Source organism: Fictibacillus sp. KU28468 (genome assembly GCF_026153615.1).
Lineage (GTDB): Bacteria > Bacillota > Bacilli > Bacillales > Fictibacillaceae > Fictibacillus_C > Fictibacillus_C marinisediminis.
This window is the reverse complement of record NZ_CP110666.1, coordinates 1,261,187-1,318,130: the sequence shown is the minus strand read 5'-3', so window position 1 is coordinate 1,318,130 and position 56,944 is coordinate 1,261,187. Positions and strand designations below refer to the sequence as shown.

The window sequence follows — 56,944 nt, the reverse complement described above, 5'->3', positions numbered from 1 at the left end:
TCTTTCCCTTATTGGTGAAAAGATGAGCCATATCAAAAATACGTATGGAGGCAATGCGTTAGGTTTTGTCAGTTCATCCAAAACGACAAATGAAGATTCCTATCTTATGCAGAAACTGGCCAGGCAAGTATTTGAAACGAACAATGTGGATAACTGTTCACGTTATTGCCAATCCCCTGCCACCGACGGTTTGCTTGCAACAGTCGGGTATGGCGGAGATTCCGGTACGATCAAAGATATCGCTAGCGCCGGACTTGTCATCATTATCGGGGCCAATCCTACAGAAGGACATCCTGTATTGGCCACACGTGTCAAACGGGCGAAGAAACTTTATGGACAAAAATTGATTGTTTCTGATCTTCGCAGACATGAAATGGCAGAGCGATCCGATCTTTACCTGCACCCGAAACAAGGTTCTGACCTCGTCTGGCTGGCGGCGGTAACCAAATACATCATCGATCAAGGCTGGCATGATGAGGACTTTATCAGGGAAAGGGTTAACCAGTATGAGGACTACCTTCACCTGCTTAGAAAATATACGCTTGAATATGCAGAGGAAGTCACAGGACTTTCAAAAGAACAGATGATCAAAACGGCGGAAATGATTCATGAAGCAGACAGCACCTGTGTTCTTTGGGGAATGGGTGTTACTCAAAATATTGCCGGATCCCATACGTCTGCTGCGATTGCAAACCTGCTGCTGGCTACTGGCAACTTCGGGCACCCGGGTGCAGGAGCTTATCCGCTGCGCGGGCATAATAATGTACAAGGCTCCTGTGACATGGGAACTCTTCCTCAATGGCTTCCCGGGAACCAGAGACTGTCCGATGATGCTGCACGTGCAAAATTTGAAGAAGCATATGGAGTATCCATCTCCCCTAAAGCAGGATTTACAAACATTGAAATGCTTCAGGAAGTGGAAAAAGGGAATTTAAAATCCATGTATTTGATGGGAGAAGACATGGCCTGGGTGGATTCCAATTCCAATCATGTCCATGACATGCTAGGCAAACTGGAATTCTTTGTCGTTCAGGATGTTTTCTTTACAAAAACGGCTCAATTTGCCGACGTTGTCCTTCCAGCTTCTCCATCACTGGAAAAGGATGGCACATTCACCAATACAGAACGCCGCGTTCAGCGTTTGTATCAGGCGCTTGAACCTATGGGAGAATCCAAGCCGGACTGGTGGATCATCCAGCAGATCGCTAGGCAGATGGGAATGGACTGGAACTATTCACATCCTCGTGAAATTATGGATGAAATTGCACGCCTTGCCCCTATTTTTGCCGGAGTCAGCTATGACCGTCTAGAGGGATGGAACAGCCTCGTCTGGCCGGTGCAAAAAGATGGCAGTGATGAGCCGCTTCTTTACACTGAGCGCTTTAACTTCCCTGACAGCAAAGCACGCTTCTCCCTTGCTGAATACGTGCAGCCAGTGGATTATGAAAAGGAATTTGATCTGATCTTGAACAACGGCCGTCTGCTTGAACATTTTCATGAAGGCAATATGACAAACAAGTCAAAAGGCATCCAGTACAAGCTTCCTGAAGTCTTCGTTGAAGTTTCGCCTGAACTCGCCAGTGAAAGAGGCCTTCAGGACGGCTCTTCTGTCCGCCTGATCTCACCGTACGGTTTTATTAAATTGCGCTGTATCGTCACAGACCGGGTCAAAGGAAATGAATTGTATGTACCGATGCATTCTGTAAGCCACGAAAATGCCATTAATATGCTGACCGGCAGTGTTGGTGACGTCCGGACCCAGACTCCTGCCTATAAGCAGACAAAAGTACGAATGGAACTTATTCATGTTAAAGGCAGAACACCGCTTCCAATGTATAATCCGCGATATGCAGAACGGAACCCTCAGGCTGGTGTTCAGGTCGAACGCAAGTGGGCCCGAGAGGATTACGTGCCAATTGCCGAAATTAATATACCAGTGGGAGGCCGACGATAATGGCACAGCCTATTACAAAGATTGTTCATTCAACACGAACCGAAAAAGAAATGCAGGAGCAGCAAATTGAAACGATTGTAGAGGATCTTGCAAAGAATGCAGATGGAATAAAGGAACTGATCAAGCTTTTTCAGCAGCTTCATGACAGCGGAATTTTAGGATCGGTGAATGGCCTTGTTGAAGCGAAGGAGAAGGTGGCGGGGATTGCGGTTGAACAGCTGCTCCGCCCCCAGATGACCAATGCCATTAATAATATGATGGCGGCGGCCGGTGTCTTGTCCGATACCAACCCTGAAATGACGAAGAAACTGATGAGCAGCCTTGGCAATGGAATTCAAAGAGCGGAAAAGGGACTTATCAGTAATGATAAGGTAGGCATTTTCGATCTCATGAAAGCCCTAAAAGACCCTGACATTAACAGGGCAATCGGATTCGGTATGAACCTGTTAAAAGGTGTCGGGGAAGGATTGAAGGAGTAAGATGGTCCGCATGCTAGAAATAATCTTACCGGAAAAGTGGAAAACCATCAGTAATGGTTTACAAAAATTATTAAATCTCTCCCTTGTTCTGCTTGGCGGTATGCTGGTATTTTTTCTTTTCAGAGAGCTTATCTATATTTTCATGGACGCCTGCACAGGGAATCACAATGTTCATGATATACTTGGTAAAGTACTCGTGTTTTTCTTATATTTCGCCTTTATTTCCATGATTGTGACCTACTTTAGCGAAAGCCACCACTTTCCGCTTAGCTATCTTCTATACATTGGAATTACGGCGGGTGTCCGTTACATTATCGTCAACAACGCCAATCCATTAGGAAACTTTTGGCTTTCAATCGTCATCCTGCTGCTGGTTATCAGCTATATCATGCTGACGCCTAAAGGCAAACGATTAAAGGATACAAGGAGAAGGATACAATGACCAAAAATATAGAGCATCAATTCAGTATGCTTGTCCGTGAAATACGCAAGGAATTTGTCGGCAACGGTCCAAAGGAAATCAGCACACGCTTTGTTGGCTCTTGGGCCGTTAGTGAGATGAAAGGAAACCTTACGAATATCGAAAAATTCATGATGGGTTCAAAAGAAGGCGAGAAAATGGTTCACGAAGCACGTACCGGTCTCGTGAAAAAAATTTATACCGATCTCAGTGTCCGCAGAAAGTTTGAAGATCTTGCTGGTGCAGCCATCCTGCGTATTTTTTCTGATATCGACATTGAGGCTGATATTGCCATGACAATCTTTGTCTTTGACCGCCCCTTATTTTCTAAAGAGAAATAATAAAAACCCGGATCCTTTGTCAGATCCGGGTTTTCTCGATTTAAAAAAGGATTTATCGTACAGAGCTGTTTACGGTTAAAATATCATCAATTCTTTCTAGCTCTTCATCACTGAAATCAAGGTTATCCAGTGCTGCAATATTTTCTTCAATTTGACTCACTCTGCTTGCACCTATTAAAGCAGAAGTTACCTTACCGCCGCGAAGAACCCATGACAGTGCCATTTGAGGAAGGCTCTGTCCTCTGTCTGCAGCGATTTCATTGAGTCTGCGGACTCTTTCAACTACTTCAGGAGTGACTTCATTCTCTCCCAACGCTCCAGTCGATTTTGCCGCACGTGAATCAGACGGCACACCGCTTATATATTTTTTCGTCAACAAGCCTTGGGCAAGCGGGCAAAACGCGATGGACCCTACCCCGTTTTCCTCTAAAACATCCTGAAGTCCGTCTTCGATCCAGCGGTTTAGCATGGAATAGCTCGGCTGGTGGATAACGAGCGGTGTTCCCAGATCATTCAAAATTTTAATAGCTTCCGTCGTTTGTTCCGGGCTGTAGCTGGAAATCCCCACGTAAAGTGCTTTCCCCTGGCGAACGATAGCATCCAGCGCTCCCATCGTTTCTTCAAGAGGAGTATTAGGATCCGGACGGTGGGAGTAAAAAATATCCACATAATCGAGCCCCATACGCTTCAGGCTCTGATCCAGGCTTGCAATCAAATACTTTTTGGATCCCCATTCCCCATATGGTCCCGGCCACATGTAATAACCGGCTTTGCTCGAGATGATCATTTCATCACGGTACGGAGCGAAATCAGTCTTTAACATCCTACCAAACATTTCTTCTGCAGAACCTGCAGGCGGTCCATAATTGTTAGCCAGGTCAAAATGGGTAATACCAAGATCAAACGCTCTTCTCAGCATCGCGCTGCCATTTTCAAAGCTGTCGACTCCGCCGAAATTATGCCAGAGACCAAGAGAAATCGCAGGAAGAAGCAGCCCGGAGCGGCCGCTTCTGTTATATTTCATAGACTCATAACGATTCTTTTCTGCTGTATAGACCATCATTTATCTCCTCCTCAATTCTAGTAAAGCGCTTTCACTTTCAGTCAAAGAAATGAAGTTCAATGCATTCCGCCAATGCCTCCGACCCTTTGCTGCTTGGATGAAGGTGATCCCCCGAATCGAATTCTCGTAAAAGTCTTTCAGGATGATTTGGATCTTGTACAACTGCCTCAAAATCAATGACTTGATCAAATTCTCCAGAGTTCCGGATCCAATGGTTTACCTTCTGCCGCTTGTCTTCCTCGGTATCAGTAACCCCTCTATATCCGCCGAAGGGCAGGAGCGTCCCGCCGAATATCTGTATATTTTTTTCATGCGCCCACTTGATATAAGTTTTTAAGCCTTCAATAATTTCTTCCGCTTCAACTTCTTCTGAGATTGGATTTGATCCACAGGAATGAATGATATCATTCACGCCATGCAGGACAATTACATACTTAACATCTGAAGTTCCAAGTGCATCCTGCTTAAATCGTTTAATGCCCGATACACCAAAATTATAATGTTCTGGGCTGTCAGTTAATACCTTGTTCCCGCTGATTCCCCGCCTCAGCAAATGACACGGTACGGATTCTTTCACCAATCGCTCTTTAAAATAATCCGGCCATTCCATCGCGGTTATCGAGTCTCCGAAAGCAACGATAGAAGGAAGAAACTCCTTCTCCCTCTGACTCTCCTCGATTCCATTTGTCATTATCTTTCTTATCCCCTCGCTTTCAAGGTATACTGTAAGATTCAGGATCACAAACCATACAAACATAGAATAGATGCCCAGAGCAAAAAAAACAAAGAATATGATCATTCGATGACGTTATTTCGATGGATTAACAGTTGTCACATCGAATTATTGTACCCAGGTGCCCTTTACATTTACCTTTTTATAAATTTTTTATTTAACATAGCGTGAACTCCTTTTACCCCGTTAACCACTTGAGTAATTCGCATATCCACACCTAAACTCGCCAAAGTCAGTGCTTCTTTTCGTTTTAGCCCGTATTCACTCTGCATGATATCAAGCATGCCATCAAGCGCAATAATCATCGCCTCATCGAGACCCTCATGAAAACCAAAAGAGATCCATTCAGTTTGCGTTTCAGCGCTGGGCATTTTCAGTTTCAAATCATCCCTTACAATAAACGTTAGGTCGACACGTTCCATTGGACATTCTAATGCCGATACGCCAACCTCGCCATCTCCCTGGACGCCATGACCGTCTCCTACTGAAAACAAAGCGCCCTCTACAGAGATCGGCAAGTACAATGTTGTCCCAGAAACAAGCTCTTTGCAATCTATATTGCCTCCGCAAAAACGGGGAGGCGTTGTGGAATGGATTCCTTCTTCATTCGGAGGCATCCCCATAATCCCCATGAAAGGCTTCAGCGGAACTTCGTGTCCAAATTGGCTCTTTCCTGTCATGTGAGTCGAATCTAATCCCCAGCTGAGAAGAAATTCCTCTCCGCCTGCCAGTCCTAGCCCCTCGTTCACACTATGAGGGTATCCTCCCGCTGTGCTCCAGCCCCATTTTCCCGGAACAATATCATTTATCCTAATTTCCAATGTCTTGCCTGGTAAGGCTTCATGGATATAAACAGGGCCGCAAAGAGCATGTCCCTGATCCCTTGGCATTTCCCGAGGTTCGAACTTTTTCCTTTTTTCGGCGAGACTGACCAATGGTTCTAACCCCCAGCCCGCATCTAAAGTCTGAAACCGGACAGATTCCCCTGAATGGATTTGAAGAATTGATTCATAATCCCTTGAAAAAGACCCATGCAAATTTTTTCTTGCAGGAAAGATGGTATGTACATTGTTCACTCCTATGTCATCTCCTTGGTCTGCTATTATTTGGAATAACCCGATACTTTCATTATACTTTTTATGACAACCTTATGAGCCATAATCTTTCAAGGAGTTTTATTTGCCTGTTTTTGTATTAAAAGCACAAAGTTTTCATGTATAATTATTCAGTATAAAAAAGTAATATTTTGTGGATTACTGTCCATTCAGAATAGAAGAAAAACAGGTAGATGAGGGGTTGCGATGACCAACGAAATTATTCAATTTAAAAATGTGACAAAGCAATATGACGATGATCCGGCAGTGCTCGATAACGTCAGCTTTGAAATTGAACGGGGAAAATTTTATACGCTGCTCGGTCCTTCCGGCTGCGGAAAAACAACCATACTTCGCTTGATCGCTGGCTTTACGGAGGCATCTGAAGGAGAAATTTATTTTAACAACAAGAAGATTAATGATGTACCGGCGAATAAACGCCAGGTTAATACCGTTTTTCAGGATTACGCACTATTCCCGCATTTAAATGTATTTGAAAATGTGGCATTCGGACTTCGTATTAAAAAGTTGAAAAACAACGAGATACAAAAGAAAGTGAAAGAAGCGCTCAGCTTCGTTAACTTGGAAGGCTATGAGACGCGTGAAATCCAGGAAATGTCCGGAGGCCAGCGCCAGCGTGTGGCCATTGCAAGGGCTATCGTCAACGAGCCGGAAGTCATCCTGCTTGACGAGCCGTTATCTGCTCTCGACTTAAAACTGAGGACAGAAATGCAGTATGAATTGCGTGAGCTGCAAAGGAGACTGGGAATTACCTTTATTTTTGTTACCCATGACCAGGAAGAAGCTCTTGCCATGTCTGATGAGATTTTTGTATTAAACAAGGGGAAAATTCAGCAAAGCGGTACGCCAATTGATATTTATGATGAACCGATCAACCGGTTTGTCGCTGATTTTATCGGGGAGTCCAATATCGTAGAAGGAAAAATGATCAAAGATTATCTTGTTGAGTTCGTCGGTGGACAGTTTGAGTGTGTCGATAGAGGACTGAACGCTAACGAACCGGTAGAAATTGTGATACGTCCGGAAGATTTGGAGATTACAACGCTTGAACGAGGAAAACTTAAGGTGCGTGTAGATTCACAGCTGTTCCGCGGGGTTCACTATGAGATCAGCTGCTACGATAAAGACGGCAATGAATGGCTTGTCCATTCTACGAAAAAGGCAGATGCAGGAAACGAAATCGGATTATATTTCGATCCGGAAGCCATCCATGTCATGCGGTTTGGGGAGTCAGAAGCAGATTTCGACCGGCGTCTTGAGGCTTATACTGCTGGAGATGCCCATGAACAATAAGATCACCCGAAATCTTTACCTTTTGCCTTATGCAATATGGATTGTTCTTTTCGTTATTGCACCGCTTCTTCTTGTTCTTTATTATTCGTTTTTTGATATCGAGGGTCACTTTTCACTGGTGAATTACAAGAACTTTTTTACGCCGGTTTATTTGAAGATGACCTTCAGTTCGTTCTGGTATGCGTTTTTGATCACACTTATTTCCTTTATCATCTCTTACCCGACGGCTTATTTGCTGACGAAAACGAAGCATAAGCAGCTATGGCTGTTATTGATCATCGTTCCTTCCTGGATCAACCTGCTCTTGAAAGCCTATGCTTTCCTGGGCATCTTCGGGACAAAAGGAATCGCGAACAGCTTCTTGGAAGCCATAGGTGTTGGATCGAAACAGATCCTGTTCACTGATTTCAGTTTTATATTTGTATCGGTTTACATTTTCATACCGTTCATGATTTTGCCGATTTTTAACTCATTGAATGAAATGAATCCTATCCTTTTGGATGCAGCCAATGATTTGGGGGCATCCAAGTGGACAACATTTCGCCGCGTCATCTTCCCTTTGACGATTGATGGCGTAAAGTCAGGCTGCCAGGTCGTATTTATCCCTGCGCTGTCTCTATTCATGCTCACACGCTTGATCGCAGGAAACCGCGTCATTACGCTTGGTACAGCGATTGAACAGCATTTTCTTGTCACCCGTGACTGGGGCATGGGTTCGACGATTGCGGTTTTCTTAATTATTATCATGTTCCTGATCATGAGTGTGACAGGGAACCGGAAGCGGGGTGTATAAGTTGGATAATAAAATAAACTCGATGTCACGAATCTTTCTCGTGTTGATATTCCTTATCCTTTATGCACCGATTTTCTTTCTTGTGTTCTACTCGTTCAACAGCGGTGGAACGATGTACAGCTTCAAAAGCTTTACACTCGATTGGTACAAGGAGCTCTTTCAGGATTCACGCTTGCTGATCATCGTGCTGAATACGTTTGTGATTGCTCTTCTTTCCTCTTTATTTGCAACCATTATCGGGATTTTCGGAGCACTAGGCATCCACAGCATGAAGAAACGGCAGACGAAAAACACGCTGCTGTCACTGAACAACGTACTGATCGTCAGCCCGGACGTTATAATTGGTGCCTCCTTCCTCATCCTGTTCACGATGGCAGGAGTGAAGCTTGGCATGTTTTCCGTCTTGCTCTCACATATCGCGTTCAGTATTCCGATCGTCGTTTTGATGATCCTTCCCAAGCTGTCCGAGATGAGTCCGACGCTGATCGATGCAGCCAGAGATCTTGGAGCAAGCCACTGGAATGTGTTGACCAAAGTTGTTCTGCCCTACATCACGCCTGGAATTTTTGCCGGCTTCTTTATGGCGCTGACGTACTCTCTGGATGATTTTGCGGTTACGTTCTTTGTTACCGGAAACGGTTTTACAACGCTTTCTGTTGAGATTTACTCATTGGCCCGCCGTGGAATTTCGTTGAATGTCAACGCGCTGTCCACCCTCTTGTTCCTTTTTACACTCGTGCTTGTGGTTGTGTATTATTTCATATCTCAGCGCAACAAGCCGAACGGATGGGGGGTTAAAAAATGAGGAAGCTTGTCCGTTTTTTCCTGGCTATCATTCTTGTTTCTGCGGTTCTCTTTTATACTGTTTCTGAGCTGAACAACTCAGAGGGGTATTCAGGGCGGAATACCCTGACGATCTACAACTGGGGCGATTATATTGATCCCCAGCTGATCAAACGGTTTGAAAAAGAACACGGCATTAAAGTCATCTATGAAACGTTTGATTCGAATGAAGCAATGCTGACAAAGATTGAGCAAGGCGGGACTACGTATGATATTGCTATTCCGTCTGAATACATGATCGATAAAATGAGGAAGGAGCATCTGCTCATTCCTCTCGATCATTCCAAGCTTCCGAATTTGCATTATATCGATAAGCGATTCATGGACCTCCCGTTTGATGAAGACAATAAATATTCTGTTCCTTATTTCTGGGGTACAGTCGGCATCGTCTATAATCCAAAAATGCTCGGCGGCAAGAAGATTACGAGCTGGAACGATTTATGGGATCCCGGCCTTCGGAACAAGATTCTTCTGATCGACGGAGCCCGCGAAGTGATGGGTATGGGACTCAACAGCATCGGTTATTCCCTGAATGATACGAATCATGCCCACCTTCAGAAGGCCAAAAGAAAACTGGATACTCTGACACCGAATATCAAAGGCATCGTTGGAGATGAGAGCAGACTGCTGCTTGAAAATGAAGAAGCTTCAATCGGGCTTGTCTGGTCCGGGGTCGCTTCAGAAATCATGAGCGAAAACAAGGACTTAGAATATGTTGTTCCTAAGGAAGGCTCCAACTTGTGGTTCGACAATATGGTCATCCCGAAAACAGCAAAAAATAAAAAAGCGGCACACAAGTTCATCAACTTTATGCTTGATCCAAAGATAGCAGCTAAAAATGCAGAATACGTCAACTATTCAACGCCAAACAAAAAAGCTCTATCTTACATGCCGAAAGAAACCGTGAACGATGAACGCTTTTACCCGTCGCCTCAGCTCACTGAAAAGCTTGAGGTATACGAGAACCTTGGGAAAAAGAATCTGGCCTACTATAACGAGCTGTTCCTGGAATTTAAAATGCACCGCAAATAAGAAAAGAGGAAGAGCTATTGCTTACAGCTCTTCCTCTTTTCTTAAGGCTATTTTCGTAAAGGTTGTGATTCATCCTATTGATTAAGTTTATGTACCTCACGAGCAATGGATTCCAGAATATAAACAACAGGCACTTGTGAAGCCTTATTTTAAATTCGGAAAAACCCTCACAATTTAGTTTCCTGCAAAAACGTAAAACCGTTGCTGTTGATACATGCGTTTCATCTGCTAGTTCACGAATTCGCATATAAGCCACTTTATCCATGTTTTGACTAATGTAGTTGTATAAAGAAGTTTCTAATTCATTGAAAGAAGTGAAGATTTCGTTCGACCCTCACCCATTACCTGCCCTTCTTTCATGGCAGTGGTGCCGGCAACTTCTACACGTTTACCTATACGGATAGCTCTGCAATATCCTACAACCGGCTCCCACGGTGAACCTGTTAACACCCTTCTTCGATGATCCATTAAAAGCATCCCCGCTCTCTTACTGATTTTTCCTTTTGAGTCTCACGTATCTCCTAAAGACATATTAACCGCTTCAGTTGCATGTATTAAAGCTGTATCAAATAATGGCACTTCTGAATCTTCTGGTTTTACGAGTAATCCGATCTCTGTACAGCCCAAAATAATCCCTTCTGCTCCAGAAGCAACCAATCGATTAATAACCTCTTTATAATAATCCTTTGATGATTGCTTAATCTCCCCTAAACATAACTCTTCATAAATAACTTGATTAATTCTTTCCCTATCCTCTTTGTCTGGCACAAAGACATGAATACCTTGAGACTCTATTCGTGATTTGTAGAAATCCTGTTCCATCGTATATTTAGTGCCAAGCAATCCTACGTTTTTTATTTTTGATTTTTGAATTTGAAAAGCTGTGGCATCAGCAATATGCAGTATGGGTATATTTATTTTTTTCTGTATATCATTGATTACTTTATGCATGGTGTTCGTACAGATCACAATGAAATCGGCGCCTGCTTTTTCTAAGGACCGAGCAACATTCCCCAGGATTTTCCCGGCACTTTCCCAATCGCCTGCTGCCTGACAGCGTTCAATCTCTTCAAAATCAATGCTGTATAACAGGCACTCTGCTGAATGCAAACCACCTAATCTGTTTTTAACTTCTTCATTTATTTTTCGGTAATATTCTGCGGTGGATTCCCAGCTCATACCACCAATTAAACCGATCGTTTTCATAGAATCACCCTTTTTTCCTATTTACTTTTAATTGAAATATTTTTCAATATCCTGGTTGTTCTTTAATATAATCAGTTTGTGATCATATTGGTTTAGTAGTTTTAATATTTTGGGTTTACTTTCCTTTTCAAAGTAGGAGTTCCATATAAACATGTTCCTGAAGATCTTTAACGTTGGCCTGTAATTTGCCTTTTCGATTTTTAATTTTTGATAAACGAATCTCTTTATGATTCTAATAGTCCGTTTAGAATAATCAGTATCTAAGAGGATAATAACATCTGCATTTTGAAAACTTGGATTCACCCAAGTATGGTGAACTCCCTCTACAATCCATTTGTCAGAGGAAATGATTTCATTCAGATACTGATCCCTCTCTTCATCACTTCTTCTTATATCTTCAGGCTTGTTCCTTTTCCATACGACGTTGTCCAGTTCAATGTACGGAACATTTAAACGGGAAGAAAGTGTCCTTGCCAACGTTGTTTTCCCGCTTCCTACTGAACCAATAATATGTATCTTACTTGGATTTTCAACCCTCATTTTTTCCTTAATAACTGACCATCCCTTTTATTATTTTAAAAACATTGCGGTTTTTCTTCCCTGTTTTGAATCCTTCTTTCGTATCATGAATTCCCCCTAATGAACACCAAATTAACTTCGATATGAAACCCATTTTTCCTTCTTCAACCACCTAGTGATGGAAGTAACGTTCCGAACCTTGAAATCGTCTAATGATAAAAAGAGGGCTGGGCAGATGAAATTACAGATGATTCTTGCTTGGGCTAGTCTCTCATGGAGGTACCTTTTATGTCTCTACTTTGAAAGTGTTTTAGCGAAAAAAACAAGCACCTCCGCTAAGAGATGCTTGGCTGTTCTATTTGCTGTAAACTGCATTGGAAAGCAGGCGGAAAAGATAATCGGTATGATCCCTGAAGCCCGCTTCGATTCCCATAAGCGTGACGTCCTTGGACTGGTCCTTGATGATGACAGCCTGTCCCTGGGCGGCCTGGCGATTTTTCCAATGCCCTGACATAAAGAATTCGCTGCTGTTTTTAAAAGAAGCTGCCTTATCATAACCATCCGTATTGGAGTACCAAACTGGGCCGTATACAAATCCGTAATCACTCTCATTGTAGCCTTGAGTCAGTGCGCTATGATTATAATCGACGCGAACAATCCCGTTGCTGTCAGGGTTTCCTTTGTTGATGGTCACATTGGTCAGCCCAAGCGTTTTTGTAGCACTTGCTGCTCCAGAACCAATAGCGATATACTTCCCGCCTCCATTAACAAAATCAGTAATGTTCTTTTTCAAGGCTTGGAATTGTGCTTCGTTTTCCAGGCCGAACTCCGCGTTTGCTTTGCTGTTTTTATAGGAGATGAGATTGGAGGTTCCGTTATAGAAAAATACATCAGTATTGCCAAGTCCTTCAACTGCGAGATCTCTTGGTGCGAGTTCTCTCACGTTAAAGCCCAGCCGTTCAAGGGCAAGCTTTGTTCCGGAGTGGGATTGAGTTTTGCCCATTCCTCCATCTTTTAAAATGGTGACATGCAGCTGTTTTACGTTTTGGGCTTGATTAGGTATGGCCGCACTTTTGACGATCAGTCCAGACTTTCTGACGAATTGCATAAGATCATGGTTCACTCTGCTTTTAATGTAAAAAGAACCATCTGTCCCGCGTTGGACTGCGTAGCCTCTGTTGATCAGCTTGTTGGCAAGTTCAACAGATTTTACGGAAGTGTTCGGAATTTTATATGGCCCTTTCCCGATGAGCTTGCCCTCATTGTGCGCACTTTTGACATCCTGTAAAGAGAATTTCAGGTTACTGTCAGCCGGTATCTGAATGGCCTCAAATCCCCATAGCTCAGGAAGGCTCCAGGCCGAGATGTCATACATGGCTGGAGTATCGTCCGTAATGTCTTCTCCATCCCAAAGCATCGTGTTCGCCAGTCCCGCTTTGGCCTGGCTCATGTTCACGACAAACGTTCCTTCCGGGTAGGTTTTACCGTTAAATTTGAAGGCTTTTTTTGACTTGCTTACTTCAATATCGTTTTTGATAAGATGGCTGACTGCCTTTTCGGTTGCCGTAGCATCTTTAGGATCAGAAGGCAGGATATAGGCTTTCGGGAAGAATCCTTTTTTATGGAACGGATGATCAAAGTTGATGCCTCGTTTAAAGACTTCAATCTGGTCTTTCACCATGCTGGTTTTATGCTCGCTGGCGTAGTTCAGAGCACCCATTACCGCGTCGTAATGCCACTTCACACCATCCCAGTCGTTGGTCGGCGTCTCAAGCGTATATCCGTAGGATCCGTGATACATGGCATACATCGGAGTGAAGATCGGCGGATAATCATCCCAGCCTGCCGTGTCATCCCTCTGCGGTATGTAGGCACCCGTCATGTTCTGGTAATCTACTTTTGATGTCGAAGTATTCGTGTTCTTATAGTTTTTACGGTTGCTGACGATTTCAGACTCCATCGCTTTCGCCTGGTTCATCGCCCACTTGGAGAAAAGGTCATACTCATAGTTTGGATTATGAGGCGGCGTACACGGCTCGATCAGCCCCGGTTTATCCGGACCGCCATAATCTTTAACATAACCATGAAGGTCGAGAAACACCATCGGGTTCCACTCTTTAATCAGGGAGACCATCGCTTGAGTTTCCGGCTGGGATTGCGTGATGAAGTCGCGGTTTAAATCAATGCCATTGCCGTTAAAACGAGTAGCGTCGATCCGCCCATCCGGGTTGGCCACTACATTAAAGATAAGGATCTGATTCTTGAGGATCTGCTTTGTGTCTGCGTCGTTGTTTTTCGCAAACCGTTCAATGAGCTGAAGTACGGCATCTGATCCAGCAAACTCGGTTCCGTGGATGGATCCGTTGATCATGACAGGCACCTTGACGTCCGGATGCTTGTCAATAAAGGCTTGAGCTTTTTCGGGATTCTTAAACATCTCTTTTCTAAGTTTCTTGTAAAATCCTAATTGCCCTTTTGCTTTTTGGTCAGCGATTGTGACCACATACATATCCCGGCCGTTTGCTGATTTCCCGTACTTGGTGACCGTCATCCGATGGCTTTGCTTCTGAATCCTCAGAAGCTGCTGGCCGATCTTTGAGTATTTCGTAAAGTTATAGTTCTCGCTGTTGAATAAGCTTCCGTCTTTTTCACTCAGAGTTTCAAATGCGTTTACGTTATGCCATTGCGGCTTTGCTTTTCCCGGTGATTCTGCCCATGCCGCATACGGTGCTGCCAGGATGCTGAGGCCGATCAGCCCTGCTGAGGCCTGTTTCTTAAATCCCATCTTTCAATCTCCCCTTTTCCAAGAAATGAAAAAAATATACTATATTCATAGTACCGTATATTTATTCGTTAGAGCATCTGTAGAAAGCCCTAATTTGCATAAATGGTGCCAGGCACTCCCATTACACACTTGTGTAATGGGAGTGCCTGGCACCAAAATAAGAAGCACCGATGTTTTTTGGTGCTTTTTCCATTTCTTGCTTTAAACTAAAAGTAAGAATGAATAAATCAAAAGGAGGCCGCTATGGACCGTCTTACCGATCATTTAATCGTCATATCATTCGATTGTCTTTCGTCACTGGACTTCCCTATGCTGCAGGAGCTTCCCCATTTTGCCGAACTCCTGCAGAACGGATCCTATTGCAAGAATGTTGAATCAATCTATCCATCTGTCACCTACCCTTGCCATGCCACGATCGTTACCGGCAATTATCCCAACAGGCATGGCGTTGTGAGTAATACCTATCTTCAGCCTGGCCGGCCCTCCCCTGACTGGCATTGGCACCGACGGCATATTAAAGGCACAACCCTGTATGATGAAGCGAAGAAAGCAGGCATGACGACCGGAGCCCTTTTATGGCCGGTAACCGCCAAGGCTGAAATGGATTACAACATGCCAGAGATTTTCGCCAACCGTTCTTGGCACCATCAGATACCTGTCTCTCTTTTTAATGGAAGCGTCACCTATCAGCTCGAGATGAACCGCCGTTTTGGCCATATCCGAAAAGGGCTTAGTCAGCCTGAGCTTGATGATTTTGTCCTGGAATCAACCGTCCATACCATTCAAACAAGAAAACCGCAGCTCTTGCTCGTTCATTTTACCGATCTGGATACCAATCGTCATTACCATGGCTTTTCTTCAGATGAAGCGATGGATGCCCTCAGACGACACGACGCTCGGCTCGGCCGGATCGTAAAGGCGCTCAAGGAGAGCGGTATTTACGATCAATCGACCATTGTGGCACTCGGTGACCACAGTGCCCTCGATGAATCCATTGCCATACAGCCTAATGTCTACTTCAAGGAACAAGGACTGATTACCGTTAATAACAGAGGAAAAGTCACAAATTGGAAGGCATACTGCCATAGCTGCGACGGCTCGGCATATATATACATAAGTGACAAAAATGATCGTGACACAAAACACAAGGTTCAACAATGGCTGCAGGAATTATCACAAGATGAATGCAGCGGAGTTGAACAGGTATTAACTGGAGAAGAAGCCGGAGCCAGAGGTGCGGATGCGCACTCTGATTTTATGCTGGAGGCACGAAGGGGTTATTATTTTAAAGAAGCGCTGAACGGCGGCTTCCTGCATCACATTACAGCTGAAGATGTGAAGGAAAAGCGATACACCTGGGGTTCCCATGGCTACTCCCCTGAAAAGGAAAACTACTGTACGTTCTTTGCAGCGGCAGGCAAGGGAATTGTCCCTCATCAGGCCATTCCGTCCATGCGCCTCGTAGATGAAGGACCAACATTTGCCCGACTTCTTGGTCTTCACTTAGGGAATACAGACGGAGCGGCTGTTGAAGGATTATTAACGCTATAGGGAGAAATAAGAAGCGGAAAGAATGAAAATGGGAATAAAAAGGGGATAAGAGGATGAAGCGTTTCTCGAAGGAAGAAAGCAGCTGGATGTTTTATGATTGGGCTAACTCTGCGTATTCGATTATCATCACAACCGCTGTGTTTCCGCTTTTTTATAAAGCGTCCGCGATGAAAGCCGGTGTAAGTGGTGCTGATTCTACTGCGTACCTGGGCTATACAATTGCCATCGCGACCTTTATTCTGGCTATGCTTGGACCTATCCTCGGAACGATTGCGGACTATCAGGGAATGAAAAAGAAGTTCTTCACCTTCTTCTTTACACTGGGTGTCGTCTCAACTGCTGTCCTTGTTTTTGTTCCAAGTCAGCACTGGCTACTGTTATTGATCATCTACACGTTTACAGCCCTGGGATTTAACGGTGCTTTAGTTTTTTACGATGCGTTTCTTATCGACATCACTACAGAAGAACGGATGAACCGTGTTTCCGCCCGTGGATTTGGGTTAGGGTATATCGGAAGTACCATTCCTTTTCTCATCAGCATCGCCATCATTATCCTTGCACAAAAAGAAGTGCTGCCCTTCTCTACTCCCGCTGCAAGCAAGCTTGCCTTTTTCATTACCGCATGCTGGTGGGCTCTGTTTACGATCCCCATGTTTAAAAATGTTCATCAAAAATATTATGTTGAGCAGGAACCTTCTCCTGTAAGAAATAGCTTTAAACGCCTTGGCAAAACCCTAAGGGAAATCAAACAATATCGTTCTCTATTTCTTTTCTTACTCGCCTACTTCTTTTATATTGATGGAGTCGGCACCATTATTTCCATGTCGACCGCATACGGAACGGATTTGGGAATCAGTTCAACGAGTCTGCTCATCATTTTGTTTGTCACACAGGTTGTTGCTGCACCATTTGCCATTCTGTACGGCAGACTTGCTGAAAAGTTTACGGGTAAAAAAATGCTGTACGTGGGAATTGCCGTTTATATCATTGTCTGCATATATGCCTATTTCTTAAAAACAACGCTCGATTTTTGGATCCTGGCAATGCTGGTTGGAACGTCACAAGGAGGGATCCAGGCGTTAAGCCGTGCTTATTTTGCGAAGCTTGTACCGAAAAAGAACGCCAATGAATTTTTCGGATTTTACAACATCTTCGGAAAGTTTGCTTCCATACTCGGGCCATTGCTGGTCGCTGTCACCGCTCAGGTAAGCGGCAATTCAAGCAGCGGTGTGTTCAGCCTGATTCTGCTTTTTATTATCGGCATGATCATCCTCGCTTATGTCCCTGAGACAAGAGCAGATGCAATCGATCAGTTCGATGAAAAAAAGCAGACAAAAATAACATAATTTCCCGGCAACTGCACATAATAATCGCGATATTCATTGAATATCACCCTTGTTTCTTAGGGTCTACTCTTAACGGATGAGGTGAAAAGCAATGAGTTACAAAGATCATTTAGATCCCCACTCAGGTAAGTTTCACCACAATTGGACGCGGCCGAAACGTTCAAAATCTCAAGTGAATGGACATACTGAGATGTCTCAGAACAACATTATCTTGAGAAGCAACGCTAAAGCCCACCACTGGTAAGGATTGCGAATAAGAAACAAAAAAAGAAGGCCACAGCGCCTTCTTTTTTATATTTTTCTGCATATAAAAGGATTGAAGCTTTCTTTAGAAAGAGGAGATCTTATGGATCCTAACTACAGAACTGTGAGAGTCTTTATCGCCAGTCCTTTCTTTGATCAGGAGCAGCTGGAACGAATTCAAAGGCTTGAGAATGCCTTAACCCGAAATCCATATGTCGCGGAATTCTATTCTGCCCGCTTCCACCAAAATCAGCAATATCCATGGGGATCCAAGGGATGGAGAAAAGTTGTTTTTAACCTTGATCTCTATTATCTGCGAAGAGCGGATGTAGTAGTTGCCATTCACGATTACGAAGGATTATGTACTGACAGCGGAACGGCATTCGAACTTGGCTATGCCTTTGCCTTTCAAAAACCGATCATCCTTATTAAAGAAAAAACAAGTGTGCCAAATCTTATGCTGATTGAGAGTCTCCATGCCTATTTGACGAAAGCCGATGATATTGCAACCTATGATTTTCACCGGATGCCATCCACTCGGTATGAAGGTCCACTAATTTAACCTGCTCGTCCAAGCAAATGCTAGAGTTCTCCATATAATAATAGAGAGAAGAGAGTTATATTCTCTTTTCTCTATTATTCAGTTATTGGGGGATGATTGAATGTCAAGTCGCAGGAAAAAAGTCAAATGCAGAGTGAGAACTAGGCGTACAAGCGGTGGCCGCCGTGTTACCGTTATTAAATGCAAAATTAAAAACAGAAGAAGACGCAGATCCAGCTCATTTTAAGCTTTCAGGGATGCTACCAAATTGGTGGCATCCTTTTTTATTTTTTTTTACTTTAAGCTTACAAATGCTTCACTCTTTCGTTACTAAACCTTCATAATGCACTGTTAGTCTAACACTGCATTACGATAAAGGAGGTTGTTCAATGAAAGATTTGAAATCACTTATCATGTTTTTTACCCTATTTTCTTTCGCTATTCCTGTTACTCAAGCTCATGCCATAAGCGGCGGTGAGAGCCAGGATGGAGGGATCGGAAATACAGAGCACTATCTTGATCAGGATTCCAGCATGACAGCAGATCCCAAAATCAAAAACATCATCTATCCACTGATGTCTACACCAGCCATTAAGAAAAAAGGCAGCAGTTTCACTATACAAGTGGATACACAAGGGAAAACACCTTCAGGATGGGGTGTGAAACTTCAGGAGAACACGGCTTCCCAGGTTGATGGAGAGTATGCCCTTCCAGTGACAAAGGTTGAGAAAGGTACATCTTATTGGAAAGACAGCTCATCGATTTACAATGTTACAGTCACGATTCCCAATGACATCCCTGAAAAACTTTACGATTTAAATATTTCTTATTCGGCCGACGGAGCTCAAGTGAGTGATGAAGAACCGAATTCAGTAAAAGTTGTGAATGAATTTAAAAAGGATTTCCGTTTTATTCACTTAACGGATATCCATGTCGGTTCTCCCCGTAATCTAGCTAAGCCGGAAGATGCTGCGGAGGCTGGATTTTGGACTCCTGATGAGTCCAAAAGATGGCTGTACCTGCAAAAGACCATTCGGGAGGTCAATCTGCTTAAGCCCGATTTCGTCGTTCTAACCGGAGATTTAATGTTTGGGCAGATGAATCCTAAAGAATATATTTATGAGTATAAAGAAACATACCGTATGCTGAAAAAATTTAATGTACCAGTCTATGTTGTACCAGGCAACCATGACTATTATGCACAGGATGCTACATTAACCGATGGCGCCAAATATTGGGAACAATACTTTGGACCGCAGTATTTCTCTTTTGATTATGGCCCTTATGCCCATATGATCGGATATAATTCGTTTGACTGGGATAAGTTTGACCGGCAAGGACATGGTTCCGTATCTGTTCCAACATGGGGCGGACAAGTGAGGCAGCAGCAGGTGGACTGGATTAAGAACGACCTTGCAAAAAACGCTGAAACTGCCGATGCGGAACAAATAAAAGGTCTCTTCTCCCACCACAATCCATTATGGCGGGACCGTGATATCTGGCCTTCGAGCGATTCACAGGTTGCAGATTATTGGAAGAATTACGACGCTAAGCATGACCCGCAAAATCTTACTACATTGCTGCAAGGAGAAGTCCTTGGCCAAAAGTATGATCAGCAGTGGCACGGTGAAGGAGCTCAGCAGATGATTGATTTAATGAAACAGTATCATGTGAACTTATCGCTGCATGGACATACACATATTGACAACATTACGAAAAAGGATGGCATTTTATACTCAACAACCTCTTCCATCGAGCTGACCGGGCAGCCATGGGTAGGTTACCGAATTTTCCAAAAGAATCCTGCCAGCCCTGATTTTAGTTCCTATATCTACGAAGGAACAGAGCGTTCTACGCCTGTCTATCAAAATGGGAATACAGCAGCGGGCACAGTTTCTTTTGAGGCCAATTACACCCAGCCGAATGACGGAACCCAGAGAAAACAGACCGTTACAGCTGTAAATCGTTTGAACAAAGAAGTAACATTGAACATTCCTTTATATATGAAACCCGGCAGCTACAGCTCCACAGAAGGTGAAATCACTGAAAGTAACGCATATGGACTGAAGCAATGGATGGAAGTAAAAGTTACCGTCCCTGCGAACTCCAGCAAGGACGTCACCATCCAGCCAAAATAAAAAGCTTTGCTTTAAAGGGGTTGTCCAAGAAGTCTGTAAGCTGTTGATTTCTGTTCCAGGCTGCTCGCTTTTATCGGCGCGAGCTCCTACGCGGGGCGTGCGGTGAGCCTTACCGGCGTGAACGCCTACTTTTTGGTGCAAGCACCGGCGGGAGTCTCACCTGTCACGCTAGTCCCGCAGGACAAGGAAAGCTTCGGCAGCGTTATATCGCACGAAGAAAATGTGAAGTTCATTTTCGAGGAGTCTCGCATCCTCCACTTCAATTAACTTTTCATTGAAGATTTTTCAAGCCAAAAAGGGGCTGCCTGAAGGTCGATTTTCGACTTTCTGGACAGCCCCTTTTTGTGGTTTTCTTTTATCTTTCAAGAGCCTTTACTTTCACTTTTTGTCTGCCATTCCTGGCGGAGTCAGCTGTTCTTTTTGTCTTACTAAACGGGCTGCTCCACCCTCTGAAGCATCGTACCGTTCTTTTCAAAGTTGATATGCCAGGACAGCGCTTTTTCCAGGATGTGAGGCGTTTGTCCTCCTCGTTTCTTCGCTTCCTCATAATAGGCCGATAACTGCTCGCGGTACATCGGATGGACACAGTTTTGAATAATCTTTTCCACACGCTCTCTAGGTGCAAGTCCACGCAAATCCGCATAGCCCTGCTCTGTGACAATCACATCCACATCATGTTCATTATGATCCACATGTGATACGAACGGAACAATGCTTGAAATGTTGCCGTTCTTGGCAATGGATTTGGTCACAAAAATGCCGAGGCGGGCATTGCGGGCAAAATCACCGGAACCTCCGATGCCATTCATCATTTTCGTTCCCATCACATGAGTAGAGTTCACGTTTCCGTAGATATCCAGCTCCAGTGCTGTATTGATTGAAATAATCCCCATTCGGCGGATCAGTTCAGGATGATTGGAAATCTCCTGCGGCCTGAGCATCAGCTTGTCACGGTATTTTTCAAAGTTAGAAAAAACCTTGTCCATCTTAGACGAGGATAAGGTGATTGAACAACAAGACGCAAAACGTACTTTATCCGCATCCAGCAGATCGAAAACCGCATCCTGAAGCACTTCTGAATAAACCTCCAGATCGGTAAACTCTGAATCCAGTAATCCATGAAACACGGCATTGGCGACCGATCCAATACCGGATTGAAGCGGAGCAAGTTTATCTGTCAGACGGCCAGCCTTGATTTCTTCCCGCAAAAAAGAGATTAAATGCTGCGCCATGATGACTGTTTCATCATCCGGTTCCACAATAGTTGACGGGGAGTCGAGTTGATTCGTAAACACAATCCCTTTAATTTTATCCACATCTACTTTCATACCGGGTAGTCCGATTCGGTCGTCCGGCTTTGTCAATGGGATGGGCGAACGTTCCCCTTGTTTTTCCGGTTCATAAAGATCATGAATACCTTCTAGTAATTCAGTCTGTGCTGTATTGATTTCTACAATTATATTTTTTGCGTGCCGTGAGAAGACCATGGAGTTGCCGATCGATGTCGTTGGAATAATCATTCCGTCTTCGGTGATTGCAACCGCTTCCAGAATAGCGTAGTCAATAGGTTCCAAAACATTGGAGCGAATCCATTCTGACGTATGCGACAAATGCTGATCAACAAAATGAAAGTCTCCCGCGTTAATGCCTTTTCTCATAGTCGCATCGGCCTGGAAAGGAAGACGCTTATTCAGCATGTTCTTCTCCGCAAACAATTTATCAACATCTGAACCTAACGAAGCGCCTGTATAAACATTCACTTTCAGAGGTTCGTGTTCTGCCCGCTTTGCCAGAGCAAACGGAACGGCTTTCACATCCCCTGCCCGTGTAAAGCCGCTCAAGCCAAGGGTCATCCCATCATGGATCCACGAGGCAGCTTCCTCGGCTGAAACAATCCGATCATGTAAGCGTTGATCTCTAATTCTATTGTAAACGCTTTCCATTCTCTTCACTCCTATCTCGCTCTTTTCATAAGTGTAGCAAAGGATCATTATCGGAAGAAAAGAAGTGAATAAATCACGAAAAATTAGGATAAGACAGAACATTCAGTTCTTGAAACAGAAAAAAATCCGCCTAGAATCCAAGCAGATTTCTGAAATAACTTGCATACGACTGGCTGACCGGAACCTGATCTCCGTTTTTCATTGAAAGTAAAAATGTGGAGTGGGTGTCCAAATAGATCTCCCGGATGTGATGAACATTGACGATGAACGAGCGATGGCATCGGACAAAGTCATCTTTCGGTAAAAGAAAATCAAATTCATTCAGCGTATCCTTATGGCTGCCAGTATGTTTTTCACCAATCACATACGTCTTTCGTTCCTTCGCCTCCAAATAAAGAATACCTGCGAACGGAATCGGAATCCAGCCATCCTCGCTTTTTACGGTAACGACCGCCTTGCCGCTCGTTAATGCCGGAAAGATAGCGGTGACACACCCCTTCAGCTCTCCTTCATCCATCAAGGGGACCGCCATTCCGTAATATGGGGTGCCGAAAATATCACGGTTAATAAACTGCGATACTTTTTGTTTGGAAACCAGCGCTTTATGTGTAATGGTGCCTTCTTTAATTCCATCACCCGGCTTGATCTTCAGGTTGATCCTTTTGCTTGGCTGGTAGTAAATATAATGGTCTGTATCTGTTACTGCAATAGAAGCTTCATTTGAAAACAGGTCACTGATTACGTCAAGAAGTGCCGATGTTTTAAAAGGTTCCATGGCTCACACCTTTTCTTTGTTTAGCTTAGCTTCTTCTTATTCTATCATGAAAAAAGAGAACGGGTTTCCGCTCTCTCTCTTCACCCTTATTCTTTTTCCGTAAGCTCAAGAGCAAAATCACCAACAGCGTTCTCTTTGTACAAATCAGTGATAGACGTAGAATACTGGCTGATTTCAGCTCGGAATCGGAGGTCTTTTTCAGGGACTTTTACTTCAAAATCGTTTTTGTAAAGAAGCGTCGTAATGTCGTGATACTCACTATGCTCTACTTTAAACTTGAAACGGATCTTTTTCAGTTGGCTGGCTGTAGTCGTAAGATGCAAATCTGTTACATCAAATTTCCTATCATTGAGAATGACGGTATTCAATATGATAAACAACTCCTTAAATGGATGACTGCCCTTAAATGCTGCAGGAGCCGTCAGAGCATTGATCATCCTTATTTTCTTTCTTCTCACTGCTGATAATCACTTGGATCGGGCTTTTTTGCTGTTCTTCTTCCTGCACCTTTTCTAGGACTTCGGTAAAAACAGCTTCCGGCTGTGCGCCTGATACACCATACTTTTGATTGAAAACGAAGAATGGAACACCGGTTATCTTAAGTTGTGATGCTTCCGCCTCGTCTGCACGGACATCGTCTGCGAATTTCCCATCTCTTAATACAGCAAGTGTTTCTTCCTGATCAAGACCGGCCTCTGCCGCAAGCTTCGCCAGTGTTTCATGCTCACTGATATCAAGGGCTTCTGTAAAATAACCTTTAAGGATACGTTCTGTCACTTCTTTCAGCAGTCCCTTTTGTTTGGCAAAATGAGAAACCCGGTGGGCATCAAAGGTGTTCGTCGGTTTCATATTTTCAAAATCATAGGTTAAGCCAACTTCTGCCGCTCTCTGTGTCATCTGATCATTCATTCCTTTTGCTTGCTCATAAGACATGCCATACTTTTCAGCCAAAACGGTATGCATGTTTTTATTTGTCTCATTTTTGAAAGAAGGATCGAGTTCAAAACTCCTATAAATGACTTCTACGTTTTCACGGTCTTCAAAGTCGTTCAGCGCGTTCTCAAAACGGCGTTTTCCGATATAACAAAATGGACAAACATAATCTGACCATATTTCAACTTTCATAGTTTTCCCCCCTATTACGTACAACTATTCCCTATTGTATCCATAATCAGCGAATCATGCAGAAATCCTGCTCAAAAAAGCCTATTGGGACGGGAAGATTCCTTCGTCCGGGATGGTTACTTGCGAATCGACAGGAAATACTTGCGAAACCGGGCCTTTACTTGCGGTTCGACAAAGATTACTTGCGAAAAACAGCCCGTTACTTGCGGTTCCACAAGTTTTACTTGCCAAACACATCATTTTCATAAAAAAGAGAAGCCAAAGCGCACTGCCTTGGCTTCTTTTTCCTCTTCTTACTCCACATTCTCACTATACCTATGTTTTTCGAGTTCAGACCTGATGTCTTCCGGAATCACTTCCGATTTACCCTTTTTAACATCATGATTTACGTAGACGGCCGTCCCTTTTGCACAAAGCCTGTTGTCCTGGCGAATTTCTTCATACAGCTCGAGGCTTGTATTTCCGATCCGTTTTACCCACGTATACACTTCGGCATCTTTTCCGAAATAGATCTGATCCACATAATCAACATTCATGTTCAGTATGATCATTTTCCAGTTTTCGAAGGAACTGTCCGGTGTGAACAGTTTAAACAGTTTGTTCCTGCCCGCCTCAAACCAGATGGGTATCGTCGTATTGTTGATATGTCCAACCCCGTCTGTTTCTGAAACGCGCGGTTCGATGATTGTTTTAAACATATTTTTCTGCCCTTTCGATTGGTTTGGTAGATGGAATAGCAGGTTCCCCTGTAGCAGCCGTAAAAATAATCCAAAGTCAGCTTCCTCCACACTTACGAGAATCGTGCGTATCTTTTTCAACCTTTTCTACTTCGCTCAGTACTTCTTTAATCCTTTTAAAATAAATAAAAAAGAAGCTGTCCAAGAAGTCGGTAAGCTGTTGATTTCCGTTCCAGGCTGCTCGCTTTTACCGGCGCGAGCTCCTACTTTCGCGGGGCGTGCGGTGAGCCTTACCGGCGTGAACGCCTACTTTTTGGTGCAAGCACCGGCGGGAGTCTCACCTGTTACGCTAGTCCCGCAGGACAAGGAAGGCTCCGGCAGCTTTTTATCGCACGAAGAAAATGTGAAGTTCATTTTCGAGGAGTCTCGCATCTTCCACTTCAATTAACTTTTCATTGAAGATTTTCCAAGCCAAAAAGGGGCTGCCTGAAGGTCAATTTTCGACTTTCTGGACAGCCCCATTTTTTATATCCTTTATACTTGTCGTGCCCAATGGCGATGCTGCGCCACAGCTTGAATAAAGGACTCGCTGTTCCTGCTTTCCAGGATTACCACTCCAGCGGCCCTGGAGTCAACACCCGCTGCTGCCAGCAGTTCCGTTCCTTCTCCGGCTGTACCGATCGCTTTGAAATGTGCAAATGCCTCATTCACAAATGTCGTTGCTTCTTTTACTGCTTTTAAGCTGTTCACACTGTCTTTTCCGCCGGCCACATAAACGGCGTCATAGAGTACCGAATCACTCGTAAGCAAAGTTTGATCGACTTCCAGCTCCTGTCCGTCGCTGCTCGAGATTGGATTAAGTGTTTCACTGACAATTTCAGATGTGATACCAGCCTTCTTCAACGTATCCTTCAACCCGCTGACTTCTTCAAAGTTATACCCGTCTTCTGCCAGAATGGCGACTTTTCTTGTTGCCGGAGCTTTGATGGTGTTTTCTTGGCTTAATGCCGGTGATGACGCGGTCTCCTGAGAAGGTTGAGCACTGTTCGAGACTTTTACACCCACTCCTGCTGCAATCTGTTCAGCAAGGTCGGCATCAACATGGCTGAACAGATTTACAACCTGCTGCTGAACACTTTTGCTTTTCACCTTTCCGACTTCAAAACGGAACGCTTTAATAATATGCTGCTTCTCGACTTCTGACATGCTGTTCCAGAAGAGCTTCGCCTGGCTGAAATGGTCCTTGAAGCTGTCGCTGCGCTGCTGAACCTTCCGCCCTTCCACTTTCTCCTGATAATGAGCATAGCCGCCCTCTTCCTCAGTGGCTGGCGCTGGATCGTTATTTTCCAAAGAGTTTTTATGATAAGCAACAGGCCCTTGATTAATCGTCATGCGATGCATACCGTCTCGCTGGTTATTGTGGAACGGGCACACCGGCCGGTTAATCGGCAGCTCATGGAAATTCGGACCGCCTAGACGGGAAAGCTGCGTATCTGTATAAGAGAATAAGCGCCCTTGAAGGAGCGGATCATTCGAAAAGTCAATGCCGGGTACGACATGTCCAGGGTGGAAGGCTACCTGTTCTGTTTCAGAGAAGTAATTATCAGGATTGCGATTAAGTGTCATCTTCCCGATAATTTTCACAGGAACAAGCTCTTCTGGCCAGATTTTCGTGGGATCCAGCACATCAAAATTAAATTTAAACTCATCTTCCTCCTCGATCATTTGAACACCAAGCTCCCATTCCGGGTAGTCTCCTTTTTCAATGGCTTCATAAAGATCTTGGCGATGGAAGTCAGGATTTTTACCGGCAAGACGCTGTGCCTCGTCCCAAACGAGGGAATGCACACCGAGCTTCGGCTTCCAGTGGAACTTAACGAAGCGAGCCTGTCCCTGTTCGTTCACAAAGCGGAACGTGTGCACACCAAAACCTTCCATCATACGGTAGCTGCGGGGAATGGCACGGTCGGACATCGCCCACATTACCGTATGAGCTGATTCCGTATTGTTGGCAACAAAATCCCAGAACGTATCATGAGCAGTGGATGCCTGAGGGATCTCATTATGCTGCTCCGGTTTAAATGCATGAACAAGATCCGGAAATTTAATCGCATCTTGAATAAAAAAGACAGGGATATTGTTTCCTACGAGGTCATAGTTCCCTTCTTCCGTATAAAACTTGGTGGCAAATCCCCGCACATCACGTACAGTATCCCCGGAACCGCGTGATCCGGCAACTGTGGAGAATCGGACAAATACTGGTGTTTTCACAGATGGATCCTGAAGAAACCCAGCCTTCGTAAACTCTTTCATGGATTCATAGACTTCAAATTCACCGTGCGCCGCATACCCTCTTGCATGCACAATCCGCTCAGGGATTCTTTCATGGTCAAAGTGAGTCATCTTTTCACGGAAATGAAAGTCTTCCATTAATGTCGGTCCCCGCACTCCAGCTTTTAGTGAGTGTTCATCCTCAGAAACGCGAAGCCCCTGATTGGTGGTCAGCTTCTTCCCTTTATTGTTCACTCTGAATGCTTGAAGTTGCTTGTCCTTCTTATTTTCCCCGCTGTTGTTTTTCGGATCATTCGTACTCAAAGTTCAATTCCTCCTTGTAGGGCCGTATCCAGACTATAAATTATGTATATCCATAAGTACGTTTCCCTTCCTTTCCAAAATTAAACTAGTTTATTAGATTGCAGGTGGCATTTAATAAAACAAAAAAATCAGCCGTAAAGGGGCTGACAATAGTATTTATCTATTCATTTGATTTTTTTTCACGATGGATTTCACCGCTCCTTCAATTTCCTCGTACCCCGTGCAGCGGCATATGTTGGAATTCAGCCACTCAGCGATTGTATCGTCTTTGGCATCTGGTACTTTTTCCAGCATCGCATGGCAGTTCATAATAAATCCCGGAGTGCAGTATCCGCATTGAAAAGCAAAATGCTCAATAAAGGCCTGCTGAATGGGTGTTCCTTTTAAGCCTTCGATCGTTGTAATCTTCTTGCTCAGACTTTCCACTGCGAGCATCAGGCAGGATTTCATCGCGAGCCCATCGACGTTTACCGTGCAGGCGCCACAGTCTCCGTTAAGACATCCTGGCTTTGCCCCCGTTAATCCCATCTTCTCTCTTAACACGAACAGCAAAGTGTCCGTTGGCTTGATGACTACCGCTCTTGCTTCATCATTGACATGTAAGACTGCTGACAGACTCCGTGCTGCAGTCATCGGTTATCCCCCTCGAGCTCTTCTAAGATGTCAAAGAGCGTATTTTTCAGCACAAAGAGCCGATATTGCGATGACCCCTCTACATCATCCAGAACCGGTTTGGGCAGGTGCTTGAGAGATGCAAGAATCCGATCCTGTAAAGAAGCACCTTTGGCATTAAGCTCCTTTTCTATCTCTCGAGATCGGAATGGGAAAGGACAGACTCCGCTGAAAGCAACTCTGATTCCCTCTTCCGCTTTGATCGCGGCAATCGTTACCAGTGGGTAGCCGGTGTCCCACTGCTGACGCTTTTTCACACAATGATATGGAAGGTCTAAATAATGTTTATCGGTCTGAAGCTGTACGAGAAACTCTCCTCTTTTCAGACTTAGGGTCTTGTTAAAAACATTCATCAAAGCCACTGTCCTGTTGCCATCTATGCCGGCAGCCACTATTTTACTGTCCGTTAATAGATACGGAAGAACTGCTTCACGGTAAAAGATCTGTCCGCAGATGTTTCCCCCGATCGTAATTTTATTTCTCGCCGTGTGGTCAGCCACACCGCTTGCCGCTTTGCTGAGAAGCGGAAATCCATTATGCTCCTCTATGGCAGTCAGGCTGAGCGCGGCACCAGTGACAAAAGAATCTCCATGACTTTCCATTACATTGCATTCCGGAATTCCTTTGATGTCAATGACCGCGTTCGTATACACAAGATTCAATCGTCCGAGCGTGATGATTTCCGTTCCGCCTGAGTAATAGAGCGGATATTTCCCTTCCTCGTCCAAAGTGTGAAAGAGCTGCACCGCTTCCTCGATACTTGTCGGATGATAATAATCAAACTCAAAGGAAAGCATGGCTGGCCCCTTCCATTTCCTTGGTTCTCCAGATCAGCTCAGGGATAAGCGGAAGTTCGTTTAACTTTACACCGGCAGCGATGGAAAGAGCATTTCCAAGAGCTGCAGGCATTCCCAGGATTCCGTGTTCGCCTGCTCCTCTTGCACCATACGCGGCATCGATCTGGGGAGTTACGACAAAATCCACAACGTATTCAGGATGTTCACCATAACGGAGCGGCCGGTACGTTCGGAGCTGAGAATTCAGCACTCTCCCAAACTCATCGAATCTAAAGGTTTCACGGCCGCCAAATGCGAGCCCCATGCTCATCGCTCCCATTACTTGGCCCCTTGCGGCCTTCTCATTCAAAACCGTTCCGATGTCAATAACAGAAACCGCCCGTACGATTCGGTACGTCAATAGCCGTTTATCAAACTCAACCTCAACGGCCTGAGCTCCTACAGACCATTCCGGCCCCGGCTTGCCTGCGCCTGTTTCTTTATTCATATAAGTAAGGTGACGCAGATTGTAATGTCCCCTTCCGATAATCTGGCCGCCGATCGCATTGCCATTAGAGAACGTGTACCCGTAGGCAATATCCTTCACATCGATTCCAATGCTTGGATCGTCCCGTAAAAACACCTTTCCAAACGCTACCATCAGATCTGATGCTTTAGCTCGCAATACACAGGATGCGATGTTTTTCAGCTGGAAAATCACATCGTCTGCCGCTTCAAGGACCGCTCTTCCCGCCAAGAAAGTTCCCCGGCTTGCAACGGTTTTCCAGTGTTCGGGAGTACTTTGAGTATTCACTTTCATCTGAACATGTATCTGGCTTATTTCCATCTGCAGCCGCTCTGCCAGAATTTGTGCAAGCACCGTTTTTGTCCCTGTGCCAATCTCAATGACGCCTGAGATTAAATTGATGCTACCGTCAGGATTGAAGGTTAAAATAACCCCTGAACCGGCATCCGATTCGATCGTGGAAGTCTTCCAGATGCAGCTCACGCCTTTTACAAGTACTTTGTTGTTCCCTATTTCTTTGGCCAATCCTTCATCCCAATGGATGATTTCTTTCAAACGGTGGATGCAAGCTGGGAGATTCCCTACATTGCTCTTGTTCAGCGGCACTTGTGTCGGTGTTGTATCACCGGGTTTGATCGCATTTTTGTAACGCAGCAAAAGTCGGTCCATCCCGATTTTTTCAGCTAAAGAGTCCATTGTCCGCTCGACGGCAAATAAAAGCTCGGAATGGCTGAATCCCCTGAAGGGCGCCGCATATGGGTGATTCGTATACATGCAGAGCGAATCACACCAGACGTTATCAATATCATAAGGACCAGTGCAGTCTGCCGCAGCCGCCTTGCTGAGATCCGCTGCTTTATCCGAATAGGCTCCCCCATCAAACAAAAACTGGAGCTCGGCAGCTTTGATCTTTCCTTCCTTTGTACACCCCAATTTTACCGTAGCATCCAGTCCGATGTGCACCGGTGAAGTCAGTAGATCCTCCTCACGGCTATTAAGCAGTTTAACCTTTCTTCCTCCCACCGCTCTAGATGCTAAATAGGCGAGCAGTTCAAGCTGGATGGACGCCTTCCCGCCATATCCTCCACCGACCAGAGGTGTTTCCACGATCACTTTTCCAATGTCCACATCAAAGTATTCATGAATCAGCCGTTTGATCATAAAAGGAGCCTGGGAAGAAGAGGTAATGATCACATCCCCGTTCGAACGAATCTCACACAATGAACATCTCGTTTCCATGGCGGCATGATCGGAAGGCGAAAATGAAAAGTGCTCTTCCACTGTTACTTCACTTTCTTTCCAACCTTTCTCCATATTTCCTTTCCTGATTTTTGTCTGGTTAGCGATGTTGGTGCCAGGTACCGGGTATACCCGCTCTTCTTTTTTATAGCGGCCCAGATGCTCGTGTACGAGAGGGGCATCCTTTTTTAAAGCTTCTGTTGGATTATGGACAACGGGCAACGGTTCATATTCTATTTCGATCAGATCAGCTGCCTTTTTAGCCTGATGGGGTGTATCAGCTACAACAAGAGCAACAGCCTCACCATGATACCTTACTCTTTCAATCGCCAAGGGCGGACGGTCACGGATTTCTTCGCCCGTGAGAGGGAAATGGTCTCCGGCAAGGATGGCACGGACACCGGATACTTGTAACGCCTTTTCTTTTTTAATGCTCTTTATACGGGCATGTGCATAAGGGCTGACAAGGAGTTTGACATGAAGGGTACCAGGGGATGAGTCATCAGCTGTGTATTTTGCTGTGCCCGATACTTTATCCCAGGCTTCTTTTCGGATTACACTTTTTCCAATGTACTCCACTTCCATTCTCCCCTTTTCATCAGCTTTTTGATCTCAATGTAATCTTCTTCTGTATCAACATCTGCAAAAAGAGAAGGGTTATTATAGTGAATGATTTTACCGTTTAAATACTTTTTATTTCTAAATATATGACGTGCACCATGATCTCCTGTAATTCCTTTCACCTGTGCTGCCAGGTGTTTTGAAAAAATCACCGGTGGCCTAAAACAATTCTTATGGCATGCAGCCACAAACGCTATAGGGGACTCTTTTTTAAAGCAAAGGACCAGTTCATTAATCATTTCTTTTGTAATCAAAGGCTGGTCAGCAAGAAGCACGATTATTCCGTCGGGTAAAAGCTCTTCTGCTTTTTTCACCCCTGCAACAAGAGAAGCAGACTGTCCCTGCACTGAATTTTTGCAGGCCAGCTGACTCCATTTTCGACGATAAGGACTTTTAAAGAATGAAGAGTCCATCCAGTCGAGGCGATCATTCTCTCTCGTCACCACAACGATATGGTCGATCAACGATTGAAGAGCCGCCCGAAATGCCCAGTTTCCAAGACATTCATGACCTAACCGAAGCCACAATTTTTGAAAACCCATCCTCTGGCTGCTGCCGGCCGCAAGAAAAATAGCCACAATCTTTCCCTCTCTCATAAAAAGCTTTCCGTCGGATGCTTTTTTTCCAGCCGATAAACTGCTATCATCTCTGCGAGAATACTGACTGCAATCTCCTGGGGACCTGATGAACCAATCGGGAGCCCTATAGGTGAAGAGAGGTATTCTGGTATTTCCTTCGTTTCCAAAAGCTTCTCTGTCCGATTTCGTGGCCCAAGCACGCCAACATAGCGAAGATTTTGTTTGAGAAGCTGAGTCAGAAATTCTTTGTCTTGTTGAAAGTTATGGGACATGATTACTGCAAAATCTTGAGAGTCAAAAGCAAGCTTATCAAAAAGGTCTGGCGGATAACCAACGATTAAGTGATCCGCAAAGGGAAATTCAGCACGGTTGCAAAATGCTGGACGCCAGTCACAAATGGTTACCGACCACCCTGTCTCGGTTGCCAATTTAGCCACCGATTTCGCATCTTCACCTGCTCCGAAAATGACTAGCCTTGGCATGGGTTCAAACAAATAAAAAAAAATCATCTCCACGCCATTCGTTGAAATAAGGCCATTTTTGAAAAAGGTTTTCTTATCCGTTTTTTCAAAGTGATTTTTAATGTTTAGCTGAGTTCCATCAATAAACAACTCCTTACTATGCAGAACTGGCCTCCCTTCTTCCAAGGACCGTTTTACATCAAGAAGCTGGTGACGAAGCTCTTCATCCACCCTCTCTACTAAAACATGGAGCACCCCGCTGCAGCCGGTTCCCGTTCCCCACAAAAGGTCTTCATCGCTTCTTTGGTTATAGACGGCATATTGAGGCTGGCCATCCAACAGGACCTGCCGGCTGCGTTCCTCCAGATCGCTCTCTACACATCCTGCACTGATCATACCTGTTTTACCATCCTGATGAAAAAGCAGCATCGCGCCTTCCTTTAAGTAAGAGGAACCTTCCACATGAAGGAGTGTCGCGATCACACACCCTTCCTTCAATTTTTTCAGCCTGTCAGCAATCTCGTAAAAATACATCTCTTCGTTCACCCCCTGTTTGGCAACCTGCAAAAATACCTTCCAGTGAACGGAAATGACCTCATCAGCATGATTATATTCGTGAAGAGCATGACCTTAGAATAGGGGATTTTCATTCTAATAAACTTCTATTGACACCTAAGTACCATGCGTTTACAATGAGAATCGAATCATTGAGATGCAAAAAAATCAAGGTCATAAAATAGATAGAAAAACTAGACTCCAAAGTGGAGCAGCATACAGTTTTGTTGTTTGCGAGACCTTTACCGAAGGGCATCGGAAAAGGTTTTTAACTTGATATTGTTACTGGAGGTACCTTACTTGTTAAAAAAATGCATGAGCTTATTTAAGCTCGGACAGGCTACGATCAATCTTAAACTCGATTCCTATGAATTAAAGCCTGGAGAAAATGTTAACGGCTTTTTCCTTCTTAAAGGAAGATGGATGAAACAAATCATCAAACGGCTCGAATGTGATCTGATTGTTCAGAACCAGGAAGATAAAACAGAGCGGATGATTGAATCTGTCACTACCATCTATATGTCTAAAGAGCTTTCTCCTGATGGAAGCATTGAAATCCCGATGTCCTATCGATTGCCCGATAACCTTATTTCTTCCTCTCCTACTGTTACGTACCGCCTCCAAACGCGGCTCATCTGCGATAACACCCGCTGTATAGATCAAGATGAGATTACAATCTGCGGATAAACAATAAAAATCCAGCCGTATTCATTCGGCTGGATTTATTTTGTGGTTATTTTCAGATGATGTTTCGTAATAATTCTCATTCCGCATTTGCAACGCATGCTGTGTTTCAAGAATTTAATTTCACTCTGGCACTGGGGGCATTCGATATGTTCGGCAACAGCCATGTTCACGAGCCTCACTTTTTCTTTTTATTTATTTCTGCACTCTTTGCATAAACCGTAGAATTCCAATGTGTGATGATGAACGTCATAATCTGTTAATCGGGAAGCTGCATACTCCACTTCAGTCAGCGTTGGATATTTAAAATCAACGATCTTTTGGCAAGACTCACAGATGACATGGTAATGTTTTGCGACAACAACTTCATACTTGCTGCTCCCATTCCCAAATGATAACTCTTGGATGATCCCCAAGTTAACAAATGATTTCAGGTTATTATAAACCGTAGCCAGTGTAATGAACGGCGGAAGCTGCCGATGAATCTCCTCTGCCGTCAAATGCCCCCCGGATGAAATGATGGCTTGTAAAATCAAGACTCTTTGAGGGGTAATTCGCAAGCCGCTTTCTTTTAACTTTAATTTGGTCACTTGCTCCGAATCCACGGTCAACATCCTCTTTTCATTCGTTTAGAAACAAGTACCCGCACAAACAGCGGATACTTGTTAACTGAGAATTTGCTATACTAATTGAGAAAAAAGTCGAATCATAGCGCTTCTTGCGGAACCGGTAAACCAAGTCCGTCCGCAATCCTTTTTCCATAATCAGGATCTGCTTTATAAAAATGCTGGATCTGGCGAAGTTTAATTTCTTCTTTCTCTACAGGCTTCATAGCTTCCACAATAGTATTTACAAGACGGGAACGCTCTTCCTCACTTAACAGACGGTACAAGTCTCCAGCTTGCGTATAATGGTCGTTATGATCATACCCTACGCTTTCAGCAACTCCGTAAACGGGATAAGCGGCCTGTTTATTTTCAGGTGTTTCTTTAGGGCCGCCGAAGCTGTTCGGTTCATAATAAACAGAACCTCCACCGTTGCTGTCAAAACGCATCTGCCCATCACGCTGATAGTTGTTCACTTCTTTTTTCGGACGGTTGATCGGAAGTGCCTGATGATTTGCTCCTACGCGGTAACGATGCGCATCTGAGTAGGCGAACAGGCGGCCTTGAAGCATCTTATCAGGCGAAACGTCGATACCGGGTACCAGTGTGCCTGGTGAGAAGGTTGCTTGTTCCACTTCTGCAAAATAGTTTTCGGGGTTTTTATTCAGCACCATTCTTCCCACCTCAATCAACGGATAATCCTTTTGTGACCATACTTTGGTGACATCAAACGGATCGAAGCGATACGTATTCGCATCTTCCAACGGCATGATTTGAACATACAATTTCCATGCAGGGAAATCACCTTTTTCAATCGCGTTAAACAGATCCTCTGTATGGTAATCAGGGTTCTCACCCGCAATTTTAGCTGCAACTTCTGGAGCAAGATTCGCTACACCCTGCTCTGTTTTAAAGTGATATTTAATCCAGACACCGTCACCATCAGCGTTAACCCATTTAAACGTATGGCTGCCGAATCCATGCATGTGACGTAAGGTGGCAGGGATGCCACGGTCCGACATCAAGATAGAAACCTGATGCAGGGATTCAGGTGAAAGCGACCAGAAATCCCATACTGCGGTCGGGTTTTTCAGATGTGTTTTCGGATCTCTTTTTTGTGTATGGATGAAATCAGGAAACTTAATGGCGTCTCTGATAAAAAAGACCGGTGTATTGTTCCCGACGAGATCATAGTTACCTTCTTCAGTATAGAATTTAACGGCAAAACCGCGAGGATCACGGACGGTATCTGCAGAACCATTTTCGCCGGCTACAGTGGAGAAACGAACAAACAGCGGCGTGCGTTTTCCGACTTCAGATAAAAAGCCTGCCTTCGTATACTTTGAAACGTCGTTCGTTACTTCAAAATATCCGTGGGCTCCGGCACCTTTCGCATGAACAACGCGTTCAGGAACTCTTTCTCTGTTGAAATGTGCCAGCTTCTCCAATAGATGAACATCCTGGATCAGTGTTGGACCGCGTGAACCAGCAGTGATTGAATTTTGATTGTCTCCTACCGGCGCTCCCCAGCTGGTTGTCAAATGATTCTTATTCGTCAATGTTATCACCTCATAAGTTATTTAGAATGATTATAAATTCAATGATAACACTTCTCACTATAAAATCAATACTTTTTTATAATTATTATTAATAAATAACAAAAATTATTTATAGCCTCTCAAAATTGAAAAGCTTTAATGTTTTTCTCCTTTTACTCATAGACTAATTACAGCATACCGATTTCAGCAGATGGGGGATTAATGTATGAGTAAAAAAATGAATTTCGACTGGGCGTCCATACAAGAAAAAGTAGATGGTGTTCTTGGAAATGATTTTTGGCAGGACTTAAACCGTGTTGTTCCGAAACGGACGGCTTGTACCGATTTTTATGAAAACGAAACGGAAGGATACCTTGTCGTTGAACTGCCGGGGCTGCGGTCTCAAGAAGACCTGAACATTGTACTTGAAGCGAATCAGCTTGTATTGGAAGGAAACATCCCGTATACGTATCCGATTGAAAAAGAAGCACTGAAGATGAATGAAAGATTGTCCGGACCTTTCAAAAAAGTCATTCATATTCCCTTTCAATATTCACCTGACGAAGTGAAAGCCGAATACAGACATGGTCTGCTCGAAATCAGACTTGTAAAAATGAAAAAAACGAAACCCATTACGATTTCGTTTACGGAAGAAAATCAGAAGGATCCTTCGTAGTATGCATCTCCCGGAATCATCACTCTAGAAAAGCTTATTCTTATTCTATAATTTTGTGCATTTAAAAAAAGATATTTACGAACACTTGTTCTTGTGTTAATCTATAAAAGAAGGCGCGGATGGTAGCCGCACCTCCCCCGAATAACTCTCTTTGGCCAGCTTGCTAACCTTGCTGGCCACTTTTTTTGCTTAATTATTCAAAATTTCAAACATATAAACATTCCATTTCCCCGGACAAACCCACACTCTTTCCTTCTTCTTTCATAGAAATAATTATCAGAGTATGAGGAGGTATATGGTTGCCCATTGATCTATACATCCAGGGAATAAAAAGAGAAGTAATTTTACGAACAAATCTCCCGCACTATTTGCAATTTTTCAAGCATTGGGGCTGTACTATAACCGGGAATCAAAAACAACAAAGACTTGATATTACTCGTCCTTCTATCGATTCACCGATAAAGATTCAAACACTTTTTCAAAATAATGAAACACCAAGCAGTTTTCATCAAAAAACAATGCAGCTTTTTCAGGAACAATTAATCTCCTATGGAGTAACTTGTCCTGTAGAAGGAAGCCAAAAGGATTCAGAAGTTCTCATCCTTAACATCTCCTTTCAAGAAAGCAATAAGTTCGATCGTACAAATCTTACACTTTACAACTATGGACCAACCGGTCATATCCTGCCTAAAAAATGGGCGATCTCCTTATGCTCACCAACCTTACAAGTTAAAGCAAAAAAGCGATGGAGTTTCTTATCCTACCCCATATTGGAAATCCATTGTATCTTTCCAGAGAACTACGATCCTGACTGCCTCAAGAGGCAAATTGATATACTCGCTCTTACCCTGGCCGTCATTCACCTTGATTTTTATAACTCAAATTAATAATTAAAAGGGGCTGTCCAGAAAGTCGAAAATTGACCTTCAGGCAGCCCCTTTTTGGCTTGAAAAATCTTCAATGAAAAGTTAATTGAAGTGGAAGATGCGAGACTCCTCGAAAATGAACTTCACATTTTCTTCGTGCGATAAAAAGCTGCCGGAGCCTTCCTTGTCCTGCGGGACTAGCGTGACAGGTGAGACTCCCGCCGGTGCTTGCACCAAAAAGTAGGCGTTTACGCCGGTAAGGCTCACTTCACGCCCCGTGAAAGTAGGAGCTCGCGCCGGTAAAAGCGGGCAGCCTGGAACGGAAATCAACAGCTTACAGACTTCTTGGACAGCCCCTTCGCTGAATTATCTATCTTTTGAAAACTTCTGAGACAATTTCATAGGAACGCAATCTTTCTTGATGATCAAAAATCTGTGCGTTGACAATCATTTCATCCGCTTGAGTTTCATCAAGGAAAGCCTGAAGTTTTGTTTTAACTGTTTCCGGTGTGCCGATGATGGTTGTCCGAAGTGACTGTTCGACAGAAGCTTTCTCATAATTGGACCAGATTCCTTCCATTGTTTCAACAGGTGGCTTGAGTTTGGATGGGATGCCTCTGACAAGATTTAAAAACTGCTGCTGCATGGAAGTTGCCAAATAAGCGGCCTTCTCTTCTGTTTCAGCAGCAATCACGTTAACTCCCACCATGGCATACGGCTTGTCCAATACCTGTGATGGTTTAAAGTTTCTGCGGTACACATCAAGAGCAGGCAAAGTATTGTCTGGAGAAAAATGGCTCGCGAATGAAAAAGGCAAACCGAGCTCTGCTGCAAGCCGTGCACTGAATCCGCTTGAACCGAGCAGCCAAATCGGAATATCAAGTCCTTCACCCGGAATGGCTCTTACAGGATTGCCTGATCCGTCTGGTTTTAAATACGCACGGAGTTCATCCACTTGTTCTGGAAAGTCTTCCCCGTTGCTCATATTTTCCCGCCTAAGAGCTTTAGCTGTCACCTGGTCTGTGCCAGGAGCTCTACCTAATCCAAGGTCTATTCTGCCTGGGAACAATGACTCGAGAGTTCCGAACTGCTCAGCGATGACCAAAGGAGCATGGTTAGGCAGCATAATCCCCCCGGACCCTACACGGATTTTCTCCGTTCCTCTTGCTACATGGCCAATAACAACGGCGGTTGCAGAGCTGGCAATGCCAGGCATACTATGGTGTTCAGCCAGCCAGAAGCGGTTATAGCCCCACTTTTCGGCGTGCTGTGCCAAATCAAGGGTGTTTTGAAGCGATTCTGAAGCGTTTCCTCCTGTTACGATCGGAGATAGATCCAATACAGAAAACGGGATATCCTGGAGCTGCTTTTTAGCAGATGATTGATTTTGCTGGGACATTGTAATTGTCCTCCTTTCTAACGTCTTGCTATAAAAAATGATTTTAGAAAATGATTTATTTAAACCTTACTTTTTATTGTAACAACTAAATTTACAGTATCTAAATTTTTTGCTCAAGTTGAGCAAGCTAAACATTCATTGGCGATCAGCTCATAGGAACGAACACGATCCTTTATATCATGTGTAATCGTAACAATCATCATTTCGTCGGCTTGATAGTGTTCTCTCAGCTCCTCAAGACGCCGCTTAACATAAGAAGGGCTTCCGATAATGGACCGTTTTTTCATCGAGTTCAGCATCTCTTTTTCCTCTGGAGTCAATGAATAATGCTTCGCTTCTCCAAGGGATGGGACTCCTTTTCTTCCCTCTCCTTTTGCCAGCTGGATCTTCCAAATTTGATTAGGCAGTGCTAAATCTTCAGCTTCTTCTTTTGTCTCCGCACAAAGAACGGATACGGCTGCAATCGTGTTTGGTTCCGGCGACCAATTATTCGACCTGAACTCAGATTTGTACTGATCAATAATATCGGTAACGTCCTGATCGCTCATAAATTGGCCGAAAGCATAAGACAACCCGTGTTTGGCAGCAAGAATGGCACTCTTTTTGCTCGTTCCGAGAATCCAAGGCTCGGGATGGATGTCAGGAACCGGTGATGGAGTGATCTTAGAAAACATGTCATCTGAAGGAAAATCATTTTTGAAAAAATGCAGCAACGTGTCTACTGACTCAGGCATCTTTCGGACTTGTTCCAAATAGTTATCCGAGAGTGCCATCGTGGCTTCTGCCGATCCGCCGGGTGCTCTTCCGATGCCTACATCTATTCTCCCTGGAAATAAAGCAGCGAGGAGATTATACGTTTCTGCCACTTTATACGGCTTGTAATGAGGCAAAAGAACCGCTCCGGATCCTAAGCGGATCGTTTCGGTCTGCCCGCCGATATACCCGAGCATCACTTCCGGAGCCGGACAGGTCAGTCCAGGAAAATCGTGATGCTCGGCAATCCAGTATCGCGTGTAGCCTAGTTTCTCTCCTGCCTGCGCCAGGCTCAGCGAGTCATGAAGAGCCTGCTGAGCGGTTTTTCCGCTTGAGGCGGGAGATTGATCAAGAATGCTTAATTTCAATTACGGTTCCTTCTTTCTGCAACGAACGTTATTTGCTTATTCTTGCCCCTATTTTATCCAATTCATGTGATTCATCAAAATAAAATGATCTGACAAAAGAAAAGCATGCCCCATGAGTCAGGCATGCTTTTTCGCAGAATGTATGGTTGTTGTTTTGTTTTTCGAAAAAATCTACTTATCCCCAGTAAATTTAATGCCTTTGACAAAATAGCGGTTGAAGAAGGCGTAAAGAACCAAAATAGACAGGGTAAAGACCATGGATGCAGCCATGATATAGTTCCAGAAGCTGATGAACTGCCCCATTGCCGATATCCGTCAAAAGAACTCTTAAATCCAGGATCCCGCGCTCGACCAATCTCTGGAGTGCTGGATAGTTACTTTCAATTTTGGTTATTCCTGCTTCCCAGTCTTTATATGATGACTCTAATTTTCCAAGTGCTGCTTCAGGCGCGATAGCTGTTCCAGATTTTCCATCAATCTCAGGAATAACGGTAAAGGTTACAGATTGAACCTCGCCGTGGTTTATTGAGAAACGGAAGGTGATTCCTTCTTCCTTTGATACAGCCTCAGCATCAAGGTTCCAGCTCACCATGGTCGCGTGTTTCACATGATCAGCTTCATCATAATAGTAATGGATCCCATGAGAGGTAGGTTTGTTCTTCGCCTGAGCGCTTCCCAATTTCTCCATATTGAAAGCCTCGGATAATAAACATGTCAGTAAAGTCCACATCCAGCAATAAACTGATGTCAAATTCAACTGGTTTTGGAAAATAGCTTTTTACTTGAATGGTTTCGTAAAGAACCCCGTCATAGATTAAGCGCTTACGTTCAGGCTCTATGGATTCTCTCCAAAGTATGAGTTCTCCGTCTTTCTCCATATGGGAATTGTCAGCAAAATTCTCGCACTGTAATTTTCATCCGCAGAAGAAGAAAGAAGGATTGGATTTTCTCCATTAATTTTCAGATCAAACTTGCTTAAAAAGCGTGTATCTGACAAACTAAAATTGAAGGTTATTGTGACAATAGCATTCTGGCCATCCAAATCAGGTGGCCGGTTTATTTTTTTATATAAAAAGGTTTGATTACAAAGGAGAAGGGGAATATTTTTTTTTTAGTTAATATAAAAACTCTTCAAAAATAAAGGAAATTTAAAATAGAAAAAGAGATAGTTTTTAACACTGGAAGGAGAACAGCAAATGGACAGAGTACAGCAAAGAGAAATTATTGAGTTTATCATCAGTCGGCGAGAAGAGTTTCAAAATAAGCTGCTATCCGAGGCTGTAGAAGTCGCGCCTAAAATAAATGATATTTTACAATCAGGGAATATTGATCTTTTGAAAAACGCTGAGAAGCTGGTAACGTATGTGGTGGAAAGGAAAGAGAACGAACTCATTTCCTTTGCCAAGCAAGAAGGGGTAGCCTGGGCAGAGCATTCTTTAACTCTTACTCTTAAGCTGGAGTGGGTACATGCGATTAGAAGGACGGTCTGGCACTACCTGTTAAAATACGATCAACTGAATACCCCTGTAGTCAGTATTTCAGACTACAGATCAATGATTTATGAGATGGAGATGCAGATCAATGACGGCATCGATAAATTTCTTAATAGTTTTTTCATTAGGTATTCATCTTATAAAGATGAATTAATCAGCTCTCAGCGAAAAATAGTTGAGCATTTATCTGCGCCTATTATACCGATCAGTCATCAAATAGCCGTCCTTCCTTTAATCGGTTTAATTGATGTGTACCGTATGGATACCATTGAGGAAAAAATATTGATGGATATTTCAAATTTAAAAATCCGAACGTTAATCATGGATCTATCAGGCATTACAGATATGGATATTGAGGTAATACACCAGTTTCAAAGAGTGATGAGTGGGGTCTCCTTGATGGGATGTGAAGCGGTCATTACCGGTCTGCGTCCAGAACTTGTCAGGAAAATGATTCATTTGGATATTTCGTTTAATGAGTATGCATCAACTAAAGGTACGCTTCAGCAAACATTAGCCGATTATTTAAATGCAAATCTGATTTAATACAGGAACGATCACCAAATTCAGTTTTTCCTTTCTTTTTTGAGGGAAAGGAATACTCCTCAAAACTTATTGAACTAATAAATGGGTTTAAGAAAAAGCGATTTTTTCTTAGGTTGAATTTTGATAATCAACAAAGGCGGAGCATCCAAATTGGGTGCTCTTTTGTGATAAACTTGTCGAATTATTAAAGCGGAATGAGATTATTAAATGGATTACAGTACTTTGTTGAATAGATTAAAAAATGCCAGTCAAAACGGTGAAACATTTACAATTTTTATAAATACAATTAGTGATCAAGAAGATGATCAAGTAATGAGGACAGCGAAGAATCTCCAAAGTGAATTGTTTATACGTAAGAGTTTGTGAAAAACAAAAAGATGGCGTGTTGCTCTCAGGAATGATTGAGCAGCTATAAATTTTTTAGGCAACCTTTAGAGGGTGTTTTTTGTTGCTGCCTATAGAGAAGACTTTGAGGCCATACCAGGCACTTAATGATCGGGATGGTCGAATCAATTTGTATCCATTAATAAAAATCTCGAATTTTTGGTGTTTACGCCAAATCATTCCGGGTATACACTATAAAAACAATAGAGCGGGGATTGATATGATAAGAAAACCAGAGGAATATAGACATGAACTCATTGCAGGTAATAAGAAGATTTTTTCAGGAACTGGGGAACAACTTTTGTTATTGCTTTCTAATAATAAACCCATTTTATCAATCGGTGACACAATTAAACTTCACGGAAATAAATTTTTAGTAAGGCGAGGTAAGTTTATAAATAAAAAAAATCAAAAAAATCTTATTAGGTATTATTTAGAAACAGCCTTATAAAAATTGTTTCCTTTTGCCGAAATATGAAAGTATCGTGGGATATGGTTTGAAGGAGAGGTACAAATTGCTTCGGGCAAAAATGAAATGATTGTGCCGCTCAGTCCGTCTGAGCGATATGGGTCGAGCTCCCAAATCCGGAGATGGAACTGACAAAATGGTAGTTTCCTGCGGGATCGATCCGGGCAGTTCGCCCTCACCAGTATAGGCATTGTAGAAGAGCGAGCACGCTACCGCTAGAGGTTCCGGTGATATGCGTCCAGCGTCCGAATCCAGAGATGGAAACCACATAACGGTAGAATCCGTCGGGGTCAAGTGCTGCAGTCGCTGCCTCCCATATATTGGCATTGTAGAAAAAGTTCGGAGCAATCTTCTCGCTTTCGCTGGACTCAACGGGTTTCTCCCACGAGACCGCAGGACACCTTTCAGGCAAGCCAAAACGCCTACCACCATGGCAGCAGCGCTAGAAGTGCCGGCAAAAACATTGGTGTACCATTCGAGCTCATTCGTGCCGTCCTGGAGATCCCCATAACCTGTCGTTGTCCCCTCACGGCCCCACCCTTTAGCATCAAATAATTTCCCATAATTCGAGAAATACAGGCGCGTCCTATCCCAGCCATGATTCATGCTGTGGGTTCCTGGGGGTGGTGCACCAGCTCCCACTAGAATGCTCTCATCCATAAGTTCTAAGAATTCGTGTTCATTAACTTTTGTTAACCATGGTCTAGTTTAACTCCTTCACATAAAGCTAATAATCTATGCGTAAAATTCAATTTTCACGAAACTTTATTTACATAATAAAATTATTTAGCACTAATTGATTGTACGAGTACTTTTACATATTCGAATTGGGAAGGGTAGAGCGCTTCTAGATCTAAGATTGCTGTTTCAGCAACTTTCTCGCCCTTAAAAACTTCCAATATCATTAGGATTGAAGTATTTGTTTTGTAAACTCTTTAAAATCACCAAGGTGTTTTTCAATAATTTGTTTTAAGATCTCAATATTAATGGATTGATAGTCATGGACAGCGATATTTTTAAAACCAACCATTGCTTTTAGCCTTTTGGCCAGAATTTCATTTATGATGGCATTCTCCTGTAGCAAATCAAAAGCGTCTCTACTTGATTGTGGGAGTCCAAGGCGTTTATCCGCAATAATATGCATCGCCAGGTCGATGGAAGCTTCGCATGCACGTTGAACATTTAATATCATGGAATCTTGTTTTGTGTAATCCTTAAGATTCTCGGGATTGTTGCCATATACTTGGTTGATCCTATTTATACAACGTTCAATCACATTTATTTTATTTAGAATCACGTCGTTTTTCATAAATGGACCCTCTTTCATCAATTTTGTTTAAAATACTTTTCCGTTCTTCATTTAACTTGGCATACATGCTTAAAGCGGTCATTTGTAAGTTCTTATATAAGTTGTCGTCGACACAATAAATTAACCGACCAGTTGAGTAGATCTGAGCTTTGAAAACGGTTGATGCTGCACTAATGTCCACTAAATCAACATCTACTTTGATTAAGGCCGCTAGTTCTTGAGCGAAAAGAAAAAGATTATAGGTATTAAATGATATTTGTGAAGAATAGAAAGCAATATCAATATCGCTTTCTTTATGTACGGAATCTTTCGCATGGGATCCAAATACAATGATAAATATTGGATCAATTTTCTTTATTAGGAAATCCTGGATGATTTGAAACATATCTGGTTTCATTTACACACACTCCCTAATATTTATGTCTACATTATACCAAACGTTTATTAATAAGTATTTTACGAAAAGTTAATAAAACTCACCATTAATATAAAACCGACTGCTTTCAGACGCTTTTCAGGCGGAAACATCTCTGCTGCATAAACGAAAGAGATCGGAGCAAAAGCTGCTGCAATCAATCCTTCAAGCGCCCGGAGCATCACTAATCCTGAAAAATGATCAATAAATCCAATGATAAAAGAAACAATCGCTAACGCACTAATGCTGCTGGCAAGAAAAATTTTACGGCCATACATATCAGAAAATGGTCCATAAAGCAGGCATCCGATCGCGTAGCATAACGAAAACGCACTGCCAATCCAGTGATTGAATATTTCTTTTCCACTAAAAATCTCCTTTACTTTCAACTGAACGCTGGCAAAATACCGGCAATGACATGGTCCACCAGCTCGGAAATAAAGAGCTCATCCGGTGTTTGTTTATAAATGAGGATACGAAAATAGATCGGATCGATAAGCATATCGAGTAGAATATCGATGTTTACTTCGGCTTCAATCCCGTGGATGAATAATGGCCTCGTTCAGTCTCTCCCTGTCAATTAACGTTTGTATGTAAACAAGCGAAAAAGAAGCACCGTTGTTTGTTTGCCTCTGTACGATTTTCAGCATCATCCATTTTCGCTGTTACATTTTTTAATAATTCAAGCGTCACAGCTTCATGCGTAATCCTGTCTTCTCTTCATTTTTTTCTGATTGGCTGCTGCCCTTTTCTTTTTACGGAACATCAATACAAATGTTCAGGTGAATAGATTTTAACCAAAGAAAAAAGCAAGTGCTCCGCCCATGTTCTTTGCCATGCACAAGAAAAACTGCCGGTCATATATAGGTAATATCGGTTCAAATCGATGAGGGAGATGATGAAATTTATGCTGCCTATGGAAAAATATTTCGGTAAGTTTGAACTCGTTTATTCATTTTATGGGGCTATGCCTACAGGCGTTACCGTGTCAGAAACCGGGCGTATTTTCGTTTGCTTTCCAAAATGGGGAGATGACGTGAAATTTACGGTGGCTGAAATTGCGGGTGATCAATTACATCCTTATCCAAATTTGGAAACAAATTTGGCCAACCCGGCAAACGTTGCGATGTCATTTATCAGTGTCCAAAGTGTAGTGGCTGATGGAAGGGGAACACTTTGGGTATTGGATACAGCAGCACCCAATTTTTCTGAACCGATTAAAGGAGGAGCAAAACTGGTCGCTGTTGATTTAAAAACAAATACAATCAGAAATGTATATACCTTTACAGAAGAAGTCATCCTGCCAACCACATATTTGAATGATGTTCGCTTTGATTTTCGCGTAGGAAAAGCCGGTTATGCCTATATCACAGATTCATCCTCCAAAGGTCCAGGAGCGATCATTGTTGTGGATTTAGAAACCGGAAACGCATTCAGACGGTTAAGTGGAACCCCACCTACATCACCCGATCCCTATTTCTTGCCAAAAGTAGAAGGAAAAATACTGATGAACCGCAATAAAGACGGCTCCATTTCTCCCTTTCGACTGGCGTCTGATGGTATCGCGATTTCTGTGGATGGAAAAACATTATTTTTTTGTCCATTAACGAGCCGTCATCTGTTCTCCATTTCAACAGAAGCCCTGAGAGACAGAATGATACCGGAGAAGGACTTACTTTCCCGGGTGGGGTATTGGGGAGAAAAAGGGGCATCTGACGGAATGATTACCGGGGCAAAAGGAAACGTTTATGCAGGGGATTATGAAAACAACAGCATACGAAAGATCATGCCGAACGGAAAAATGGAAACCATTGCACATGACCCGAGGCTTTTATGGCCGGATACGTTTTCGATTGGACCGGATCAATACTTATATGTGATTGTGAACCAATTACACCGGCAGGCCAGGTTTCATTATGGAAGGGACCTGCGGGAAAAGCCGTATAGTTTGCTTCGTATGAACATAGATGAATTGCCTGCTCCTGCATTCTGACAATAAATAAGGAACAGTTTATTCGTAAACTGTTCCTTTACATGATCTATAGTGTTGGCAAATCCAAAGCGGTATTCATATTTGTCAAATTCAATTGGATCTGCTCGTTCGTATCCCAAGCATGATACCATCCTTTTTCCGCCATATAACCGGAAATTTGTTCATGCATCTCTATGGCTTCCTCCAAATGCCGGGTTAACATTTCTTTGATTTCAGGTGTTCCGGCTTCCGTGGCAGCCATCGCGTAATTTCTGACACCGCTTTTTGCCGCAATCAATAAATCCATCGCAACAACCTGGTCGGAAATGGCATCCATTCCTGTTAAGTTTTCAATGATTGAATTCAATTTAACTCAGCTCCTAACGATTGCTTTGCATTGGATAAAACAGAGGTATATTCGTTCAACTGACTGGTGGAAAGATCAATGTCTTGCTGCATCATTTCTTTTAGCCTTGGGTCACTGACCAGTGCTTTCATCGTTTTGGACTTGGTTAAACAATTTGTTTTAAAAGCGGCCATTTCTTGAACCTCAAGTACTTCGTGCAGAGCATAGTTCATTTTCAATCCTCCTTCCTAAGGCTTCAGGACGACTTTTATGCAATCATCCGTTTTGGTATCAAAAATTTCATAGCCGCGCTTCGCTTCACTGAGCGGAAGGACATGGCTGACCACATCTCCCGGATCGATCTTTCCTGTAGAAACGAGTTCAAACATATAAGGCATATAGTGAATAACAGGTGCTTGTCCGGAGCGGATATTGACATTGCGGTTCATAATATCTCCAAATGGGAAACCGTTGTATTTTCCCGCATAAACGCCGGTCACCTGGATATTGCCGCCTTTTCGGACAGCCTGGGTCGCCATGATAAATGCACCTAATGCACCACTGTGAAGTTTTAACCCACTGGCAAGAAACTCCATATCTGTCATTTTTCCGTCCATACCAACCGCATCAATGACTACATCCGCACCGCCCTTGGTGATTTCCTTCAGGTATTCTCCACAATTTTTATGATCCTCAAAGTTAACGATTTCAACCTTGTTCGTCCGTTTCGCATGCTGCAGGCGGTAATTGACATAATCAACGGCAATCACGCGCTTCGCCCCTTTTAGCCAGCAAAACTTTTGTGCAAAAAGCCCCACCGGACCGCATCCCAAAACGATAACGGTATCCCCGTCCTTTACGCCCGCATTATCGACACTCCAAAAACCAGTGGTCATCGCATCCGCAATAACCGCTAACTTTTCATCAGGTTCCTCGCAGGTCTCCGGGATTTTAAAATGAGTAAAGTTGGCAAAAGGAACTCTCAAATATTCCGCTTGCCCGCCTGGGTAACCGCCAGTTGTTCCGGAATATCCGAAATAGGCTCCCATATCTCCATTATCATTTGAATTGTCGCATTGACTTTCCAAATTGTCCTTACAGAAACGGCATTCACCGCATGCGATGTTAAATGGAATGATGACGCGGTCTCCCTTTTTTACTTTAGTCACTTCAGGACCAACCTCTTCAACGATTCCCATCGGTTCATGTCCAATGACATAGTTCTCTTGCAGGTTAGGGATCATGCCATGAATTAAATGCAGATCAGAACCGCATATTGCTGTACTGGTTACTTTGATGATCATGTCATCCGGTTTTTTAATCTTAGGGTCTGGCACGTCTTTCACAACAACATTTTTTATCCCTTGGTACGTTACCGCCTTCATACTATATAACCTCCAGTGTCAATGTTCATCAGGTGTCCGATCGAACAAGCCCTTTCGATTGGTCTCAACGGGAAACAGGTTCATTTTGCCAATCTTCATCGTATTGTTGGCCGAAAGCTGGTCCAATTGGTACTGTTCCGTTAATTCGTAAGGATGGAACCACTTTTTCTTGATCATCAATTCAGATATTTCCTGATGCATCGCTATGCCCTGCATCAATTGTTTTCTTAATGTGGCACGGACATCAGGTGATGCAGATTCGGTTAATGCAACAGCTATGTTGCGAACACCTTCTTTGGCACGAAGAAGAAAGTCCATGGCAAAGGTAGTGTCTGCCATCTCAGGCATATGCAGCGAGTTTATTGGGTCCAAATAATCATTATTCAATGGATGGTACCTTCCTTTCCATCAATGATGGGAGTGGGGCGATTTTGAGGAACAGGAGCTTGAAAAGGAGCTCGTTCATAGAGGGACTGCAATTCAGTCAGATCTTGTATTGATTGTTCAACATCTTTTTTCATTAAATTCCTAAGATCATCATCAAAAACCAGTCCTTGCATTAATTTAGACTTGGCGATACAAAGCGTTTTAAAGTTAATGGCCTCATGTAAATCCAACGACTCATGGGCAGCCAATTTTTGTTGATCCATTTTGATTCCCCTCCTTTTTATCGTAAATACAATGGTATTGTTCCAAACATGAGAATCAAGTATGCTTAACAATATTTCTTACAAAGACCAATTACTTACAAGGATAGAACTACGAAAGGCAAGCAGAATAAATCATCAGCAAATCCCGGGAAACTTAAAATTAAAAGTACTCCTAACGTACATAGAACTAGAAAACCGGTGCCCCCCAATAACGCTTTTGGATAAATAAATGCCACAATTATTAATCCTATAAGTAAGAGCCATATTATCGACTTGAGAGTTACTTTGAGAAATTTCCAGATAATATAACCAAAGCTCTCCCCACTTCAGTACATTCTCACCCGAAAAAAACCTTCACTACATAACGGAAGGAAAATGCGGAAGCCTCGTACGAACAAACCACGTATTTGTTATACATAACGTTTTATTTACATTTTATAAGATTAAACGGTGTTATCCCCCACCTTTACCCTATATTAATGCCAATATTTTTTACCATTATCTAAGAGAGATGAGCTTCAGGTATTTTCTCTCGTCCACATTTTAATCAGATAAAAAAGAGACCCTATCCGGTGAACTGCCGGCTAATAGAATCTCCCTGCATTTTTTATTTTGCATTTCTTACGTTAAATTGATCTTCAAGCATGCTCCAGTTATGAGGAAACGGTTCACCAAGCACCCAATAGGCAATTCCACGAAGGTTATAATATTTTACCTGATTGAATTTTGCTTGAGCGCTTTCTTCGTTCTCAAACCAAACCACGTGTTTTTTACCTTTGTCATCTGTGTAGTTAAAATATGGAGAATGAGCTTTGTTGTCGTATTTAATGTCTGCGCCTTCCTTGATGGCAAGTTCCGTGGCTTCCTGCGGAGCGATCCGTTTGGCGAAAGGATTGCCCTTCTTATATGGAAGTATCCAATCATAGCCATATAACGGAGCGCCCATAACGATTTTTTTGCGCGGGATGACCGAGGCAGCATAATCGATAACTTTGCGAACTTGCGGAACAGGAGAAACAGCCATCGGCGGACCTCCAGACCAACCCCATTCGTACGTCATTAAAATAACAAAGTCCGCAAGCTCCCCATGTCTTTTATAATCATGGGCACCGTGCCACGGTCCTGACTGTTCATCACTCGTTTTAGGTGCAAGCGCCGTTGAAGTGATAAATCCTTCCTTTTTCACTCTTGGCAAAATCGTTTCAAGGAATCCGTTGTATAAATCTCTGTCTTTAGCGCGGATGTGTTCAAAATCAATGTTGAGTGCTTTGTATCCTTTTGTTTTCATCGTTTGGATAACGTTTTTGATTAATCGCTCGGATACCGTTTTGTCCGTAAAGATTTTATGTGCTACGTCAGGAGAGAAATTCCCTTCTGTAAAATTGGTCAGCACAAGCATCGGAACGGCCCCTTGTTTCCTTGCAGCAGCCAGTGCCTGATCATCCTTGATGCCGATTAAATTACCGTCAGCTTTTACACGATAGCTGAAAAAAGCAACATATGATAAATGCCTGCCCACATCTTTAACTTCTTTGACAGCAGCCCGTTGGTCAACAGGCTCTAAAAAACCAATGGTCGTGATTTTTGTTTTTTTATGAATGGTCTGTGACGGTGTTATATCTTTTTGTTTGCTGCCATTGTATTTTACTTGCTGCAGCCTTGGGTGTTCTTTCCCTGTCTTGTCTGCATCAGCAGCACCTTGTTCTTGCCCCTTTATACTGCCGCAGCCTGCCAGGGTCAGCGTTAGGGCAAATGTTATTGCGAGAATTTTCTTCAAAGGTGTACCTCCTTTTTTCCTTATGCTTCCTTTCTGAAAAGGCGGATATACGAAGTTGCAGGGAGCAATTTTTGGAAGGGGTCCAGCAAGTCCGGACAATCATACATCTTCTTTGTTTTTCAGCCGATTCTATACAGGGTCTTCAAAAATAGGTTGAATTGCGATACGCTTGAAAAAAGATGAGGAGAAACGAGGTGGGCAATGAATGAAATGGCCCTATATATGGATTGCAAGCGGTGCGGCTCTATGGGGAACAATAGGTATATTCATTAAGGAACTGTCTTCATTAGGGTTTACCCCGATTCAGATTGTAGTATTGCGTGCATTAGGAGCGGCCATTGCGTTTATCATCATCACGCTTTTTACGGACCGCTCACTGCTAAGGATAAAATTAAGAGATACTCATTATTTTATTGGGACCGGCTTGCTCAGTATCGCGTTTTTTAACTGGTGCTATTTTAAAGCGATGGAAGAAATGTCTCTGTCCGTTGCAGCCGTCTTGTTGTATACAGCACCTGCATTTGTACTGATCTTGTCGCGTATCTTTTTCAATGACTTGATCACAGGAAAGAAATTAACAGCTCTTGGTGTCACGTTCCTCGGCTGTCTGTTCGTTGTCGGCTACATGCCATCTGCTAAGGCAGGTATTACTTTGTCCGGGCTTCTTACGGGTTTAGGAGCTGGACTGGGTTATTCTTTGTACAGTATTTTTGGCAAAGCCGCTTCTGCCAAATACCATACACTTACGATTACGACATTTACTTTTATTTTTGCAGGTCTTGCTCTGTTTCCTGTTAGCGGACTGGCAACATCCATACATTTACTCGAGAATGGAAAAGCATTCCTTTATATTTCAGGACTTGGAATTATTCCGACTGTCTTCGCCTATATCCTCTACACCGTAGGACTCCGACAGGTTGAACCGAGCCGGGCTGCCATCGTTTCAACCATTGAGCCCGTTGTTGCTACACTCACCGGATTCTTCCTTTTCAAGGAAGAACTGACTCTCTTGCAGACCATCGGTATTCTGCTGGTTATCTCAGCTGCAGTTCTTGTGCAGGACAAAAAAACATCAGCATCCCTTCATCAGAAGTCCACCAATGTTTCATGAAAAAAGGCATAAAAAAGAGACAGGATCCATTCCATTGAATGAATTCAGTCTCTTTTTTCCTTTATTTTTTCTTGGCCAGCCATTGAGCAACGTTCTCCGCTTCCTTGCCCTGGATTAATCCAGCAGGCATACCTCCACCTCCGTTTCTAATCTGCTTTAATATTTCCGCCTTGGTATGTTCTTTTCCGATGTCTTTCAAAGCCGGCCCCGTACCGCCTTCAAGATTGTTGCCGTGGCAGCTGGCGCAGTTTTGTTTAAACGTTTTCTCCGCAGAAGCGGTATCCATTGAGCCTCCTTTTCCTCCTCCGCTGTCCCCGCCTGAGGAGCAGGCTGTTAGAGCCAGAACTATTCCTAAAACGAACGTAATCTTATTTATCATGCATATGACCTCCCAAGTAAAATAGATAAATATTCCATTACAACCACAGTTTCCACAACATTTAACGATTTAAACCTTTTTCCTGTTTAATTATCTTTTCTAGTGAAATTTCTCCATTTTGTTTACAATGATAGTATGACTACTACTTGAAATGAGGAATACAAACGATGAAGGCTTTAACATTTAATGAATTTGGTGGACCGGAAGTCTTACAATATCAGGACGTTCCGAATCCAGTGCTGCAAAAGAATGAAATACTTGTTCGCATGAAAGCGATCGGGCTTAACTTTGCGGATGTGTACCGGAGGAAAGGGAACTATCACTTGAAGGGCACCCCTCCGTATATTGCCGGTTATGAAGGCGCTGGAATCGTGGAAAGGATCGGAGAAGGGGTAAATGGGGTGATGCCTGGAGATAGGGTGGCCTTTGCCGATGTACCGTATGCTAATGCTGAACTTGTCGCTGTACCGGAGGATCACCTGATTCCTTTGCCTGATGACATTTCATTTGAAACCGCGTCCTCTCTGCTGCTGCAAGGCTTAACGGCTCAATACCTGACTCGTGACAGCTATCCCGTAAAACCCGGAACACTTCTTGTTGTCCATGCTGCGGCAGGCGGTGTAGGCCAGCTTCTCATCCAAATTTCCAAGGCACTGGGCGGAACGGTAATTGGGCTGACATCTTCAGAGGCGAAGAAAGTAGCTGCTTTGTCCGCTGGAGCCGATCATGTTTTTCTTTATGATGAAGCCTGGAAGCGTAAAGTAAAAGAAGTTTCTCCTGAAAATAAAGGAGCAGATGTCATTTATGATTCTGTAGGCAGTACCCTTAAGGATAGCTTTGAAGCGGTAAGAATCGGCGGAACGGCTGTATTTTATGGAATGGCAGGCGGAGATCCGCTGCCGGTTGATCCACGAATGCTGATGGACACTTCAAAAACACTGACAGGCGGTGATCTCTGGAATGTTATCACCTCCCATTCAGAAAGGGTGTCCAGGTCTCATCAGTTGTTTGATATGATTCGTTCGGGCTCTATTAAGATACCAGAAACCACTTCATTTAAGCTTGAAGATGGTAAAGAAGCCCACCGTTTTCTGGAAAGCCGGAAAAGCACAGGAAAACTCCTGCTTATTCCTTAAATATAAAAGCGAGTGGATCAATTTCGTTGATTCCACTCGTTTTTTAATATTTATATAAAAGATTCAATGCCTTCATCCGTTCTTTCGTCATGGATAGCAGCAATTGATTATTGAGTGTCTTTGCCATTTTGTAAGTTAGTCTTAGAAACTTTTCCAATCCTGATTTATATCCTTTCGTAAAAGCCAGTTCATCACATTTCGTTTCTGAATGCAGATCAATCTTCCCTTCCAAAACAGGATATTGCGAATGGCCGATTTCGTGCCAAATGATAGCTTGCTTTATGTCCTGATCTTTGCAGAACAGCGAATAATCGTACACTACAATAAACCGATCAAACTCGGGATCCAAGGAGGAAAAACACAATGTTAAAATTCTATTATCAATATTCCAAAGGCGGAGCCACTTTTCATTTTCCAGGCCAAAGGTCCTCATGATCTCTTGTTTATCCTCTATAATCGCTATACGCTCATGATATGTTTCTTCTTTTAAAACTTCACATAAACAAATCACAGCCATTTCTCCTTTTCCCTATCATTTCACCTCTCTCATTTAACTTATGTGACATCCTCTTTAAGTATTCTGCGAGATTTTTTTCACACAGCAAAAAAGCATATTCTTCTCAGAATATGCTTTTTACTACTCTATCCTTTTGCAGCTGCTCTACTTTTTTGCGACAGGCAGCAAGATGGTGACTGTTGTTCCTTCATTAATTTTACTCGAGAATGTAATGGTTCCTTTAAAATCAACCTTAGCTAAACTTATAAGATTTCTCTCTATTTTCCATCCATCCAAGCATAATCTCTCTTTTACATAAATTGTCTTTATTCCTATTTTTTTAAAAAAAGTGCTTAACAGCGCCTTTTTTTCGTAAAAGAGGTTCTTGTCCCTTTCTAGCAACACACGAAATGAATACAGTATCTCGAAAGGGGTGAAATAAATGCCAAGAAGAAGTGAATCCCAGCGCAGGAGAAGTGAATCCTCGCGCAGAAGACGTGAATCCTCAAGAAGAAGTGGATCCCAGCGCAGGAGAAGTGAATCCTCAAGAAGAAGTCGACGAAGCGAGTCCAGCTCATTAATAATGAGATTTGAATCATCTTCTAGCAGTTCCAGCAGCTCTAGCAGCTCTAGCTCCAGCAGCAGTTCATTTAGAATGCCGTTTTCTGTACAGATGCCTGTACAAGGTGCTCAACAAAACCGGAACCGCAACCAGCGGCCGATCCAGGTCGTCCAGAACTGTAACTGCGGACGACAGTCCAATGAAAACCCAGTGATGGGTGCAATGGATAACCAGCGGCCTTCTCTAGCACGGCCTAGATGCCGTCGATTCTGCCAAAACGTGTGCCGTTCCTTGTTTGGAAGGGACAGAGAACAGTGTATTGCAGATTGTTTGGCGTGCCGCGGCAACCAGGGCAATACTATGGGCAGCATGGACGACAATAATGATTGCAGTTGGAGGTCTTCCGGTCCAAGAGGCGATGTATTTAGTGTCCAAAGTGATATGAATGACGGACATTATTGGGATTATGAAGACTAAGGTCCATGTGCTCCCATAATGAAAGACCCCTTGTCTCATAGTGGACAGGGGGTCCTTTACATATTCGGGATAAAACGTTATACACTAGGGAACTCTTTTATTAGATATGGAGGTGGATGAAATGAAACAGTTTGATTTGGCGCAATTAACGAGTGAGCAAAAAGCTAAATTGGATCATATGGAGAAAGAACTGGATGTCGTACTCATTGCTTGGGACAAGCAGGGTAATACAGACAGCACACAGCAAAGCAATAATTTTGATATCTAAAAAACCCTTCAGCGAAGGGTTTTTCTTACGTTCTGTTCTTATTAATGCAAAAAACAAGGATCTTAAGCGAGGGCTAAAGATCACATGTACTCTCCACGGTATGAATCAGCTGCTTCAATAACCCGATGGAAGGCTCAAGTGCCAATGAATAGAAGCGCTGTGTTCCTTTTTGCTCAATCGTCACCAGCTGTATGTCCCTCAAAATCTTCAAATGGTGAGAAATAGCCGGTCTTGATAAAGTAGAATGCTCTGTAATTTCATTGACCGTCAGCCGGTCATGCTGAGCAAGCAATAAAATAATATCTTGTCTTGCGGGATCACTTAATGCCTGCAAGAGCGGAATACAGGAACGAAAAACATCTATAGCCTGCTGTCCCATATTCATCCCCCTCTGCGTCTATTTGTTTAATCTCATAAACCTATATATGCTCATGATAGATAACTTCGTGTTCTTTTTCAAGTGGATCATGATTTTCCTTGGACATTTCTCACAGTTGCCGTTACCCACTTCCTCGGTATAAACCGGATGGAGTTAGCGAGCAGCCTGTTTTTAAAACCAGGGATCACGATGGATTTTCCTTTCATTAATCCTTCATAGCCAATGTTTGCTACACGTTCTACTTCCATTACGCCGCTCTTAAAGAGCTTTGACTGTCCCAGATTTGCACGTGATTCAAAACCTGTTTTGGTTGGACCTGGACATAATGCCGTAACGGTCACTCCCATGCCCTTCATTTCATTTTCGAGAGCTTCTGAAAATGACAGAACATAGGCTTTTGTTGCATAATATACAGCCATTAAAGGTCCTGGCTGAAAAGCGGCCGTTGAAGCGACATTTAAAATTTTCCCATTCTCCCTCTCCTTCATTCCCGGGAGGAATAATTTAGTCAGGGTTGTGAGTGCTTTTATATTAATGTCGATCATGGATAATTCATCCTGTAGATCCGTCTCCGTAAATTCTCCAAATAAGCCATATCCAGCGTTATTCACTAAAAAGTCGACTGTGATCTGCTGTTGCTGCAGTTCATGAAATAATGCTTCTGCCTCACTGTACTTAGACAAGTCCTTTACATTTACAGTGCATTGAGCGTGAAATTGGGCTTCCAGTTCCTGTTTGAGGGTTTGCAGTCTTTGCTCGTTCCTCGCCACTAGCACCACATTATAGCCATCTCTTGCAAAACGCTTTGCAAGTTCTAAACCTATACCAGAAGAGGCTCCGGTAATCAAAGCTGTTTGCTGTTTCATACTGATCTGCCTGCCTTTACGTTATATTTTACGAGTATGTCCAAACGTTCAAGATATCAAACGTTTAAACTTTTAAACATATTGTAATTAAGATATCTCGCCGTGTCAAGGAAGCGAAAATACAATTGGTGCCAGGCACCGCGATTACACAAGTGTGTAAAGGCGGTGCCTGGCACCAATTCTTAAATTATTTGCAATGGAAAGTGACTGGATGCATATCAGGTTCAATTCGTTTGAACTGGTAGCCATTTTTCTGAAGATATTCCAGAAGCTTCGGCAGGCTCTCCAATGTTTCTATCCGTTCGTGCATAAGAATTACGATAGGCTCTTTCCGATTAGCTATTTTCTTTAGTTGGTTTATGGAATTCTCCACATATTTCGGGCTTCGAAACGACCAGTCCATACTGTCGATCGTCCAATCCCACAGCTGGTAACCATGGTCTTTTACCGCTTTCTGATAAGGAGGTTTCATATAAGGCGCGCTGCCATATGGAGTCCGGATGAGGACCGCTTTTTTGCCTGTCACCTTTTGCAGCGCTGCATTATCTTGATCCATCTCCTGTACCACGGTTTCTTTTGTTCGGTAAATCTTTTTTGGATCGTGGGTAACACCATGCAGCCCAAGCGAATGGCCTTCTCGATCCATCCGTTTAACTG

At 43.3% G+C, this 56,944-nt stretch carries 62 protein-coding genes and 4 pseudogenes (2 of these 66 cut by a window edge); 26 read left to right on the top strand and 40 right to left on the bottom strand.

Annotation, left to right across the window (positions count from 1 at the left end):
* The 4 genes in view from fdhF to OKX00_RS06785 are tightly spaced (at most 10 nt apart) and all read left to right on the top strand, a layout consistent with a single transcriptional unit that may run on beyond the window.
* Positions 1-1,954, top strand: partial view of a formate dehydrogenase subunit alpha gene (gene fdhF, locus OKX00_RS06800; protein WP_265409895.1) — the 3' portion only. It extends 1,004 nt beyond the left edge of the window; the window shows 1,954 of its 2,958 coding nt (coding positions 1,005-2,958); its start codon lies off the left edge, out of view; its stop codon occupies positions 1,952-1,954.
* Positions 1,954-2,433 (top strand): helical membrane plugin domain-containing protein, encoded by a 480-nt coding sequence (locus OKX00_RS06795; protein WP_265409894.1) that lies wholly within the window; start codon positions 1,954-1,956, stop codon positions 2,431-2,433. The genes fdhF and OKX00_RS06795 overlap by 1 nt, the downstream gene beginning before the upstream one ends.
* Before the next feature lie 10 nt (positions 2,434-2,443).
* Positions 2,444-2,875, top strand: a complete 432-nt coding sequence (locus tag OKX00_RS06790) for a phosphate-starvation-inducible protein PsiE (RefSeq protein ID WP_062236928.1) — start codon at positions 2,444-2,446, stop codon at positions 2,873-2,875.
* A complete protein-coding gene (locus OKX00_RS06785; protein WP_053357432.1) occupies positions 2,872-3,234 on the top strand; it encodes a Na-translocating system protein MpsC family protein in 363 nt (120 codons plus the stop codon). The genes OKX00_RS06790 and OKX00_RS06785 overlap by 4 nt, the downstream gene beginning before the upstream one ends.
* A gap of 52 nt (positions 3,235-3,286) precedes the next feature.
* Here OKX00_RS06785 and mgrA read toward each other — a convergent pair whose 3' ends face one another.
* The 3 genes from mgrA to OKX00_RS06770 form a co-directional block, all read right to left on the bottom strand.
* Positions 3,287-4,294 carry an L-glyceraldehyde 3-phosphate reductase gene (mgrA, locus tag OKX00_RS06780; protein ID WP_265410485.1) on the bottom strand — a complete coding sequence of 336 codons (1,008 nt, stop codon included), beginning with the start codon at positions 4,292-4,294 and terminating at the stop codon, positions 3,287-3,289.
* A 40-nt stretch (positions 4,295-4,334) separates the two neighbouring features.
* Positions 4,335-4,988, bottom strand: a complete 654-nt coding sequence (locus tag OKX00_RS06775; RefSeq protein ID WP_265409893.1) for a GDSL-type esterase/lipase family protein — start codon at positions 4,986-4,988, stop codon at positions 4,335-4,337.
* Between the two features lie 176 nt (positions 4,989-5,164).
* Positions 5,165-6,106 carry an acetamidase/formamidase family protein gene (locus OKX00_RS06770; RefSeq protein ID WP_265409892.1) on the bottom strand — a complete coding sequence of 314 codons (942 nt, stop codon included), beginning with the start codon at positions 6,104-6,106 and terminating at the stop codon, positions 5,165-5,167.
* Between the two features lie 225 nt (positions 6,107-6,331).
* On the opposite strand from OKX00_RS06770, the gene OKX00_RS06765 reads away from it, so the two are divergent.
* Genes OKX00_RS06765 through OKX00_RS06750 form a run of 4 tightly spaced genes read left to right on the top strand, consistent with a single transcriptional unit; the run spans position 6,332 to position 10,106 of the window.
* On the top strand, positions 6,332-7,438 hold the full coding sequence (locus OKX00_RS06765; protein WP_265409891.1) for an ABC transporter ATP-binding protein: 1,107 nt from the start codon (positions 6,332-6,334) through the stop codon (positions 7,436-7,438).
* Positions 7,428-8,231 (top strand): ABC transporter permease, encoded by an 804-nt coding sequence (locus tag OKX00_RS06760; RefSeq protein ID WP_053357428.1) that lies wholly within the window; start codon positions 7,428-7,430, stop codon positions 8,229-8,231. Before OKX00_RS06765 ends, OKX00_RS06760 begins: the two co-directional genes overlap by 11 nt.
* Positions 8,232-8,253: 22 nt before the next feature.
* Positions 8,254-9,036: an ABC transporter permease gene (locus tag OKX00_RS06755; RefSeq protein WP_416054329.1), complete on the top strand. Its 783-nt coding sequence runs from the start codon at positions 8,254-8,256 to the stop codon at positions 9,034-9,036.
* Positions 9,033-10,106: an ABC transporter substrate-binding protein gene (locus tag OKX00_RS06750; protein WP_265409889.1), complete on the top strand. Its 1,074-nt coding sequence runs from the start codon at positions 9,033-9,035 to the stop codon at positions 10,104-10,106. The genes OKX00_RS06755 and OKX00_RS06750 overlap by 4 nt, the downstream gene beginning before the upstream one ends.
* Positions 10,107-10,245: 139 nt before the next feature.
* Here OKX00_RS06750 and OKX00_RS06745 read toward each other — a convergent pair.
* The 5 genes and pseudogenes from OKX00_RS06745 to OKX00_RS06725 form a co-directional block, all read right to left on the bottom strand.
* Positions 10,246-10,428 (bottom strand): annotated as a pseudogene (locus tag OKX00_RS06745) (MurR/RpiR family transcriptional regulator); the annotation flags it as partial.
* Positions 10,429-10,436: 8 nt separating this feature from the next.
* Positions 10,437-10,574 (bottom strand): annotated as a pseudogene (locus OKX00_RS06740) (RidA family protein); the annotation flags it as partial.
* Between the two features lie 42 nt (positions 10,575-10,616).
* Complete coding sequence (locus OKX00_RS06735) at positions 10,617-11,312, bottom strand: aspartate/glutamate racemase family protein (RefSeq protein WP_265409888.1); 696 nt, start codon at positions 11,310-11,312, stop codon at positions 10,617-10,619.
* A 27-nt stretch (positions 11,313-11,339) separates the two neighbouring features.
* A complete protein-coding gene (locus tag OKX00_RS06730) occupies positions 11,340-11,852 on the bottom strand; it encodes an AAA family ATPase (RefSeq protein ID WP_265409887.1) in 513 nt (170 codons plus the stop codon).
* Positions 11,853-12,186: 334 nt separating this feature from the next.
* Entirely contained in the window at positions 12,187-14,616 is a 2,430-nt protein-coding gene (locus tag OKX00_RS06725; protein WP_265409886.1) for a M14 family zinc carboxypeptidase, read from the bottom strand.
* 243 nt (positions 14,617-14,859) lie between these two features.
* Here OKX00_RS06725 and OKX00_RS06720 point away from each other — a divergent pair, with 243 nt between their 5' ends.
* The 7 genes from OKX00_RS06720 (at position 14,860) to OKX00_RS06690 (ending at position 20,702) form a co-directional block, all read left to right on the top strand.
* On the top strand, positions 14,860-16,167 hold the full coding sequence (locus OKX00_RS06720) for an alkaline phosphatase family protein (RefSeq protein WP_265409885.1): 1,308 nt from the start codon (positions 14,860-14,862) through the stop codon (positions 16,165-16,167).
* Between the two features lie 53 nt (positions 16,168-16,220).
* Positions 16,221-17,513, top strand: coding sequence for an MFS transporter (locus OKX00_RS06715; RefSeq protein WP_265409884.1), 1,293 nt, complete (start codon positions 16,221-16,223; stop codon positions 17,511-17,513).
* 91 nt (positions 17,514-17,604) lie between these two features.
* Positions 17,605-17,757: a YpzG family protein gene (locus OKX00_RS06710; protein ID WP_082316169.1), complete on the top strand. Its 153-nt coding sequence runs from the start codon at positions 17,605-17,607 to the stop codon at positions 17,755-17,757.
* Between the two features lie 102 nt (positions 17,758-17,859).
* Complete coding sequence (locus OKX00_RS06705) at positions 17,860-18,318, top strand: nucleoside 2-deoxyribosyltransferase (RefSeq protein ID WP_265409883.1); 459 nt, start codon at positions 17,860-17,862, stop codon at positions 18,316-18,318.
* Between the two features lie 155 nt (positions 18,319-18,473).
* On the top strand, positions 18,474-18,641 hold the full coding sequence (locus OKX00_RS06700; RefSeq protein WP_265409882.1) for a hypothetical protein: 168 nt from the start codon (positions 18,474-18,476) through the stop codon (positions 18,639-18,641).
* Positions 18,642-18,686: 45 nt separating this feature from the next.
* Positions 18,687-20,435: a metallophosphoesterase family protein gene (locus tag OKX00_RS06695; protein WP_265409881.1), complete on the top strand. Its 1,749-nt coding sequence runs from the start codon at positions 18,687-18,689 to the stop codon at positions 20,433-20,435.
* A 102-nt stretch (positions 20,436-20,537) separates the two neighbouring features.
* Positions 20,538-20,702, top strand: coding sequence for a hypothetical protein (locus tag OKX00_RS06690; protein WP_265409880.1), 165 nt, complete (start codon positions 20,538-20,540; stop codon positions 20,700-20,702).
* A 161-nt stretch (positions 20,703-20,863) separates the two neighbouring features.
* Here OKX00_RS06690 and OKX00_RS06685 read toward each other — a convergent pair whose 3' ends face one another.
* From OKX00_RS06685 to OKX00_RS06665, 5 genes are all read right to left on the bottom strand, one after another.
* Positions 20,864-22,378, bottom strand: a complete 1,515-nt coding sequence (locus OKX00_RS06685) for a succinyl-CoA:acetate CoA-transferase ScpC (RefSeq protein WP_265409879.1) — start codon at positions 22,376-22,378, stop codon at positions 20,864-20,866.
* A gap of 130 nt (positions 22,379-22,508) precedes the next feature.
* Positions 22,509-23,153, bottom strand: coding sequence for a LytTR family DNA-binding domain-containing protein (locus OKX00_RS06680; RefSeq protein ID WP_265409878.1), 645 nt, complete (start codon positions 23,151-23,153; stop codon positions 22,509-22,511).
* A gap of 86 nt (positions 23,154-23,239) precedes the next feature.
* Entirely contained in the window at positions 23,240-23,521 is a 282-nt protein-coding gene (locus OKX00_RS06675; protein ID WP_256226398.1) for a DUF3219 family protein, read from the bottom strand.
* Between the two features lie 34 nt (positions 23,522-23,555).
* Positions 23,556-24,278: a DsbA family oxidoreductase gene (locus OKX00_RS06670; protein WP_265409877.1), complete on the bottom strand. Its 723-nt coding sequence runs from the start codon at positions 24,276-24,278 to the stop codon at positions 23,556-23,558.
* A gap of 293 nt (positions 24,279-24,571) precedes the next feature.
* Positions 24,572-25,096 carry an acyl-CoA thioesterase gene (locus tag OKX00_RS06665; RefSeq protein WP_265409876.1) on the bottom strand — a complete coding sequence of 175 codons (525 nt, stop codon included), beginning with the start codon at positions 25,094-25,096 and terminating at the stop codon, positions 24,572-24,574.
* Between the two features lie 79 nt (positions 25,097-25,175).
* On the opposite strand from OKX00_RS06665, the gene OKX00_RS06660 reads away from it, so the two are divergent.
* The gene (locus OKX00_RS06660; RefSeq protein WP_156419046.1) at positions 25,176-25,403 is read left to right on the top strand and encodes a hypothetical protein; all 228 of its coding nucleotides are present in this window, start codon (positions 25,176-25,178) and stop codon (positions 25,401-25,403) included.
* Between the two features lie 86 nt (positions 25,404-25,489).
* Here the strand turns inward: OKX00_RS06660 and OKX00_RS06655 are convergent, their stop codons facing one another.
* The 6 genes from OKX00_RS06655 to OKX00_RS06630 form a co-directional block, all read right to left on the bottom strand.
* On the bottom strand, positions 25,490-27,550 hold the full coding sequence (locus OKX00_RS06655; protein ID WP_265409875.1) for a catalase: 2,061 nt from the start codon (positions 27,548-27,550) through the stop codon (positions 25,490-25,492).
* A 156-nt stretch (positions 27,551-27,706) separates the two neighbouring features.
* Positions 27,707-28,183 (bottom strand): (2Fe-2S)-binding protein, encoded by a 477-nt coding sequence (locus OKX00_RS06650; RefSeq protein WP_053357410.1) that lies wholly within the window; start codon positions 28,181-28,183, stop codon positions 27,707-27,709.
* Positions 28,180-29,019 (bottom strand): FAD binding domain-containing protein, encoded by an 840-nt coding sequence (locus OKX00_RS06645; protein WP_265409874.1) that lies wholly within the window; start codon positions 29,017-29,019, stop codon positions 28,180-28,182. Before OKX00_RS06645 ends, OKX00_RS06650 begins: the two co-directional genes overlap by 4 nt.
* Positions 29,006-31,342, bottom strand: coding sequence for a xanthine dehydrogenase family protein molybdopterin-binding subunit (locus tag OKX00_RS06640; RefSeq protein ID WP_265409873.1), 2,337 nt, complete (start codon positions 31,340-31,342; stop codon positions 29,006-29,008). The genes OKX00_RS06645 and OKX00_RS06640 overlap by 14 nt, the downstream gene beginning before the upstream one ends.
* Positions 31,318-31,962 carry a nucleotidyltransferase family protein gene (locus OKX00_RS06635; RefSeq protein WP_265409872.1) on the bottom strand — a complete coding sequence of 215 codons (645 nt, stop codon included), beginning with the start codon at positions 31,960-31,962 and terminating at the stop codon, positions 31,318-31,320. The genes OKX00_RS06640 and OKX00_RS06635 overlap by 25 nt, the downstream gene beginning before the upstream one ends.
* A 14-nt stretch (positions 31,963-31,976) precedes the next feature.
* Positions 31,977-32,990: an XdhC family protein gene (locus tag OKX00_RS06630; protein WP_265409871.1), complete on the bottom strand. Its 1,014-nt coding sequence runs from the start codon at positions 32,988-32,990 to the stop codon at positions 31,977-31,979.
* Between the two features lie 288 nt (positions 32,991-33,278).
* Between OKX00_RS06630 and OKX00_RS06625 the strand changes: the two genes are divergently transcribed.
* Positions 33,279-33,665, top strand: a complete 387-nt coding sequence (locus OKX00_RS06625; protein WP_265409870.1) for a sporulation protein — start codon at positions 33,279-33,281, stop codon at positions 33,663-33,665.
* 188 nt (positions 33,666-33,853) lie between these two features.
* Here the strand turns inward: OKX00_RS06625 and OKX00_RS06620 are convergent, their stop codons facing one another.
* Entirely contained in the window at positions 33,854-34,276 is a 423-nt protein-coding gene (locus OKX00_RS06620; RefSeq protein WP_265409869.1) for a Fur family transcriptional regulator, read from the bottom strand.
* Between the two features lie 92 nt (positions 34,277-34,368).
* On the bottom strand, positions 34,369-35,826 hold the full coding sequence (katA, locus tag OKX00_RS06615) for a catalase KatA (protein ID WP_265409868.1): 1,458 nt from the start codon (positions 35,824-35,826) through the stop codon (positions 34,369-34,371).
* A 205-nt stretch (positions 35,827-36,031) separates the two neighbouring features.
* On the opposite strand from katA, the gene OKX00_RS06610 reads away from it, so the two are divergent.
* Both OKX00_RS06610 and OKX00_RS06605 read left to right on the top strand, forming a co-directional pair.
* Positions 36,032-36,481 (top strand): Hsp20/alpha crystallin family protein, encoded by a 450-nt coding sequence (locus tag OKX00_RS06610; protein WP_265409867.1) that lies wholly within the window; start codon positions 36,032-36,034, stop codon positions 36,479-36,481.
* 299 nt (positions 36,482-36,780) lie between these two features.
* Positions 36,781-37,368 (top strand): hypothetical protein, encoded by a 588-nt coding sequence (locus OKX00_RS06605; RefSeq protein WP_265409866.1) that lies wholly within the window; start codon positions 36,781-36,783, stop codon positions 37,366-37,368.
* Between the two features lie 81 nt (positions 37,369-37,449).
* Here the strand turns inward: OKX00_RS06605 and OKX00_RS06600 are convergent, their stop codons facing one another.
* The 5 genes and pseudogenes from OKX00_RS06600 to OKX00_RS06580 form a co-directional block, all read right to left on the bottom strand.
* The gene (locus OKX00_RS06600) at positions 37,450-37,677 is read right to left on the bottom strand and encodes a hypothetical protein (RefSeq protein ID WP_265409865.1); all 228 of its coding nucleotides are present in this window, start codon (positions 37,675-37,677) and stop codon (positions 37,450-37,452) included.
* Between the two features lie 40 nt (positions 37,678-37,717).
* Entirely contained in the window at positions 37,718-38,746 is a 1,029-nt protein-coding gene (locus tag OKX00_RS06595; protein ID WP_265409864.1) for an LLM class flavin-dependent oxidoreductase, read from the bottom strand.
* Between the two features lie 113 nt (positions 38,747-38,859).
* Complete coding sequence (locus tag OKX00_RS06590) at positions 38,860-39,867, bottom strand: LLM class flavin-dependent oxidoreductase (protein ID WP_265409863.1); 1,008 nt, start codon at positions 39,865-39,867, stop codon at positions 38,860-38,862.
* 171 nt (positions 39,868-40,038) lie between these two features.
* Positions 40,039-40,176, bottom strand: a pseudogene (locus tag OKX00_RS06585) (carbohydrate ABC transporter permease); the annotation flags it as partial.
* Positions 40,177-40,487: 311 nt separating this feature from the next.
* Positions 40,488-40,864 (bottom strand): annotated as a pseudogene (locus tag OKX00_RS06580) (glycogen debranching N-terminal domain-containing protein).
* A 199-nt stretch (positions 40,865-41,063) separates the two neighbouring features.
* On the opposite strand from OKX00_RS06580, the gene OKX00_RS06575 reads away from it, so the two are divergent.
* Entirely contained in the window at positions 41,064-41,906 is an 843-nt protein-coding gene (locus tag OKX00_RS06575) for an STAS domain-containing protein (protein ID WP_265409861.1), read from the top strand.
* A 604-nt stretch (positions 41,907-42,510) separates the two neighbouring features.
* Positions 42,511-42,741 carry a hypothetical protein gene (locus OKX00_RS06570; protein WP_265409860.1) on the top strand — a complete coding sequence of 77 codons (231 nt, stop codon included), beginning with the start codon at positions 42,511-42,513 and terminating at the stop codon, positions 42,739-42,741.
* 922 nt (positions 42,742-43,663) lie between these two features.
* Here OKX00_RS06570 and hepT read toward each other — a convergent pair.
* Genes hepT through OKX00_RS06555 form a run of 3 tightly spaced genes read right to left on the bottom strand, consistent with a single transcriptional unit; the run spans position 43,664 to position 44,872 of the window.
* A complete protein-coding gene (gene hepT / locus OKX00_RS06565) occupies positions 43,664-44,068 on the bottom strand; it encodes a type VII toxin-antitoxin system HepT family RNase toxin (protein WP_265409859.1) in 405 nt (134 codons plus the stop codon).
* Positions 44,043-44,465: a type VII toxin-antitoxin system MntA family adenylyltransferase antitoxin gene (gene mntA / locus OKX00_RS06560; protein WP_265409858.1), complete on the bottom strand. Its 423-nt coding sequence runs from the start codon at positions 44,463-44,465 to the stop codon at positions 44,043-44,045. The genes hepT and mntA overlap by 26 nt, the downstream gene beginning before the upstream one ends.
* Before the next feature lie 59 nt (positions 44,466-44,524).
* Positions 44,525-44,872, bottom strand: coding sequence for an MFS transporter (locus OKX00_RS06555; protein WP_265409857.1), 348 nt, complete (start codon positions 44,870-44,872; stop codon positions 44,525-44,527).
* Positions 44,873-45,381: 509 nt separating this feature from the next.
* On the opposite strand from OKX00_RS06555, the gene OKX00_RS06550 reads away from it, so the two are divergent.
* Positions 45,382-46,476: an L-dopachrome tautomerase-related protein gene (locus tag OKX00_RS06550; RefSeq protein ID WP_265410484.1), complete on the top strand. Its 1,095-nt coding sequence runs from the start codon at positions 45,382-45,384 to the stop codon at positions 46,474-46,476.
* A 46-nt stretch (positions 46,477-46,522) separates the two neighbouring features.
* On the opposite strand, the gene OKX00_RS06545 is transcribed toward OKX00_RS06550, so the two are convergent.
* From OKX00_RS06545 to OKX00_RS06520, 6 genes are all read right to left on the bottom strand, one after another.
* The gene (locus OKX00_RS06545; protein WP_061975292.1) at positions 46,523-46,822 is read right to left on the bottom strand and encodes a spore coat protein; all 300 of its coding nucleotides are present in this window, start codon (positions 46,820-46,822) and stop codon (positions 46,523-46,525) included.
* Entirely contained in the window at positions 46,819-47,034 is a 216-nt protein-coding gene (locus tag OKX00_RS06540) for a hypothetical protein (protein WP_265409856.1), read from the bottom strand. Before OKX00_RS06540 ends, OKX00_RS06545 begins: the two co-directional genes overlap by 4 nt.
* 15 nt (positions 47,035-47,049) lie before the next feature.
* Positions 47,050-48,186: a zinc-dependent alcohol dehydrogenase gene (locus OKX00_RS06535; protein WP_265409855.1), complete on the bottom strand. Its 1,137-nt coding sequence runs from the start codon at positions 48,184-48,186 to the stop codon at positions 47,050-47,052.
* 18 nt (positions 48,187-48,204) lie between these two features.
* Positions 48,205-48,573, bottom strand: coding sequence for a spore coat protein (locus OKX00_RS06530; RefSeq protein ID WP_061975298.1), 369 nt, complete (start codon positions 48,571-48,573; stop codon positions 48,205-48,207).
* Entirely contained in the window at positions 48,570-48,836 is a 267-nt protein-coding gene (locus tag OKX00_RS06525) for a hypothetical protein (protein ID WP_053357386.1), read from the bottom strand. Before OKX00_RS06525 ends, OKX00_RS06530 begins: the two co-directional genes overlap by 4 nt.
* 607 nt (positions 48,837-49,443) lie before the next feature.
* Positions 49,444-50,613, bottom strand: a complete 1,170-nt coding sequence (locus OKX00_RS06520; RefSeq protein WP_265409854.1) for a glycosyl hydrolase family 18 protein — start codon at positions 50,611-50,613, stop codon at positions 49,444-49,446.
* A 205-nt stretch (positions 50,614-50,818) separates the two neighbouring features.
* Between OKX00_RS06520 and OKX00_RS06515 the strand changes: the two genes are divergently transcribed.
* Complete coding sequence (locus OKX00_RS06515; RefSeq protein WP_265409853.1) at positions 50,819-51,724, top strand: DMT family transporter; 906 nt, start codon at positions 50,819-50,821, stop codon at positions 51,722-51,724.
* 61 nt (positions 51,725-51,785) lie between these two features.
* On the opposite strand, the gene OKX00_RS06510 is transcribed toward OKX00_RS06515, so the two are convergent.
* Positions 51,786-52,103, bottom strand: coding sequence for a c-type cytochrome (locus tag OKX00_RS06510; RefSeq protein WP_265409852.1), 318 nt, complete (start codon positions 52,101-52,103; stop codon positions 51,786-51,788).
* 167 nt (positions 52,104-52,270) lie between these two features.
* Between OKX00_RS06510 and OKX00_RS06505 the strand changes: the two genes are divergently transcribed.
* Positions 52,271-53,239, top strand: coding sequence for a quinone oxidoreductase family protein (locus OKX00_RS06505; RefSeq protein WP_265409851.1), 969 nt, complete (start codon positions 52,271-52,273; stop codon positions 53,237-53,239).
* A gap of 43 nt (positions 53,240-53,282) precedes the next feature.
* On the opposite strand, the gene OKX00_RS06500 is transcribed toward OKX00_RS06505, so the two are convergent.
* The gene (locus tag OKX00_RS06500; RefSeq protein WP_265409850.1) at positions 53,283-53,750 is read right to left on the bottom strand and encodes a hypothetical protein; all 468 of its coding nucleotides are present in this window, start codon (positions 53,748-53,750) and stop codon (positions 53,283-53,285) included.
* A gap of 640 nt (positions 53,751-54,390) precedes the next feature.
* Here OKX00_RS06500 and OKX00_RS06495 point away from each other — a divergent pair.
* Together OKX00_RS06495 and OKX00_RS06490 are read left to right on the top strand one after the other, a co-directional pair.
* Positions 54,391-54,774 carry a hypothetical protein gene (locus OKX00_RS06495; RefSeq protein ID WP_265409849.1) on the top strand — a complete coding sequence of 128 codons (384 nt, stop codon included), beginning with the start codon at positions 54,391-54,393 and terminating at the stop codon, positions 54,772-54,774.
* Between the two features lie 121 nt (positions 54,775-54,895).
* The gene (locus OKX00_RS06490; protein WP_156418878.1) at positions 54,896-55,042 is read left to right on the top strand and encodes a hypothetical protein; all 147 of its coding nucleotides are present in this window, start codon (positions 54,896-54,898) and stop codon (positions 55,040-55,042) included.
* A gap of 73 nt (positions 55,043-55,115) precedes the next feature.
* Here OKX00_RS06490 and OKX00_RS06485 read toward each other — a convergent pair whose 3' ends face one another.
* From OKX00_RS06485 to OKX00_RS06475, 3 genes are all read right to left on the bottom strand, one after another.
* A complete protein-coding gene (locus OKX00_RS06485) occupies positions 55,116-55,421 on the bottom strand; it encodes an ArsR/SmtB family transcription factor (RefSeq protein ID WP_062233339.1) in 306 nt (101 codons plus the stop codon).
* A gap of 86 nt (positions 55,422-55,507) precedes the next feature.
* Positions 55,508-56,287, bottom strand: coding sequence for an SDR family NAD(P)-dependent oxidoreductase (locus tag OKX00_RS06480; RefSeq protein ID WP_265409848.1), 780 nt, complete (start codon positions 56,285-56,287; stop codon positions 55,508-55,510).
* Between the two features lie 187 nt (positions 56,288-56,474).
* A protein-coding gene (locus OKX00_RS06475) for a polysaccharide deacetylase family protein (protein WP_265409847.1) crosses the window boundary here: on the bottom strand, positions 56,475-56,944 show its end. It continues 616 nt past the right edge of the window; 470 of the gene's 1,086 nt are visible here — the last part of the coding sequence; the start codon falls outside the window, past its right edge; the stop codon is at positions 56,475-56,477.

Bases quoted from the DNA above. Each gene is read 5' to 3' on its own strand.
- OKX00_RS06795 (WP_265409894.1), top strand. From the start codon at position 1,954: ATGGCACAGCCTATTACAAAGATTGTTCATTCAACACGAACCGAAAAA.
- OKX00_RS06790 (WP_062236928.1), top strand. From the start codon at position 2,444: ATGCTAGAAATAATCTTACCGGAAAAGTGGAAAACCATCAGTAATGGT.
- OKX00_RS06785 (WP_053357432.1), top strand. From the start codon at position 2,872: ATGACCAAAAATATAGAGCATCAATTCAGTATGCTTGTCCGTGAAATA.
- mgrA (WP_265410485.1), bottom strand. From the start codon at position 4,294: ATGGTCTATACAGCAGAAAAGAATCGTTATGAGTCTATGAAATATAAC.
- OKX00_RS06775 (WP_265409893.1), bottom strand. From the start codon at position 4,988: ATGACAAATGGAATCGAGGAGAGTCAGAGGGAGAAGGAGTTTCTTCCT.
- OKX00_RS06765 (WP_265409891.1), top strand. From the start codon at position 6,332: ATGACCAACGAAATTATTCAATTTAAAAATGTGACAAAGCAATATGAC.
- OKX00_RS06760 (WP_053357428.1), top strand. From the start codon at position 7,428: ATGAACAATAAGATCACCCGAAATCTTTACCTTTTGCCTTATGCAATA.
- OKX00_RS06755 (WP_416054329.1), top strand. From the start codon at position 8,254: ATGTCACGAATCTTTCTCGTGTTGATATTCCTTATCCTTTATGCACCG.
- OKX00_RS06750 (WP_265409889.1), top strand. From the start codon at position 9,033: ATGAGGAAGCTTGTCCGTTTTTTCCTGGCTATCATTCTTGTTTCTGCG.
- OKX00_RS06735 (WP_265409888.1), bottom strand. From the start codon at position 11,312: ATGAAAACGATCGGTTTAATTGGTGGTATGAGCTGGGAATCCACCGCA.
- OKX00_RS06730 (WP_265409887.1), bottom strand. From the start codon at position 11,852: ATGAGGGTTGAAAATCCAAGTAAGATACATATTATTGGTTCAGTAGGA.
- OKX00_RS06725 (WP_265409886.1), bottom strand. From the start codon at position 14,616: ATGGGATTTAAGAAACAGGCCTCAGCAGGGCTGATCGGCCTCAGCATC.
- OKX00_RS06720 (WP_265409885.1), top strand. From the start codon at position 14,860: ATGGACCGTCTTACCGATCATTTAATCGTCATATCATTCGATTGTCTT.
- OKX00_RS06715 (WP_265409884.1), top strand. From the start codon at position 16,221: ATGAAGCGTTTCTCGAAGGAAGAAAGCAGCTGGATGTTTTATGATTGG.
- OKX00_RS06710 (WP_082316169.1), top strand. From the start codon at position 17,605: ATGAGTTACAAAGATCATTTAGATCCCCACTCAGGTAAGTTTCACCAC.
- OKX00_RS06705 (WP_265409883.1), top strand. From the start codon at position 17,860: ATGGATCCTAACTACAGAACTGTGAGAGTCTTTATCGCCAGTCCTTTC.
- OKX00_RS06695 (WP_265409881.1), top strand. From the start codon at position 18,687: ATGAAAGATTTGAAATCACTTATCATGTTTTTTACCCTATTTTCTTTC.
- OKX00_RS06685 (WP_265409879.1), bottom strand. From the start codon at position 22,378: ATGGAAAGCGTTTACAATAGAATTAGAGATCAACGCTTACATGATCGG.
- OKX00_RS06680 (WP_265409878.1), bottom strand. From the start codon at position 23,153: ATGGAACCTTTTAAAACATCGGCACTTCTTGACGTAATCAGTGACCTG.
- OKX00_RS06670 (WP_265409877.1), bottom strand. From the start codon at position 24,278: ATGAAAGTTGAAATATGGTCAGATTATGTTTGTCCATTTTGTTATATC.
- OKX00_RS06650 (WP_053357410.1), bottom strand. From the start codon at position 28,183: ATGACTGCAGCACGGAGTCTGTCAGCAGTCTTACATGTCAATGATGAA.
- OKX00_RS06645 (WP_265409874.1), bottom strand. From the start codon at position 29,019: ATGCTTTCCTTTGAGTTTGATTATTATCATCCGACAAGTATCGAGGAA.
- OKX00_RS06620 (WP_265409869.1), bottom strand. From the start codon at position 34,276: ATGTTGACCGTGGATTCGGAGCAAGTGACCAAATTAAAGTTAAAAGAA.
- OKX00_RS06610 (WP_265409867.1), top strand. From the start codon at position 36,032: ATGAGTAAAAAAATGAATTTCGACTGGGCGTCCATACAAGAAAAAGTA.
- OKX00_RS06595 (WP_265409864.1), bottom strand. From the start codon at position 38,746: ATGTCCCAGCAAAATCAATCATCTGCTAAAAAGCAGCTCCAGGATATC.
- OKX00_RS06575 (WP_265409861.1), top strand. From the start codon at position 41,064: ATGGACAGAGTACAGCAAAGAGAAATTATTGAGTTTATCATCAGTCGG.
- OKX00_RS06570 (WP_265409860.1), top strand. From the start codon at position 42,511: ATGATAAGAAAACCAGAGGAATATAGACATGAACTCATTGCAGGTAAT.
- hepT (WP_265409859.1), bottom strand. From the start codon at position 44,068: ATGAAAAACGACGTGATTCTAAATAAAATAAATGTGATTGAACGTTGT.
- mntA (WP_265409858.1), bottom strand. From the start codon at position 44,465: ATGAAACCAGATATGTTTCAAATCATCCAGGATTTCCTAATAAAGAAA.
- OKX00_RS06550 (WP_265410484.1), top strand. From the start codon at position 45,382: ATGAAATTTATGCTGCCTATGGAAAAATATTTCGGTAAGTTTGAACTC.
- OKX00_RS06540 (WP_265409856.1), bottom strand. From the start codon at position 47,034: ATGAACTATGCTCTGCACGAAGTACTTGAGGTTCAAGAAATGGCCGCT.
- OKX00_RS06535 (WP_265409855.1), bottom strand. From the start codon at position 48,186: ATGAAGGCGGTAACGTACCAAGGGATAAAAAATGTTGTTGTGAAAGAC.
- OKX00_RS06525 (WP_053357386.1), bottom strand. From the start codon at position 48,836: ATGGATCAACAAAAATTGGCTGCCCATGAGTCGTTGGATTTACATGAG.
- OKX00_RS06515 (WP_265409853.1), top strand. From the start codon at position 50,819: ATGAAATGGCCCTATATATGGATTGCAAGCGGTGCGGCTCTATGGGGA.
- OKX00_RS06510 (WP_265409852.1), bottom strand. From the start codon at position 52,103: ATGATAAATAAGATTACGTTCGTTTTAGGAATAGTTCTGGCTCTAACA.
- OKX00_RS06505 (WP_265409851.1), top strand. From the start codon at position 52,271: ATGAAGGCTTTAACATTTAATGAATTTGGTGGACCGGAAGTCTTACAA.
- OKX00_RS06495 (WP_265409849.1), top strand. From the start codon at position 54,391: ATGCCGTTTTCTGTACAGATGCCTGTACAAGGTGCTCAACAAAACCGG.
- OKX00_RS06490 (WP_156418878.1), top strand. From the start codon at position 54,896: ATGAAACAGTTTGATTTGGCGCAATTAACGAGTGAGCAAAAAGCTAAA.
- OKX00_RS06485 (WP_062233339.1), bottom strand. From the start codon at position 55,421: ATGGGACAGCAGGCTATAGATGTTTTTCGTTCCTGTATTCCGCTCTTG.
- OKX00_RS06480 (WP_265409848.1), bottom strand. From the start codon at position 56,287: ATGAAACAGCAAACAGCTTTGATTACCGGAGCCTCTTCTGGTATAGGT.